At 74.0% G+C, this 55,621-nt stretch carries 51 protein-coding genes and 2 pseudogenes (1 of these 53 cut by a window edge); 20 read left to right on the forward strand and 33 right to left on the reverse strand.

Translation table 11 applies throughout. The features are described from left to right. On the forward strand, window positions 1-222 hold a 222-nt coding region (locus tag IH54_RS0100005; RefSeq protein WP_031511875.1), incomplete at its 5' end, for a transglycosylase SLT domain-containing protein. 91 nt (window positions 223-313) lie between these two features. On the opposite strand, the gene IH54_RS0100010 is transcribed toward IH54_RS0100005, so the two are convergent. The 3 genes and pseudogenes from IH54_RS0100010 to IH54_RS46465 form a co-directional block, all read right to left on the reverse strand. Then, a complete protein-coding gene (locus IH54_RS0100010; RefSeq protein ID WP_052396880.1) occupies window positions 314-4,153 on the reverse strand; it encodes a S8 family serine peptidase in 3,840 nt (1,279 codons plus the stop codon). A 185-nt stretch (window positions 4,154-4,338) separates the two neighbouring features. Next, on the reverse strand, window positions 4,339-5,358 hold the full coding sequence (locus tag IH54_RS0100015) for a hypothetical protein (RefSeq protein ID WP_031511877.1): 1,020 nt from the start codon (window positions 5,356-5,358) through the stop codon (window positions 4,339-4,341). Between the two features lie 175 nt (window positions 5,359-5,533). Beyond that, window positions 5,534-5,761: pseudogene (locus tag IH54_RS46465) on the reverse strand (cryptochrome/photolyase family protein); the annotation flags it as partial. 149 nt (window positions 5,762-5,910) lie between these two features. Here IH54_RS46465 and IH54_RS42655 point away from each other — a divergent pair. Continuing rightward, window positions 5,911-7,926: a lamin tail domain-containing protein gene (locus IH54_RS42655; RefSeq protein ID WP_234343293.1), complete on the forward strand. Its 2,016-nt coding sequence runs from the start codon at window positions 5,911-5,913 to the stop codon at window positions 7,924-7,926. A 108-nt stretch (window positions 7,927-8,034) separates the two neighbouring features. On the opposite strand, the gene IH54_RS0100025 is transcribed toward IH54_RS42655, so the two are convergent. Then, window positions 8,035-8,952 (reverse strand): NADP-dependent oxidoreductase, encoded by a 918-nt coding sequence (locus IH54_RS0100025; RefSeq protein WP_031511879.1) that lies wholly within the window; start codon window positions 8,950-8,952, stop codon window positions 8,035-8,037. Between the two features lie 140 nt (window positions 8,953-9,092). On the opposite strand from IH54_RS0100025, the gene IH54_RS0100030 reads away from it, so the two are divergent. Continuing rightward, window positions 9,093-9,635, forward strand: coding sequence for a hypothetical protein (locus IH54_RS0100030; protein WP_234343295.1), 543 nt, complete (start codon window positions 9,093-9,095; stop codon window positions 9,633-9,635). Between the two features lie 49 nt (window positions 9,636-9,684). Here IH54_RS0100030 and IH54_RS0100035 read toward each other — a convergent pair whose 3' ends face one another. Further along, the gene (locus IH54_RS0100035) at window positions 9,685-11,259 is read right to left on the reverse strand and encodes a hypothetical protein (protein WP_031511881.1); all 1,575 of its coding nucleotides are present in this window, start codon (window positions 11,257-11,259) and stop codon (window positions 9,685-9,687) included. A gap of 129 nt (window positions 11,260-11,388) precedes the next feature. On the opposite strand from IH54_RS0100035, the gene IH54_RS0100040 reads away from it, so the two are divergent. Beyond that, window positions 11,389-11,772, forward strand: coding sequence for a hypothetical protein (locus tag IH54_RS0100040; RefSeq protein ID WP_031511883.1), 384 nt, complete (start codon window positions 11,389-11,391; stop codon window positions 11,770-11,772). Between the two features lie 8 nt (window positions 11,773-11,780). Here the strand turns inward: IH54_RS0100040 and IH54_RS0100045 are convergent, their stop codons facing one another. Together IH54_RS0100045 and IH54_RS0100050 are read right to left on the reverse strand one after the other, a co-directional pair. After that, window positions 11,781-12,251 carry a hypothetical protein gene (locus IH54_RS0100045; RefSeq protein WP_031511884.1) on the reverse strand — a complete coding sequence of 157 codons (471 nt, stop codon included), beginning with the start codon at window positions 12,249-12,251 and terminating at the stop codon, window positions 11,781-11,783. A gap of 184 nt (window positions 12,252-12,435) precedes the next feature. Further along, window positions 12,436-13,350 (reverse strand): NmrA family NAD(P)-binding protein, encoded by a 915-nt coding sequence (locus IH54_RS0100050; protein ID WP_031511885.1) that lies wholly within the window; start codon window positions 13,348-13,350, stop codon window positions 12,436-12,438. Window positions 13,351-13,448: 98 nt separating this feature from the next. Between IH54_RS0100050 and IH54_RS0100055 the strand changes: the two genes are divergently transcribed. Then, the gene (locus IH54_RS0100055) at window positions 13,449-14,072 is read left to right on the forward strand and encodes a TetR/AcrR family transcriptional regulator (RefSeq protein WP_031511886.1); all 624 of its coding nucleotides are present in this window, start codon (window positions 13,449-13,451) and stop codon (window positions 14,070-14,072) included. 106 nt (window positions 14,073-14,178) lie between these two features. Here IH54_RS0100055 and IH54_RS0100060 read toward each other — a convergent pair whose 3' ends face one another. Next, a complete protein-coding gene (locus IH54_RS0100060) occupies window positions 14,179-14,874 on the reverse strand; it encodes a flavin reductase family protein (protein WP_031511887.1) in 696 nt (231 codons plus the stop codon). 56 nt (window positions 14,875-14,930) lie between these two features. Between IH54_RS0100060 and IH54_RS0100065 the strand changes: the two genes are divergently transcribed. Together IH54_RS0100065 and IH54_RS0100070 are read left to right on the forward strand one after the other, a co-directional pair. Beyond that, a complete protein-coding gene (locus tag IH54_RS0100065) occupies window positions 14,931-15,653 on the forward strand; it encodes an ArsR/SmtB family transcription factor (RefSeq protein ID WP_052396882.1) in 723 nt (240 codons plus the stop codon). Between the two features lie 155 nt (window positions 15,654-15,808). After that, the gene (locus IH54_RS0100070; protein ID WP_031511890.1) at window positions 15,809-17,536 is read left to right on the forward strand and encodes a ricin-type beta-trefoil lectin domain protein; all 1,728 of its coding nucleotides are present in this window, start codon (window positions 15,809-15,811) and stop codon (window positions 17,534-17,536) included. An 87-nt stretch (window positions 17,537-17,623) separates the two neighbouring features. On the opposite strand, the gene IH54_RS0100075 is transcribed toward IH54_RS0100070, so the two are convergent. From IH54_RS0100075 to IH54_RS45205, 7 genes are all read right to left on the reverse strand, one after another. Further along, window positions 17,624-19,438: an ABC transporter permease/substrate binding protein gene (locus IH54_RS0100075; protein ID WP_031511891.1), complete on the reverse strand. Its 1,815-nt coding sequence runs from the start codon at window positions 19,436-19,438 to the stop codon at window positions 17,624-17,626. Continuing rightward, complete coding sequence (locus IH54_RS0100080; RefSeq protein ID WP_031511893.1) at window positions 19,431-20,738, reverse strand: quaternary amine ABC transporter ATP-binding protein; 1,308 nt, start codon at window positions 20,736-20,738, stop codon at window positions 19,431-19,433. The genes IH54_RS0100075 and IH54_RS0100080 overlap by 8 nt, the downstream gene beginning before the upstream one ends. A 419-nt stretch (window positions 20,739-21,157) precedes the next feature. Continuing rightward, window positions 21,158-21,922: a hypothetical protein gene (locus IH54_RS46010; RefSeq protein WP_199923307.1), complete on the reverse strand. Its 765-nt coding sequence runs from the start codon at window positions 21,920-21,922 to the stop codon at window positions 21,158-21,160. Between the two features lie 5 nt (window positions 21,923-21,927). Beyond that, window positions 21,928-22,491, reverse strand: a complete 564-nt coding sequence (locus IH54_RS46015) for a SigE family RNA polymerase sigma factor (RefSeq protein WP_078861845.1) — start codon at window positions 22,489-22,491, stop codon at window positions 21,928-21,930. 16 nt (window positions 22,492-22,507) lie between these two features. After that, window positions 22,508-23,095 (reverse strand): hypothetical protein, encoded by a 588-nt coding sequence (locus tag IH54_RS46020; protein ID WP_052396884.1) that lies wholly within the window; start codon window positions 23,093-23,095, stop codon window positions 22,508-22,510. A gap of 152 nt (window positions 23,096-23,247) precedes the next feature. After that, window positions 23,248-24,090, reverse strand: a complete 843-nt coding sequence (gene secD, locus IH54_RS0100105; RefSeq protein WP_052396885.1) for a preprotein translocase subunit SecD — start codon at window positions 24,088-24,090, stop codon at window positions 23,248-23,250. Window positions 24,091-24,166: 76 nt separating this feature from the next. Beyond that, window positions 24,167-24,319 carry a hypothetical protein gene (locus IH54_RS45205; RefSeq protein ID WP_159011567.1) on the reverse strand — a complete coding sequence of 51 codons (153 nt, stop codon included), beginning with the start codon at window positions 24,317-24,319 and terminating at the stop codon, window positions 24,167-24,169. A 291-nt stretch (window positions 24,320-24,610) separates the two neighbouring features. On the opposite strand from IH54_RS45205, the gene IH54_RS0100115 reads away from it, so the two are divergent. Then, window positions 24,611-25,438 carry a hypothetical protein gene (locus IH54_RS0100115; RefSeq protein WP_159011570.1) on the forward strand — a complete coding sequence of 276 codons (828 nt, stop codon included), beginning with the start codon at window positions 24,611-24,613 and terminating at the stop codon, window positions 25,436-25,438. Here the strand turns inward: IH54_RS0100115 and IH54_RS0100120 are convergent. Together IH54_RS0100120 and IH54_RS0100125 are read right to left on the reverse strand one after the other, a co-directional pair. Continuing rightward, window positions 25,425-26,369, reverse strand: coding sequence for a glycoside hydrolase family 5 protein (locus IH54_RS0100120; RefSeq protein WP_052396886.1), 945 nt, complete (start codon window positions 26,367-26,369; stop codon window positions 25,425-25,427). The two genes, IH54_RS0100115 and IH54_RS0100120, sit on opposite strands and share 14 nt — an antisense overlap. A 23-nt stretch (window positions 26,370-26,392) precedes the next feature. Continuing rightward, window positions 26,393-27,325 (reverse strand): MBL fold metallo-hydrolase, encoded by a 933-nt coding sequence (locus IH54_RS0100125; RefSeq protein ID WP_031511903.1) that lies wholly within the window; start codon window positions 27,323-27,325, stop codon window positions 26,393-26,395. A 505-nt stretch (window positions 27,326-27,830) separates the two neighbouring features. On the opposite strand from IH54_RS0100125, the gene IH54_RS0100130 reads away from it, so the two are divergent. Further along, complete coding sequence (locus IH54_RS0100130) at window positions 27,831-28,229, forward strand: hypothetical protein (RefSeq protein WP_052396887.1); 399 nt, start codon at window positions 27,831-27,833, stop codon at window positions 28,227-28,229. Between the two features lie 390 nt (window positions 28,230-28,619). Here the strand turns inward: IH54_RS0100130 and IH54_RS0100135 are convergent, their stop codons facing one another. The 3 genes from IH54_RS0100135 to IH54_RS0100145 form a co-directional block, all read right to left on the reverse strand. Beyond that, window positions 28,620-29,120, reverse strand: coding sequence for a hypothetical protein (locus tag IH54_RS0100135; RefSeq protein ID WP_031511906.1), 501 nt, complete (start codon window positions 29,118-29,120; stop codon window positions 28,620-28,622). Beyond that, window positions 29,117-30,370, reverse strand: coding sequence for an IS256 family transposase (locus IH54_RS0100140; RefSeq protein ID WP_031511907.1), 1,254 nt, complete (start codon window positions 30,368-30,370; stop codon window positions 29,117-29,119). Before IH54_RS0100140 ends, IH54_RS0100135 begins: the two co-directional genes overlap by 4 nt. Before the next feature lie 236 nt (window positions 30,371-30,606). Beyond that, the gene (locus IH54_RS0100145; protein ID WP_031511908.1) at window positions 30,607-31,368 is read right to left on the reverse strand and encodes a hypothetical protein; all 762 of its coding nucleotides are present in this window, start codon (window positions 31,366-31,368) and stop codon (window positions 30,607-30,609) included. A 207-nt stretch (window positions 31,369-31,575) separates the two neighbouring features. Between IH54_RS0100145 and IH54_RS46470 the strand changes: the two are divergent. Both IH54_RS46470 and IH54_RS48015 read left to right on the forward strand, forming a co-directional pair. Continuing rightward, window positions 31,576-31,731 (forward strand): annotated as a pseudogene (locus IH54_RS46470) (transposase); the annotation flags it as partial. A gap of 93 nt (window positions 31,732-31,824) precedes the next feature. Further along, window positions 31,825-32,133 carry a helix-turn-helix domain-containing protein gene (locus IH54_RS48015; protein ID WP_107060066.1) on the forward strand — a complete coding sequence of 103 codons (309 nt, stop codon included), beginning with the start codon at window positions 31,825-31,827 and terminating at the stop codon, window positions 32,131-32,133. On the opposite strand, the gene IH54_RS0100150 is transcribed toward IH54_RS48015, so the two are convergent. Next, entirely contained in the window at window positions 32,126-34,036 is a 1,911-nt protein-coding gene (locus IH54_RS0100150) for an arabinofuranosidase catalytic domain-containing protein (protein ID WP_078861803.1), read from the reverse strand. The genes IH54_RS48015 and IH54_RS0100150 overlap by 8 nt on opposite strands. 261 nt (window positions 34,037-34,297) lie before the next feature. On the opposite strand from IH54_RS0100150, the gene IH54_RS0100155 reads away from it, so the two are divergent. Next, complete coding sequence (locus tag IH54_RS0100155; protein WP_031511910.1) at window positions 34,298-35,212, forward strand: EamA family transporter; 915 nt, start codon at window positions 34,298-34,300, stop codon at window positions 35,210-35,212. Window positions 35,213-35,309: 97 nt separating this feature from the next. Here IH54_RS0100155 and IH54_RS0100160 read toward each other — a convergent pair whose 3' ends face one another. Beyond that, entirely contained in the window at window positions 35,310-36,704 is a 1,395-nt protein-coding gene (locus IH54_RS0100160; RefSeq protein ID WP_052396888.1) for an NAD(P)-binding domain-containing protein, read from the reverse strand. Between the two features lie 148 nt (window positions 36,705-36,852). On the opposite strand from IH54_RS0100160, the gene IH54_RS0100165 reads away from it, so the two are divergent. Next, window positions 36,853-37,224, forward strand: a complete 372-nt coding sequence (locus IH54_RS0100165) for an ArsR/SmtB family transcription factor (RefSeq protein WP_031511913.1) — start codon at window positions 36,853-36,855, stop codon at window positions 37,222-37,224. Here the strand turns inward: IH54_RS0100165 and arsB are convergent. Together arsB and IH54_RS0100175 are read right to left on the reverse strand one after the other, a co-directional pair. Further along, a complete protein-coding gene (arsB, locus tag IH54_RS0100170) occupies window positions 37,158-38,306 on the reverse strand; it encodes an ACR3 family arsenite efflux transporter (RefSeq protein ID WP_052396889.1) in 1,149 nt (382 codons plus the stop codon). The two genes, IH54_RS0100165 and arsB, sit on opposite strands and share 67 nt — an antisense overlap. Continuing rightward, window positions 38,297-38,605: an ArsR/SmtB family transcription factor gene (locus tag IH54_RS0100175; RefSeq protein WP_031511915.1), complete on the reverse strand. Its 309-nt coding sequence runs from the start codon at window positions 38,603-38,605 to the stop codon at window positions 38,297-38,299. Before IH54_RS0100175 ends, arsB begins: the two co-directional genes overlap by 10 nt. Before the next feature lie 87 nt (window positions 38,606-38,692). On the opposite strand from IH54_RS0100175, the gene IH54_RS0100180 reads away from it, so the two are divergent. Beyond that, window positions 38,693-39,109, forward strand: a complete 417-nt coding sequence (locus IH54_RS0100180; RefSeq protein WP_031511917.1) for an arsenate reductase ArsC — start codon at window positions 38,693-38,695, stop codon at window positions 39,107-39,109. 39 nt (window positions 39,110-39,148) lie between these two features. Here IH54_RS0100180 and IH54_RS0100185 read toward each other — a convergent pair whose 3' ends face one another. Together IH54_RS0100185 and IH54_RS0100190 are read right to left on the reverse strand one after the other, a co-directional pair. Continuing rightward, window positions 39,149-41,092, reverse strand: coding sequence for a discoidin domain-containing protein (locus IH54_RS0100185; protein ID WP_031511918.1), 1,944 nt, complete (start codon window positions 41,090-41,092; stop codon window positions 39,149-39,151). Between the two features lie 250 nt (window positions 41,093-41,342). Continuing rightward, on the reverse strand, window positions 41,343-42,278 hold the full coding sequence (locus tag IH54_RS0100190) for a slipin family protein (protein ID WP_052396890.1): 936 nt from the start codon (window positions 42,276-42,278) through the stop codon (window positions 41,343-41,345). A 181-nt stretch (window positions 42,279-42,459) separates the two neighbouring features. On the opposite strand from IH54_RS0100190, the gene IH54_RS0100195 reads away from it, so the two are divergent. After that, complete coding sequence (locus IH54_RS0100195; RefSeq protein ID WP_031511922.1) at window positions 42,460-43,080, forward strand: L-threonylcarbamoyladenylate synthase; 621 nt, start codon at window positions 42,460-42,462, stop codon at window positions 43,078-43,080. Window positions 43,081-43,155: 75 nt separating this feature from the next. Here IH54_RS0100195 and IH54_RS0100200 read toward each other — a convergent pair whose 3' ends face one another. The 4 genes from IH54_RS0100200 to IH54_RS0100215 all read right to left on the reverse strand — a co-directional run bounded on the left by IH54_RS0100200 (window position 43,156) and on the right by IH54_RS0100215 (window position 48,797). Next, window positions 43,156-44,958, reverse strand: coding sequence for a dipeptide ABC transporter ATP-binding protein (locus tag IH54_RS0100200; RefSeq protein ID WP_052396891.1), 1,803 nt, complete (start codon window positions 44,956-44,958; stop codon window positions 43,156-43,158). A 286-nt stretch (window positions 44,959-45,244) separates the two neighbouring features. Continuing rightward, a complete protein-coding gene (locus tag IH54_RS0100205; protein ID WP_043179363.1) occupies window positions 45,245-46,156 on the reverse strand; it encodes an ABC transporter permease in 912 nt (303 codons plus the stop codon). Continuing rightward, window positions 46,153-47,133 carry an ABC transporter permease gene (locus IH54_RS0100210; protein WP_031511926.1) on the reverse strand — a complete coding sequence of 327 codons (981 nt, stop codon included), beginning with the start codon at window positions 47,131-47,133 and terminating at the stop codon, window positions 46,153-46,155. Before IH54_RS0100210 ends, IH54_RS0100205 begins: the two co-directional genes overlap by 4 nt. Continuing rightward, complete coding sequence (locus IH54_RS0100215; protein ID WP_031511928.1) at window positions 47,130-48,797, reverse strand: ABC transporter substrate-binding protein; 1,668 nt, start codon at window positions 48,795-48,797, stop codon at window positions 47,130-47,132. Before IH54_RS0100215 ends, IH54_RS0100210 begins: the two co-directional genes overlap by 4 nt. Before the next feature lie 628 nt (window positions 48,798-49,425). On the opposite strand from IH54_RS0100215, the gene IH54_RS0100220 reads away from it, so the two are divergent. The 5 genes from IH54_RS0100220 to IH54_RS0100240 all read left to right on the forward strand — a co-directional run bounded on the left by IH54_RS0100220 (window position 49,426) and on the right by IH54_RS0100240 (window position 53,627). Continuing rightward, complete coding sequence (locus IH54_RS0100220) at window positions 49,426-50,181, forward strand: response regulator transcription factor (protein ID WP_159011573.1); 756 nt, start codon at window positions 49,426-49,428, stop codon at window positions 50,179-50,181. A gap of 102 nt (window positions 50,182-50,283) precedes the next feature. Further along, window positions 50,284-50,619, forward strand: a complete 336-nt coding sequence (locus tag IH54_RS0100225) for an ArsR/SmtB family transcription factor (RefSeq protein WP_031511931.1) — start codon at window positions 50,284-50,286, stop codon at window positions 50,617-50,619. A 112-nt stretch (window positions 50,620-50,731) separates the two neighbouring features. Continuing rightward, entirely contained in the window at window positions 50,732-51,394 is a 663-nt protein-coding gene (locus IH54_RS0100230; RefSeq protein ID WP_031511932.1) for a nitroreductase family protein, read from the forward strand. 86 nt (window positions 51,395-51,480) lie between these two features. Then, window positions 51,481-53,082 (forward strand): metallophosphoesterase family protein, encoded by a 1,602-nt coding sequence (locus IH54_RS0100235; protein ID WP_052396893.1) that lies wholly within the window; start codon window positions 51,481-51,483, stop codon window positions 53,080-53,082. Beyond that, complete coding sequence (locus tag IH54_RS0100240) at window positions 53,076-53,627, forward strand: AAA family ATPase (RefSeq protein WP_031511935.1); 552 nt, start codon at window positions 53,076-53,078, stop codon at window positions 53,625-53,627. The genes IH54_RS0100235 and IH54_RS0100240 overlap by 7 nt, the downstream gene beginning before the upstream one ends. Here IH54_RS0100240 and IH54_RS0100245 read toward each other — a convergent pair whose 3' ends face one another. The 3 genes in view from IH54_RS0100245 to IH54_RS0100255 are tightly spaced (each overlapping or abutting the next) and all read right to left on the reverse strand, a layout consistent with a single transcriptional unit that may run on beyond the window. Beyond that, on the reverse strand, window positions 53,628-54,497 hold the full coding sequence (locus IH54_RS0100245) for a class I SAM-dependent methyltransferase (RefSeq protein ID WP_031511937.1): 870 nt from the start codon (window positions 54,495-54,497) through the stop codon (window positions 53,628-53,630). After that, window positions 54,491-55,342 carry an alpha/beta fold hydrolase gene (locus IH54_RS0100250; protein WP_063762124.1) on the reverse strand — a complete coding sequence of 284 codons (852 nt, stop codon included), beginning with the start codon at window positions 55,340-55,342 and terminating at the stop codon, window positions 54,491-54,493. The genes IH54_RS0100245 and IH54_RS0100250 overlap by 7 nt, the downstream gene beginning before the upstream one ends. After that, window positions 55,339-55,621, reverse strand: partial view of a LysR substrate-binding domain-containing protein gene (locus IH54_RS0100255; RefSeq protein WP_052396894.1) — the 3' portion only. It continues 401 nt past the right edge of the window; 283 of the gene's 684 nt are visible here — the last part of the coding sequence; the start codon falls outside the window, past its right edge; its stop codon occupies window positions 55,339-55,341. Before IH54_RS0100255 ends, IH54_RS0100250 begins: the two co-directional genes overlap by 4 nt.

Raw genomic sequence — 55,621 nt, forward strand, 5'->3', positions numbered from 1 at the left:
GAGTCCAGCGGTGACCCCAAGGCGATCAACCTGTGGGACATCAACGCCCGCAACGGCATTCCCTCGAAGGGTCTGCTGCAGGTGATCGACCCGACGTTCAACCGCTTCCACGTGGCCGGCACGTCGCACAACATCTACGACCCGGTCGCCAACATCACCGCCGCCTGCAATTACGCGGCCGACCGCTACGGCACGATGGACAACGTGGACTCCGCGTACTGATCCGTCACTGACCTTTCATTGATCCGCCACCGCATGTGAAGGGCGGCGGGGCCACACCGGCCCCGCCGCCCTTCGGCGTGTCCTGAGGCGGTTACTTCAGCGCGTACGCCCCCAGGACGGTCTGGCTGACGGTGTTGCCCGCGTCGTCCTTCGCGGTGGCCCGCAGCGAGACGCGGGTGGCGGAGTGCGGGGCCTTGACCGTGGCGGTCCAGGTGGCGCCGTGCCCGCGGGAGAGGTGGAGGCCGGTCCAGCTGGCGCCGTCGTCGTAGGAGACCTGGAGGGTGGCCCCGGTGATCGTGCCGGCGCCGGTGACGCCGGGCAGGTGGGAGGCGGTCAGGGTCAGCGTCGCGGTCCGTTGTGCCCGGCCCGCGAGGTCGGTGGGGATGCCGTAGTCGAGCTGCAGCAGCGGCAGGTTCACGTAGCCGCTGCCCGAGGTGAAGCCCCATTCGGTGCGGGTGGTCGGCGAGCTGGGCAGGACGCCGTCCTGGCTGGTCTCGGCGACCAGCCGGTAGGGCAGCGGGTCGCTGCTCGGCGCGTCGGCGGCGAGCTGCTGGTAGACCGTGGACCCCAGGTTCTTGTCGCCCTGGTAGAGGGTGACGGTCTCGTGCAGGTTGTCCTCCTCGCCCCACAGGTTGAGGTCGAAGCCGTTGTGGCCGGAGCCGGAGTCCCCCCAGCCGGGGACGTTCAGGACGAAGAAGTCGCCCTGCCGGTTCGGCAGCGACTGGCTGTCGTTCATCCGGGGGTGGTAGACGGGCAGGAACCAGTCGCTCTGCGTGGTGGAGCCCTTCGCCGGGCGGGTGATCAGGGAGCGCTCCTGGACCACCGGATTGTCGGACTCCTCGTACCAGCCGAAGCGGTCGCCACCCGGGGTGACCCAGTCGGTGCGGACCGTGCCGAGCGTCTGGGCGGTCTGGAAACCGACGCCGTATCTGTCGAAGTCCTGCATGTCGTAGCGGCCGTTGTCACCGGCGTCGGTGGCCTTGCCCGCGAAGCGCGAGTCGATCCTGGCCAGGTCGCGCTCCTTCGGCGCGTAGGTCAGGTCGGTCGCCGGGACGGCCCCGTCGTGCCGCTCGACCAGGTCGTAGACGTACGGCGAGGCGGGCGTCGAGGTCACGTCCACGGTCAGCCCGGGGCGGGCGGCGGCAGCGACGAGCGCGGCGCCCTGTGCGGCCTGCAGCGAGGCCACCTCGGTCGGTGCGGACGAGGCGTAGTCGTCCGCCCCGTACCAGGCCGACAGCCGGCCCGCCGTGTCGCCCACGACCAGCAGCAGCCTGGCGCCCGCGGCGACCGCCGCAGCGGCCTGCGCGGTGTCGGTGGCGGCCTGGACCGCCGGATCGGCCTGCCGGTCGTAGCGGACGACCACGGCCTTGCCCTCGGCGTCCAGGCCCGCGTAGTCCGCGGTGGCGCCGAGGCCGGCGTAGACGACGGGGAGCTTGCCGCGGCCGGCCGGCAGCAGGGTGGAGCCGGCCTGCACGAGCAGGCCCGAGAGGTCCAGGGCCTCGCCGCGCGGCCCCTTGGCGGCGGCGGTCAGCAGCGGGGCCGTCTTGCGCCAGCGGGTGTCGAAATTGAAGCTGCCGCTGGTCACCTCGGCGGTGGACTGCGCCCACACGCTGGTGTACGAGACGGGCAGCAGGAGGTTCTCGTTCAGGGCGAAGCCCCCGGCCTCCCTGTTCCACTCCACCCGCGTCAGCTGGTCCTCCGACCGCTGCGGGGCGACCGCGGAGACGCGGTGCGCCCTGCGGGCGTCCAGCGCGGCCGTGCGGTCGCCGTCCAGCTGCAGCTGGGGCACCGACAGCACACCGAGACCGAGGTCGTCGGGCCCGGCCGCGCCCGGCAGGTCGGCGTACATCAGCACCGAGTACTCGCCCTTGGGCAGCCGCATCACCAGCTTGCCGCTGTCGGGGACCTCCACCTGGTAGGGCGTCGCCTCGCCGGTTCGGTAGACCACCGCGTAGCCGGCGACGGGGGCGCCGGACCGGTCGGCCGTGGTGATCGTCAGGTTGTAGCGCTCCTCCTCGCGGTCGATGCCGATGAGGGTGTGCGCCACCACCGAGCCGTCCGCCGCCGAGGCCTCCAGCTGCCCGTCGCTCACCCCGTACGGCGCCTTGGCCGGGTCCGCGGCGACGTCGACCGAGGCGCTGGCGCCGGCCGGGACGGTGACGGCCGGCGCGGAGAGCGTGAAGGCCGCCGACGCGTCGGCGCCGTCGGGGCCGGCCGCGGTCGCCTTCAGGGCGAGGGTGACGTCGGCGGTACCGGTGTTGGTGTACGTGACGGTCCTGGTCGCCGGGGCGTCCGCGGTGTGCGGCCACGGGTAGAAGCCGGCCCAGGCGGTCGCCGTGGCGCGCACGCTGCCGAGCGCCGCCGCCTCGGCGTCCAGCCGCCCGCTGCCGCCCTGCGTGACGGGGATGTCCGGCGTCTCGTGCGCGGTGCTGACCAGGGCGTCCTTGATCTGCTGCCCGCTCCAGTCCGGGTGCCGCTCGGCGACCAGCGCGGCGGCGCCCGCGACGTGCGGGGTCGCCATGGACGTACCGCTCATCGCGATGTACGGGCCGGAGCCCTCGGTGGAGAACTGCGACCGGGCGGCGAGGACGTCCACGCCGGGCGCGGTGATCTCGGGCTTGAGGCCGCCGTCCCCGGACCGCGGGCCCCAGCTGGAGAAGTACGCGAGCTGGTCGGCGGAGTCGACCGCGCCGACGGTCAGCGCGGAGGTCGCGGCGCCGGGCGAACCGATACCGCCCGCACCGGTGTTGCCCGCGGCGATGACGAACAGCGCGCCGGTGGAGTCGCTGAGGTCGTTCACCGCCTGGCTCATCGGGTCGGTGCCGTCGCTGACCTCCGTGGAGCCCAGGCTCATGCTGATGACGCGGGCGTGCTGGGTCTGCGCCGCCCACTGCATGCCGGCGATGATCCAGGACTCGTCGCCGAAGCCGTCGTCGCCCAGCACCTTGCCGACCAGCAGCCGCGAGCCGGGGGCGACCCCCTTCTCCTTGCCGTCGGAGGCGGCGCCGGTGCCGGCGATCGTGGAGGCGGTGTGGGTGCCGTGACCGAGGTGGTCGGTGGTGTCCTGGCCGGGGACGAAGCTCTGCGAGGCGGCGACCTGGCCCGCCAGGTCGGGGTGCTCGGCGTCGATGCCGCTGTCGAGGACGGCGACGTCCACGCCCTTGCCGTCGTCGCCCGCCTGCCACACGCCGGGGGCGCCGATCTGCGCGGTGCTGTCGGCGAGGGACGCCTTGACCTTGCCGTCCAGCCAGATGTGGCTGATGTTCGCGCCGAAGACGGCCGTGCCGCCCGCGGACCGGGCCTTCGCGCCCGCCGCGCCGCCGTCCGCGCTCTGCCGCTGGGCGGCGCGGCTCTTCGCGCGGGTCAGCGCCGCCGCCGGGGTGACGGCCTGCCAGAAGGCGGCCGCTCCCGACCGGCTCTGGCTCACCGCCTTGCCGTGCACGGCCGGCAGGTCGAGCCGGGCGGACAGGCCGCGCGGGACGGCGGGGGCGGTGCGCGCCGCCGTGTCGCCGTACTGCACGATCAGCGGCAGGGACGGCGCGCGGGCGTCGTCGTAGCCGTCCGCGATCAGGGCGGTGACGTCGAACAGCCGCTGGTCCAGGACGCCGGCTGCCACGTAGGGGAGGACTTCCGACGGGTAGACGTACAGGTCCTTGCCGACGGTCCTGGTCTGCACGCTGCCGGTCAGGTTGGCCGGGCGGGTGACGGTGGCCGCCGCGCGCCCGTCGGCGAGGGGGGTCACGGTCACCCGGTCGCCGGTCACCAGGGTGACGGTGCTCGCGGTGGCGGCCGGGGCGGCGGCGGCCCGGGGGCCGGGTGGCGGGGCGGTCCGGGACGGTGTGGCCTGCGCGATCGACGGGGTCGCCGCTATCGCCGCCAGGACGGCGCCGACGGCGGTCAGCAGCCGCCGGCGCCGGGTCGGGGATCTCACGTGGTGCCCTCCATATGGTGCGTGGAACGCGGAAGCCGGAACGCAGCACATTCTTCGGGCGCGCGTGTGCGCGCTGAACACTTCGGAGTGACGGTTCACCGCCAAGACGGAAGCCTGCCGTCACTGACGGTGCGTCAGTCGGCCGGATGCGCGCGGGTACGGGTGGATACGCCCCGGGCGTGGGGTCAGCGCTGCAGCCAGCCGCGGGCGACGGCCTCGGCCCCGAGCTGGAAGCGCGAGCCGACCGAGGCCATGTCCATCAGGGCCCGGATCTTGCGCTCGACGGTGCGCAGGGACAGGTCGAGCTGGGCGGCGATCGTCCGGTCGGCGACGTCGAGGGCGAGCAGTGCGAGGATCTGCCGGTCCACATCGCCCGGCTGCGGGCCCGCGGGCTCGGGCCCTTCCGGCTCACCGGGCACGGGGAGCGGCCGGGCGCGCTGCCAGTACTCCTCGAAGAGCAGCACCAGGGCGGCCACCAGGCCCGTACCGTGCACGACCACCGTGTCGGCGTGGCCGGGCTCCTCGCCGAGCGACAGCGGCACCATGGCGTTGGCGCGGTCGGAGATGATCAGGCGCATCGGGATGTCCGGCGTCACCCGCATCTTCATGCCGAGGCCGACGACCTCCCGCACGTCGTCCCACATGCCGGGGACCTCCAGATGGCTGCGGGTGATCATCGCGCGGAAGTCCACCCCGCGCAGCAGGGCTTCGCGCTCCATCGGGTAGACGCTGTCGCGTTCCACCGCGACGACCGACTCCGCGAGGAAGATCAGCACCTCGCGCCGGGCACCGCCGATCAGCTGCCCGAGCCGGTGGCGTATCGGGACCGGCCCCGACACCACCTCCACCACCCCGCCCGCCGCGCGGGACGAAGCGCTGCGGAACTGCTCCCCGAGCGCCGCCACCGCCGCGCCCGCCTCGTCCAGCGAGGTGCGGCGGCGTACCAGCAGCGGGGCGAGCGCGACCGAGGGCGATGTCGCCCGGTAGGTGCGCACGCCGGACTCCCGCAGCCCCGCGTCGCCGAAGGGCGGCGGCTCCTCGCCGACGACGAGCCCGCCGGCCGCCATCTCGTCGAGCCGGGCCACCGCCTCCTCGACGCCGATCCCGGCGCGTTCCGCCACCTCGCCGGCTGAGCTGCCGGGCCGGCCGATCAGCAGCACGTACAACCGCTCCTGCTCCGGCGGGATCCCGAGCGGAGCCAGCATCGGCACCCCCCGGAGCTGGAACAATCCGTGCCGGAATCTTCATGTCCCGTACAACCGTTGTCAACACCCGCCGCCCGCACGACGGGTGGGGACGGGGCTCACGGCGGCCCGTCGGCGCGGCTCCGCTCCTCGCGCAGCAGCGCGTCGAGGCCGCCGAGGCGGTCCGGTCCGGAGACCGCGCGGGCAGCGCGCGGACCTGATCCAGGCCGTTCACCAGGGCCAGCGCCGCGCGGGAGGTGGGATGGTGCAGCGTGACCGGCCGGCGGGGACCGCCTCGCGCAGCCCCTCCCGATAGGTGTCGGCCCGTACGTGGCGGACCCGCTCCCCGAGCTCGGCGGCGCACGGCCGAGAGCACCAGACGGGCCTTGGCACGGTGGAAGCGCCGGCGCCCTCCGGTGGATCGGCGGCCGGGGAGGCGGCGCCTGGCGTTCCGGTCGGAAGCGGGCGCCGTTCAGGCGCCGTACACGCACTTTCCACGTTCCGTCTCCAGAGTTCGGCCTCGTGCCTACAACTCACTCGCGTGCCGGCGCCGCTACCCTGTGCGCCGCTGCTTTGACGTTTTCCGGTCTCGCCGTCACCGGGGTGCTCGCCGCGCAGCCCGCGGCGGCCGCCGACCCGGCCGGCTACCAGAACGTTCGGATCAACGAGGTCAGCTCCTCGGGTGACGACACCGTGGAGCTGTACAACACCGGCTCGACCGCGGTGAGCATCAGCGGCTGGAAGATGTCGGACGACGGCTTCTCCGCGCAGTCCTTCAGCCCGTCCGCCGGCAGCGTCCCGGCGGGCGGCTTCGTCACCTTCGACTCCCCCAAGGGACTGGGGGATTCGGACAAACTGGTGATCTACACCTCCGGCGGCACGGTCGTCGACCGCGTCGACTGGGCCACCGACGAGGCGAAGCCGGCGATGGCCCGGTGCGGCGGCGACGGGACCGGGGCATGGGTCACGACGGCCCCGGCGACCACGTTCGGCTCCGCGAACGCGCCCGGCTGCCCTTCGTCGGTTCCGGCGGCGAGCAGGGTACGGGTCAACGAGGTCACCTCGAACGGCTCGGACACCGTGGAGCTGTACAACGGCGGGACGAGCGCGGTCGGCATCGGCTCGTGGAAGTACGTCGACGGCGACACCGGCCATTCCGCGGTCACGGTCTCGTCCTCCTCGCCGAGCGCGACCAGCATCCCCGCGGGCGGCTACGCCACCTTCGACTCCACCATCGGCCTGGGCGACAACGACTCGCTCGTCCTCCTCGACGGCAGCGGCAACACCGTCGACTCGGTGACCTGGTCGACCGACGCCGCCAAGCCGTCGGACGAGCGCTGCGCGAACGGCACCGGCTGGTTCCGGACCGCCGCGGCCGCGACCCTCGGCAGCGCGAACTCCTGCTCGGGTAGCGGTGGCGGGACGACCGGCGGCACCACCGGCGGGACGACCGCGGGCGGCACCGCGGGCGGGACGACCACCGGCGGCGCCACGGGCGGGACGACCACCGGCGGGACCGGCGGCGACCCGACCGGCCACCTGCTCGGCGGCGGCGGCTCGCTCACCAGCGGCTGCACCCCCGAGGCGCCCGGCGGTTCGCACTCCGCCCCCGCCGGCACCCAGGCCTGGCCCGGCGGACCGGACGTCACGATCGCCGACGACGTCTGCGCCTTCACCACCTCCACCGGGCCCGAGGGCCGTGACGTGAGCGGTCTGGCGTTCGACCCGGCGAACCCGTCGACGCTGTGGGCCGTCAAGAACAAGAACTGGCTGTTCAGGCTGGTCAAGAGTGGCAGCAAGTGGGTCCCGGACTCCTCGTGGAGCGCGACCGGCAAGCAGATCCGCTTCTCGGGCGGCTCCGGCGAGCCGGACTCCGAGGGCGTGACCGTCGGCGGCAACGGCCACCTCTACGTGACCTCCGAGCGCGACAACACCGAGAACACCGCCCCCAAGGACACGATCCTGGAGTACGACCCGTCCGCGACCGGCTCCACCCTCTCGCCGCTCCACCAGTGGGACATGACCTCGCAGTTCCCACAGCTCGACACCGGTGACAAGGACGACGCCAACCTGGGCTTCGAGGGCGTCGGCTACGTGCCGGACAGCTGGCTGACCGCCGGCGGCTGGGCCGACCCGCGCACCGGCGCCGCGTACAACCCGGCGAACTACCCGCTGCACGGCTCGGGCCTGTACTTCGCCGGCCTGGAGTGGGACGGCACACTGCACGCCTACGGCCTCAACTCCGACGGCACGTTCACGGCCTTCGGCACGATCGCGACCGGCGAGTCGTCCGTCATGGACGTGGAGTTCGACGCCGCGACCCAGCGCCTCGTCGCGAGCTGCGACAACACCTGCGGCGAGACGCACACCTTCATGAAGATCACCGGCGGCGCGATCGTCCCGGACGTGACCTGGACCAACCCCGCCGTCATGCCGGCGGACAACCTGGAGGGCTTCGCCCTGGCCCCCGCCTCGACCTGCGTCGGCGGCTCGCGCGAGGCGGTCTGGTCCGACGACGGCGTCTACGGCTTCGGCTCCAGGACCTCCTCCAGCGGGCACGCCCTCTACAGCGGCACCTTCCCCTGCTGAGCCTGCCGACCCCGCCGAACCGCGTCTGACGGAGCTCCCGGCCGCGCCCCGCGCCCGGGAGCTCCGGCGTGCGCGGGCCGCCCCGGCCCGCCGGCTCCCGCCGGGGTCTCAGACCTCGACGACGATCTTCCCGGCGACGTGGCCCTCCTGGCTGCGGGCGAAGGCCGCCGCGAGGTCCGCGAGCGCGAAGGTCTCCGCGACCTCCACCGTCAGGTCGCCCGCGTCGGCGAGCCGGCCCAGCGCGGCGAGGTCCTCGGCGACCGGCCGCACCCACATCCACTGGCCGCCGGCGCCGAGCACGGCGGGGTCGGCGATGGACGCGTGCCGCCCGTCCGCGGCAAGGACCGCCAGGGTGCTGTCGAGGACCCCGCCGACGAAGTCCGCGACGACGTCGACCCCGTCCGGGGCCAGGGCGCGGACCCGCTCGGCGAGCCCGTCCCCGTATTCGACCGGCTCGCAGCCCAGCGCGCGCAGCCGCTCGTGGTTGCGGGGGGAGGCCGTGCCGATGACGCGGGCGCCGAGGGAGCGGGCGATCTGCACGCCGAGCGAGCCGACGCCCCCCGCCGCGTTGTGCACCAGCACGGTGTCGCCCGCGCGGGTGCCCAGGCGCGTCAGCACCTGGTAGGCGGTCAGCCCGGCCAGCGGCAGTCCGGCGGCCTGCGACCAGTCCAGCGCGGCGGGCTTGGCCGCGAGGGTCCGCACGGGCGCGCTGACGTACTCGGCGAAGGTGCCGCCGTGCACGTAGTCCTTGCGGGCGTACCCCATCACCTCGTCGCCGACCGCGAACTCGGGGGCGTCGATGCCGACCTCCGCGACGGTGCCGGACACGTCCCAGCCGGGGATCGCCGGGAACACCACGTCCATCATGCTGTCCAGCCCGCCCGCCATGAGCTTCCAGTCCACCGGGTTGACCGCGGCGCAGCGCACCTTGACCAGGACCTCGCCCGGGGCGACCTTCGGCATCGGCACCCGCGCCTCCCGCAGCACCTCCGTCCCGCCGTACGTCTCGTAGACGATCGCCCGCATGGTCTTCCCGGCCATTTCCCGACCTCTCCGCCGAAGCTGCCCCCCGCCGCCCTCATCCCATCACGGGCCCCGCCGCCGATCCGGAAGGCGGTGCGGCGCGTCCCGGCGTACGCCCGCGTCGGCGGTGCCATCGTGGAGGCATGACGCTTCCGTCCGGCGGCGCCCTGCCGGACGGCGCGGGGCACGGCACGCCCGCCGCCCCCCTGGGCGTACCGCTGCAGCGGCTGCTGTTCGGCGGCGTGTACGGGACGGTGCTCGCCAGCGCCCTCGCCTCCGCCCTCGACGAGGGCAGCGGCAAGCCCAACGCGGGCTACGACGCGCTGTGGATCCTGGTCGCGGCACTGGCCGCCGCCGCGGCCCACGGTTACGCGCACGCCATCGCCCACTGGACGGCCGGCGGGAAGCGGGCCACCGCGGAGAGCGTCCGCTCGGTGCTCGCCGAGTGGCCGCTGGTCGCCGCGGTCCTGCCCACGGTGGCCGCGCTGCTGGGCGCCGCCGCCGGATGGTGGGAGGAGTCGAGCGCCGTCGACGTGGTCCTCACCGTGAACACCGCCGCCCTCTTCGGCTGGGGCCTGCTGGCGGCCCGGGCGGCCGGCCAGGGCTGGGCGTCGGCCTGCCGCGTCGGCCTCGTGGACGTCCTGCTCGGCCTCTTCATCGTGAGCGCGAACGCGCTGACCCACTGAGCGCGTCGGCCGGGGCGGGGGGCCCGCGAAGGGGTCTGCGGGCCGCCGGTCACGCCGAGGACAGCTGCTCGGCTATCTCCTTGACCCAGGCGGCGGTCCTCTCCGGGTCGTTGAGGGACCCCGCCCATTCCTCGGGGGTCAGGCGCTGGTCGGCCGGGCCCGCCTTCAGGGCGACGAGCAGGGCCCTGGCCGACTCCCGCATCTCGGCGGAGGTGTCGCCGCTCCCCCCGACGTCCGGGCCCGCGGCGAGGGCGTAGATCTTGCGGGCCATGGCCTGGCGCTCGCCGTTCTCCACCTTCTTCCAGAACTTCAAGGCCTCCTTGAGCGCGTCCCCGCGGGAGGCGGGCTCGGCCGCGGCCCCGCCGTCCTCGGCCCAGCGGTCGGGGTGGCGGGCGCCGTCGTAGCGCTTCGTGCCCGCGCGGCCCGCCTTGTACGCGGTGACGCCCAGGATGAGGCCGGCCGCGCCCGCGGCGAGGCCCCAACCGACCGGGTTGCTTGCCAGCGCGGCGCCGCCCGCGGTCGCGGCGATCGCCGTCACGATGCCGCCCGCGGCCTTGGTGGACTCGCCCACGGCCGTCAGGGCCTGCTTGCCCATCTTGTTGCGCTGCTTGCCGAGCGCGTACGTGAGGACGGTGTCCATCGTGTTCCCGTCCTCGGCGTGCCGGAGGTCCCTGGCCGCGTCGTGCGCCTCGCCCGTCGCGGACCAGGCCGCGTCGATCGCGTCCGACACCCGGTCCAGCCGGTCCTCGCCCTCGTGGTCCCACTGGGCGTCCAGCGCGACGTACGCCTCGTCAGCGGCCCGCTCCGCGTCGTCGCGCGCTTCCTTGAGCCGGTTCAGCGCCCCCTCACCCGTGCGGCCGGGCTTCTCGATGCCCTTGAGGGCGCGGTACTTGCGGGCCGTCAGGCCGAAGCGGCGGGCGGCGCGCGCCCCCTTCACCGCACCGACCACGCTGGACCCTATGCCGCTCACCTCCGCCGCCCCCGCGGCGTGCAGCGCCTTCTCGGCCTTCGTCAGCTCCTTGGCGACACCGAGGGCGTTGTTCGCCGCGCCGGCCGAGCCGACGACCGCCTCGGCCGCCTTGGAGGTGAACTTCTTGTTCGCCCCGTGGAAGGCGGCGCCCTTCTTGTGCTTGGCGGCGTCCTTGCGGGCCTTGGCCGCCTCCATGCCGCCGAGCGCGGCGCCCACGGCCTCCGCGACGAGGCTCTCCGCACCGGCGGCGCCCCCCGAGGCGGCGGCGGAGTGCTTCAGTCCGTCGTCGACGGTGGCGGCCGCCTGCTGGGAGAAGCCCGCGTTCGCCGGGACCTGGACGTTCTTGACGAAGGTGTCGATGAACTCGAAGTTCTTCTTGAGCCGGTCCAGGACCGCTGCGATCCGGTCCCGGTACCCCGGCGACGGCGCCGCCGCGCTCCCGTCCTCCGGCGCCTTCCCCTTGCCCTTCCCGCCGTCCGCGGCCCTGGCGCGCTGCACCATCGCCGCAGCGGCCCGGTTGCCCGCCCCGGCCTGCACGCCGAGGAGCCCGCGCTCCGCCGCCCCGCCGGACGACCCCCGCTCCTGCCGCCGCCGCCCCGGCGCGACGACGCCCCCGGACTGCCGTTCCGGAACGCGGTGGACCGGGGTGCTCATGGACGTGCCTCTCCGCCGCGGAACCGGGCGAGTGGACAGTAGCCGCGCAAGGCGAACGGTGGCGGACGGGCGGGCAAAGCTTTGGCCTCGTCGGTTGCCGGTTCCGGCCTGGAGCCCGACCCTCTGCGGATGGGGCTCATCCTCTTTCCCGGCGACGGGGACCCCGGCAGTCCTGACGCCTCCTGGTCCTGCCGCGGCTTCGCGGACTTCCGCCGGCACCTGGCAGAGGCGGAGGGATTCACCCTCGCCGAGATGCGAGGATTCGGCGGCGATCGCCCGTGGAGCGAGGTGCGGACGGCCCTGGAACCACTCCTCGACCACCCCGACACCGGAGGTGACGCCCTCTCACCGGCCGACTGCGCGCCGATCCTGGTCCGGCTGGAGGCGATCACCGACGAATGGGTCCGGGAAGGGGACGACTCCCGACTCCGCGCGCACATCGAAGCCGCCCGCCGGCTGGGCGCCGTCCTGCGCCTGTGCGCGGCCAGGGGCGTCCCGCTGCTCTTCGGCTGAGCGCCGCCTCACGCGGCAGCCGCACCGCGCCGGGCGCGGCGCTCGCCCTCGACCGCCGCGGCGCACGCGCACACGACGGACGCCAGCGCGAACCCGGCCGCGGCCGGACCGACCCAGCCGGGCACCGCCCCGGCCGAGTAGTCGTTGCCGTCCGTCGTCTCGCAGACGAAGCGGAGCGGCACGTACTCCACCCGGTAGCCGGTCACGCGCGCGGCCCGCTCCGGCTCGCCCGCCACCCGGCAGGGCCGCAGGGGCGAGGAGTCCGCCCCGCCGTCCTCCGCGTCCATCACCGCGAGGGCGAGGGCGAGCAGGCCGACGGTGTAGACCGCCGCCGCGGCGGAGCCCGCCAGCGCGGCCACGGACCGCAGCCGCGCCTGCCGGCCGGCCCGCCGCAGGCGGTGGCGCCCGAATCCGTATCCGGCCAGGGCCAGGGCGGTGATCGGACAGCCGGGCAGCAGAAGGAACAGCGCGTACGCCATCGGGCGAGTCCAGCAGGCCGGCGCCCCGGGCGGCTGTGACGGAGGCCACACTTCCTGCCACAGGACTGTCACCGTTTCGCCCGGACCCGACTCACGCCCGTCGCCGTCGCCGTCGGCGCGTCACGTCGTGCCCTTCCCGGCGGCCCGGAGGAAGGGCGTGCGGGCCGCCTGCCGCGGAGACGGTCTAGCCGGCCACGGATGCCAGATGCTCATCCGCCCATTCGGCGAAGGTGGTGAGCGGGATGCCCAACTCCCGGGCGAACTCGGGCCGGGCGGGCTGGAGGACCGCGTTGTTCCACTCGTGACCGGCTCCCCACGTCGGCATGCCCGCGTCGAGGGCCTCTTCCAGGCTCATGGAGGGCGCGGTCACGGGCACGCCCCAGGCGGCGGACAGGGTCTGCGCGATCTGCTCCACCGTGCGCAGGTCTCCGGCGAGTTCCAGTTCCACCCGGTGGAACCGGTCGGGGTCCTGGAGGGCGTGTGCCGCGGCCGCGCCGATGTCCTGCGCGGCCACCAGAGCCAGCTCGGTGTCCGGTTTGAGCACCGTCAGCAGTCCGCCGCGCGGCCCCCTGGGGGCCAGCAGGGGCAGGTTCTCCATGAAGAAGGCGGGCTTGATCACCGTCCAGCGGGCGAAACCCGCGCCACGCACCGTCTCCATGATCGCCTGCTTGGTGCCGAAGTAGTCCGCCATCGCCGCCCAGCGGCCCTCTGTCCAGCCGGGGGCACGGGTGTGCTCACCGACTCCGCTTGTCGAGGACTGCACGAACTGCCGTACTCCCGCCGCCTTCGCCGCCTCGACCAGGTTGGTGGCCTGGGCGAGTTCGCCTGCGAAGTCCACCCCCGCCCCGGTCATCGGCGGCATCTGCACCGAGAACACCGCGCGGACCCCCTCGACCGCCGGGTCGAGGGAGGCCCGGTCGGAAAGATCCGCCCGCACCAGTTCGGCGCCCAGCGCCGCGATCGCCCGGGCGGGCTTCGACCGCGGGTCGCGTACGAGTGCACGGACGGGCACCTCGGCGGCCAGGAGCGCGCGAGCCGTGGCTCCGCCCTGCTGTCCGGTGGCTCCGGTGACCAGGACGGTGTCGCTGCCGATGGGCATGGTTGCTGCTCCTCACGGGCGGAGAAGAAAACGGCGGGGCCCGCCGGTTTCGTGCCGCTACGATATGGCGGGCCCCGCCGTTTAGCAATGAGGAGATCATGACCGGTCAGCGCTCGGACGCCCGACGCAACTACCAGCGCATCCTCGCCGTCGCCGAGGCCGAGGTGGCCGCGCGCGGCGCCGAGGCCTCCCAGGAGCAGATCGCCCGCATCGCGGGCGTCGGTTCGGCGACCGTGCGCCGTCACTTCCCCACCCGCCGGGCCCTGCTCGAAGCCGTCTTCCAGGGGCGCATCGAGGGCCTGTGCGAGCGCGCCCACCAGCTGGCCGCGACCGAGGACGCCCGCACCGCCCTGCTGGAATGGCTCCACGCCCTCGTCGCCTACGCCGTCTCGGCCCGCGGGTTCGCCGACACGCTCAGCTACGAGCCCCCCGCCGGGGAACCGTCCGCGCACTCCTGCGGCAGCAGACTCACAGCGGCCGGAAGTCCCCTGCTCCAGCGGGCCGTTCGAGACAAGGCGGTCGCGCCGCACGTCACCTTTCACGACCTGCTGACCCTCGCCACCGGCATCGCCCTGGCCACCGAGCACCACAAGGACCCGGGGGCCCAGGCCGACCGGCTCTTCCGCCTCGCGGTGGAAGGGCTCAGCCCCGCGCGAGGCATCGCCGAGGTGCCCGGGAAGTCCGGAGGGGCGGCGCCGGCGGCAGAAGGGGCCGCCGGATAGGCCCCGGTGGCGGCTCCTGGACGTCGGCTCCCGGCGCCGGCGCGGACGGAGGTCCCGCGGGCTCGGGTGGCGGCCTTCTCGCGCACTGCCCGGGGCCGCCGCCGGATCATCGACGGGACAGCCCCTGGGCCGTGCGGGGACCCGTGTCCGCGTCCGGGCCGTCGAGGTCGGTCGGCGGGGGTGTCTGCGTGCGGTAGGAGTGGCCGAGTTCGGGGCCCAGGCCGAAGTAGTGGCGGAAGTTGTAGATGAGGGGGCGCCAGGCGGTGGGGGAGACGTGGTCGGTGCCGGGGACGACGACGGCGGGGTCGGCGTGGACCGTGCGGACGTCGGCCTCGACGACGACGAAGCCGCCGGAGGCGTCGGTGCGTACCTGCGCGGCGCGGGCCTCCAGCTGGAGGGGGCAGCCGGCGACGCGGGGCGGGCGGACCAGGCGGGAGGGTTCGGGGGTCAGGCCCGCCGCGGCGAACTTGTCGGGCTCGAAGCGGCAGCCCGCAGGCTTGGTCGGGGGTACGGGGAAGCGGCCGGTGAGCGGGGCGAGCCGTTCCACGGCCGGCCACTGCTCGGCGGAGGGGAGGCTGATCACCAGGTCGGGGCGGCGGGCGAGGTTGCGGGCGGTCTGGCCCTCGCGGCCCAGGCCGATGACGACCGTCCGGCCGAGCGCCCAGGCGGAGGAGATGGGCGCGAGGTTGAACGAGCCGTCGTCGTTCTCCGTCGACAGCAGCACCACCGGCGTGCCGAAGTAGAGGATGGCGGGCTCGATCTCCACGGAGGCGGCCGGGGCGTCCTGCGGTGCGGTGTCCATGGCGGGGAGCGTAGAAGCGCGTCGCTTCGGCGGCGGCCGAAGCGTCACCGGGGACAATGGAGCGTATGGACGTACGGAGCGGACGCGGGACGGGACCCGACCTGGCCTCGGTGGCGGCACTGCTGGCGGACGGCACGCGCGCGGGCTTCTGCGTGGCGCTCCTCGACGGCCGGGCATGGACGGCGACGGAGCTGGCGCGCCACATGGGGGTGGCCCGGTCGACCGCGACCGAGCACCTGCACGCGCTCGTCCGCGGGAATCTGCTGGCCGAGGAGCGGCAGGGCCGCCACCGCTACGTAAGGCTGGCCGGACCGCAGGTCGCCGAGCTGATCGAGAGCCTCGCGGCGCTGGCCCCCGAGCGCACCCCGGCCCCGCGCACGCTGTCGGCGGACGGCCGGCGGCGGGCCCTGGCCCACGCCCGTACCTGCTACGACCACCTCGCCGGGGCCGTCGGCGTGGCCGTCACCGACGCGATGGTCGAGCGGCGGCTGCTGGACCTGGAGCACGGGCTCGGGCTCACCGGCGCCGGGGCGGCCTGGCTCGCGGACCTCGGCGTCACCGTGCCGGCCGGGACACGGCGGCCCTCGGTGCGGCCGTGCCTGGACTGGACGGAGCGCCGCCCGCACCTGGCCGGCGCCGTCGGCGGCGCCCTGTGCCGGCACGCGCTCGACGCGGGCTGGATCGCCCGCGTCGGCACCACCCGCGCGGTCACCGTCACGCCCCTCGGCCGGCAGGAACTGCACCGCCATCTCGGCCTGCCCGAGGGCCTGTTCGGCTGAACCGGTCATGCGTCTTGCCGGACGCCCGGCTGATCCGCAAGCTGTGTACATGACATGCCCGTGCGGCGGCACCCCGCGCGGCGGTCCGACGTACGCCCGCGCGCCCCCGCGCGGTGAACATGCGGACATCACGCCTTCTCCCTGGAGTTGGACCTATGCGCTGGAATTTCGTACGAGCGCGCCGCGGCGCGTGGAAGAGAGCGCTCTCCGCGCTGCCCGTCGTCGTGGCCACGGTGGCAGCCACCGTCACCGCGTCACCGGCCGCCGAGGCGGCCGTGCCCGCGCCCCCGTCGGGCTTCTCCCTCACCTGGAGCGACGACTTCAACGGCGCCGCCGGCACCGGCATCGACCAGGGCCTGTGGAAGTACGACACCGGGCCCGGCAGCAGCTTCGGCACCGGCGAGATCGAGACCATGACCAGCAGCACGTCCAACGTCTACTACGACGGCCAGGGCCACCTGGTGCTGCAGGCCCAGCACTCCGGTTCCGACCCGCGCAGCGGCTGGACGTCCGGCCGCGTGGAGACCCAGGCCGCGACCTTCGGCGCCCCCGCGGGCGGCGTCGTGCGGATCGAGTCCGTCCTCCAGCAGCCCAACGTCAGCACCGCCAACGGCGCCGGCTACTGGCCGGCGTTCTGGATGCTCGGCGCGCCGCTGCGCAGCGGCGTGACCTGGCCGAGGTCCGGCGAGGTCGACATCATGGAGGACATCAACGGCCGCAGCTCCGACTTCAGCACCATCCACTGCGGGGTCAGCCCGGGCGGGCCGTGCAACGAGTCGACCGGCATCGGCTCCGGCGAGCGCGCGTGCTCCGGCTGCCAGACCGGCTTCCACGACTACGCGGCGGAGATCGACCGCTCGGTGTCGCCGGAGCAGATCCGCTTCTACCTCGACGGCAGCAACTTCTTCACCGTCAGCGCCAACCAGGTGGACGCGACGACCTGGTCCGACGCGATCGACCACCCCTTCTTCATCATCTACGACCTGGCGATCGGCGGCGGCTTCCCGGACGCCTTCGGCGGCGGCCCCAACGCGGCCACGGTCTCCGGCGGCAAGCTCGTCGTCGACTCGGTGGCTGTCTACAACAAGGGCCCCGGCTCCGGGGGCGGCGGTGGCTCGGTGACCGGCCAGACGATCACCGGACCGGGCGGCAAGTGCGTGGACGTGTCGGGTGACGACACCGGCGGCGACGGCACCGCCGTCCAGCTGTGGGACTGCCAGTCCGGGGCGAAGGACCAGCACTGGACGTGGAGCGGCCAGACGCTGCAGACCCTCGGCAAGTGCCTGGACATCGCCGGCGGCAACAGCGCGGCGGGCACGAAGCTGCAACTCGCCACGTGCAACACCGGCGGCTACCAGTCCTGGGTCCGGCAGCCCGACGGCTCGCTGCGCAACCCCGCCAGCGGCCGCTGCATCGACTCGCCCTCGGGCGCGACCGCCAACGGCACCCGCCTCCAGATCTGGGACTGCAACGGCTCCGGCGCGCAAGGGTTCGCCATCGGCACCCCGGTCTACGGCCCCGGCGGCAAGTGCGTGGACGTCGCGGGCGACGACACCGGCGGCGACGGCACCGCCGTCCAGCTGTGGGACTGCCAGCAGGCGACCTCCCTGGACCAGAAGTGGACCTGGAGCGGCCAGACCCTGCGCACCCTCGGCAGGTGCCTGGACATCGCCGGCGGCGCCAACGCGAACGGCACCCCGCTCCAACTCGCCACCTGCAACGGCGGCGGCTACCAGAACTGGGTCGTCGACGCGGACGGCTCGCTGTCCAACCCGACCACCGGCCGGTGCGTCGACTCGCCCTCGGGTGCGACCGCCAACGGCACCCGCCTCCAGATCTGGGACTGCAACGGCTCCGGCGCCCAGAAGTTCGCCCTGGCCTGAGCCCTCGCCCGAGTCCCGCGGCAGCGCCCCGGGGCGGAGGGTGCGGCGTCACCCTCCGCCCCGGTCGGTGCCGGGGCAGGCGCCCGGTCAGCCGGTGGCGAGCGGGGCCATCGTGTCCTCGATGCCGGGGTTCTTCTCCAGCCAGGTGCGCACGCCCTGCGCGGTCCTGCCCTGGCCGGCCTGCTGGATGTCGGCCTCCAGGGAGCCCAGCTGGGCGTCGGTGAGACGGAAGTCCCGCATCCACGCGGTCACCTGGGGGAGCTTCGCCGCGCCCGCCTTGTTGGCGAGGGTGTGGATCGAGTCGCCCTTGCCCCACAGCCCCTTCGGGTCGGACAGCTTGGTCAGCTGGTAGGTGCTGTACGCCCAGTGCGGCGACCACAGCACGACGGCCACCGGCTTGTGCGCGGCGTAGTCGCGCTTCAGCTCGGCCAGCATCGCCGCGGTCGAGCTGTTGACGAGCTTGTACTCCTTGTCCAGGCCGTAGCCCGGCAGCACCTTCGACGCCAGCAGCTTCGTCTCGCCCGCGCCGGGCTCGATGCCGATGATCCGGCCGCCGAACTCCGCACTCCGGCCCTTGAGGTCGGCCATCGTCCTGACGCCCTTGACGTACGAGGGGACGGCGACCTCCAGGGACGTCTCGTCGTACCAGGCGCCGAGGTCGGTGTAGTCCTTGCCGTACTGCTGCAGGTACGACGCGTGCGTGGTGGGCAGCCAGGCGTCGGTGATGTAGTCCAGCACGCCCCGCGACAGGCCGGTGAACGCGGCGCCCGGGTCGTACGTCTTGACGTCGGCCCGGTAGCCGCGGTCGTCGAGCACCGCGTCCCAGAGGTTGGCCGTGGCCACCGACTCGTCCCAGTTGAACGCCCCGATGTGCACCGCCCGCCCCTTGCCCGCGGTGGCGGCGGCCGAGGTGCCCGGCGAGGAGCCGGAACCGGAGCCGGAGAAGACGCCGGTGCCGCAGGCCACGAGGGCGAGGACGACGACGCAGGACAGGCCCACTGCCGGGCGCGGACGGTAGCGCAGCACGGCCGCGCCGTGCAGTCCGGAGCGCACCCGGGCCAGCGCCCGGCGGCCCAGCGGCGAGACCTGGTCGCCGAGGGCGCCGGTCACCCGGTCGAGGTAGATCGCCAGCACGACGACGGCCACGCCGCCCTCGAAGCCCAGGCCGATGTCCACCTGGCTGATCGCGCCGAACACGGTGGAGCCCAGTCCCTCGGCGCCGACCATGCCGCCGATGACGACCATGGACAGCGCGAGCATGATGACCTGGTTGACGCCGGCCATGATGGTCGGCAGCGCCAGCGGCAGCTGCACGCGCAGCAGCGTCCGGCCCGGCGAGGTGCCGAACGCCTCGGCGGCCTCGACCAGTTCCGGGTCGACCTGGCGGATGCCCAGCTCGGTCATGCGCACCCCGACCGGCATGGCGAAGACGATGGTGGCGATGACCGCCGGGACGGTGCCCAGGCTGAAGAAGATGATCGCGGGGATCAGGTAGACGAAGGCCGGGAGCGTCTGCATGACGTCCAGGACCGGGCGCACCACGGCGCCGGCCGCCTTGCTCCTGGCCGCCCACACACCGAGTGGCACGGCCAGGAGGAGCGCGATCACGGCGGAGACGAGCACCAGCGACAGCGACTGCATCGCCTCGTCCCACAGTGCGAGCGAATCCACCAGGGCGAAGCCGGCGAAGGACAGCACGCCCGCGGTCGCGCCGCGCAGCCAGAAGGCGACGGCGGCGAGGACGGCCGCCATCAGCAGCGGCGACGGGCCGCCGAGCACCCACTCGACGGCGTCGTAGAGGTGGTTGACGACGGCGGAGACCGCGTCGAAGAGCCAGGACAGATGGCGGGTCAGCCAGTCGACGGCGTCCTCGGCCCAGTCGCCGAGGTGGATCCTAGGCACCGGCGGCCTCCTTCCGGAGCGGTACGGCCGCCGGCACGGCGGCTCCCGGGCCGTTCCCGGCCGGGGTGCGGGCCGCGGTGGCGGCCGTACCGGGCTGGTCGCCGAGCGCGGTGGCGGCCGGCTCGGGCTGGTCGCCGAGCGCGGCGAGCAGCGTGCCGCGCGGGATCACGCCGGTCAGGCGGCCCTGCTCGTCGACCACCGCGAGCGGCACCTCGGAACGGGCGGCCGGCGAGAGCAGCTCGGCCAGCGGGGTGTCGGCCTGCGTCACGGCGCAGTCGGTGTGCATGACGTCGCGCACCCGGTCGTGGTCCGCGCCGAGCGCCCCGGCCGCGTCCTCCCCGGTGACGTGGCCGACCAGGCGCTGGTCGGGCGCCACCACGAAGGCGGCCGGTGCGTGGTCGTCGCGCAGCGCGCGGATCGCGGCCTTCGCGTCGTCGCCGGGCTCCACGGTCATGCCCGGCTCCTCCATGATCGAGGCGGCGGTGAGCACCCGGGAGCGGTCGACGTCCTGGACGAAGCTGGCGACGTAGTCGTTGGCGGGCCCGACGAGGATGTCCTCGGCGGTGCCGACCTGCACGATCTCGCCGTCACGCATGACGGCGACACGGTCGCCGAGCCGCATGGCCTCGTTGAGGTCGTGGGTGATGAAGACGATGGTCTTGTGCAGCCGGCGCTGGAGCTCCAGCAGCTGGTCCTGCATGTCGCGGCGGATCAGCGGGTCCAGCGCGGAGAACGACTCGTCCATCAGCAGCAGGTCGGCGTCGGTGGCCAGCGCGCGGGCGAGGCCGACGCGCTGCTGCATGCCGCCGGACAGCTCGTCCGGCCAGGACCCCTCCCAGCCGGCCAGGCCGACCAGCTCCAGCGCCTCGGTGGCGCGGCGCTCGCGCTCCTCGCGCGGCAGGCCCTGGACCTCCAGGCCGTAGGCGGCGTTCTCCAGCACGCTGCGGTGCGGGAAGAGGGCGAAGTGCTGGAAGACCATGCTGATGCGGCGGGCCCGCAGCGCGCGCAGCGCCTTGCCGGGCAGCGCCGCCAGGTCCTGGCCGTCGAAGAGCACCCGGCCGGCGGTGGGGGTGCTCAGCCCGTTGAGGGTCCGCAGCAGCGTCGACTTGCCCGAGCCGGACAGGCCCATCACCACGAAGATCTCGCCGGCCGCCACCTCGAAGGAGGCGTCGATCACCGCCGCCGTGGTCCCGTCGGCGCGCAGCCGGGCCCGGTCGGCGCCCTGCCGCAAGCGGCGGACGCCTTCTCCCGGTCTGCGTCCGAAGACCTTGTACACGTTCTCGACTGCAAGTTTCGGCACGACTGCCTTCCTGCCCGGTCACCCTCCGTCGTCCGGCAGGTGACCGCGCCGCTCCATGGACGTAATGGTCCTGGCGCGCGTACCCAGGCCCGTGTATCGGGCAAACATTTTTCCGGTGCCCGTGTGGTGCGGGTCACTTCCGGTCCCCGGTGCGGGTGCTCTCGCAGGTCCGGCCGCCTTGGCGGCACCCCGCCCGCGGGCGGGGCCGCTGCGCTCGGCGCAAGGGGAAAGGGGTTTCCGCGCGCCGCTGTGTACGACGAACCTATACCAACACGGCGAGGCTCCCGTGCATCGGGCGAACGTGAGGAATGCCGCACCTGGCAGTCGTGGCACCCTCCGTGAGGGTCCGGTTCATGACGGTCCGTGACCGGCGGACGGGGCGGTGCCGTCCCCGGCCCGCGCCCGCCACCGGCCGCCGCTCACCGGTCCGGGCCCGCGGACACCTCGGGCATCGACGCGATCACCCGGCCCGCGGCGTCCCACACGGTGACGCCGGGGGTGTCGTACGGATCCTGCGCCGCCGCGGCCGACGGGACGTCGAGGTAGCCGCCCACCCACCCCGGGTGCACCGCGAGCGTCACCACCGTCGCGGGCCGGACCCGGCCCCCGAAGGTGACGCCCATCCGCGCGGGCATGTGGGTCCCCCGGTAGACCAGCAGATAGCGCATGCCGCCCGCGTAGCCGTACGACTGGACGTTCACCGATTCCGGCGGCTGGTTCCCGTCCGCGTTCGTCTCGTCCCGGCAGTCCCAGCTGGCGCCGTCGTCCCCGTCGACGCAGCGCTCGCCGGCGGTGACGCGCATCCGGTCCCCGTCGCCGATGCCGAAGGCCTTCCCCGGCGCGACCACCCGCACCGCCGGCCAGACGACCCGGGGGGAAGGGGGTGCGGCGGGGTGCGTGGGGGGCGCGGGGGCGGCCGGGCCCGGCCCGTCCTGGCCGCGCGTCGCGCCCGCCAGCACCGCCGCGACGGCCACGGCGGCGGCCGCGCCCAGCGCGGGCAGACACACCGCGATCCGGCGGTTGCGCCGCCTGCGTGCGGCGCGCCCCCGCACCCGCCCGGCGGGCCAGGGGCCCGGTGCGATCGTCCCCGCGGCGTCGGCGAGGGCGGGGCGCAGCCGCTCCTCCATCCCGTGCGCCTCCTCGGGAGCAAGCCCGCCGGAACCCTCCCGCTGGTTGCCGCTCACGCCTGTCACCTCTCCCCGCTCTCCGTTGCGGCGAGCGCCGGATGGTCCCGTAACTTGCGCAGGGCCCGGCTCGCCTGGCTCTTCACGTTGCCGACCGAGCAGCCCAGCACGTCGGCGACCTGCTGCTCGCTCAGATCCTCCCAGTAGCGCAGCACCACCACCGCGCGCATCCGCGGCGGGAGCGCGGCGAGGGCGACGACCAGCGACGCCCGGGTCTCGACCCGGCCGGTGGCCGCCGGCCGGCTCCGCTCCGGCAGCCGGGCGGTGAGGAGGTGGACGACGCGGCGCCGGCGGAATCTGCTGAGGTTGTTGTTCGTCAGCGCGCGGTGGACGTACGCGTCGGGCTCGTCGAGCCGGCTGATCCGGGACCAGCCGAGGTAGACCTTGGCGAGGGTCGTCTGGACGAGGTCCTCCGCCTCGTGGTGGTCGCCGGTCAGCAGGTACGCGGTCCGCACCAGCCGGGGCCACCGCGCCGCCGCCCAGGACTCGAAGTCCGGGCCCGGTTCCGCGGCGGCGGCGCCGTCCCGGGACGGTTCGGGTCCCGGAAAGGCGCCGCCACGCGCGGGAATGTCGAGCAACGGGCCGTCAGAAGTGCGCAAGGACCGTGCCCGAGGCGTCGTAGACGGTGACCTCCGTCGTGTCACCGGGGAAGCCGCTGCTGGGGGCGCCCCAGACGTAGCCGGTCGCGTAGCCCGGGTGCCCGCCGAGCGCGACCACCTGGACCTGGTACGTGACGCCGTCGGCGGTCACGGTCATACGGGCCGCCCGGCCGTCGCCGATGTAGAGCGGGGAGTACAGGGTGCCCGAGGCGTCTCCCGTGCTCTGCAGGCTCACCGTGCCCGCGGGCTGGTTGCCGTCGACCACGCTCTTGCAGGTGGCCCACCCCTCGGACGGCTCCCCGAGGCAGCGCTCGCTACGGGTCAGCTCGAGGTACTGCCCGTGCCCGGCGTTGACCAGCTGCCCCGGCCGCACCACCAGCACGCCGGGGGTCTTGGCGGCCTCGGCGGGAGCGGCCTGGACCGGAGCGGCCTTCGCGGGAGCGGCCTGGGCAGGGGCCTTCGCCGGGGCCTCGGCGGCAGCGGGAGCCGGCGCGGCGGACGCGTGGGCGGTGGCGGCGGCGACCGTGGCCGCGGTCGCGACAGCCGCGGCCGATGCGAGGTGACGCAGTTTCATGGAGATCCTCCGTAACGGTGTTTCCGGTCTCACGGAGGAACTCCCCTGTGGCTCCTCCGCACTCCTTCACTCCCGTACCGCCACCGAGGTTGCACGCCTGCCGCCATTTCCGGCGCCCCTCGCGCGGGGCGCCGCCCGTGCGGCTCCCCGCGCTACTGCTTCGTGCCCTTCGCGACGAGCTGGACGGGCAGTGCCCCGCTGGAGAGCGCCGCGGCGAGGTTCTCCGCGCCGTCACGGGTGAAGCTGCCGCTGATCCGGGCCTCGCCGCCAGTGATGGCGGAGTAGACGGCGGGGGCGGAGACCACCTCGCCGTCGACCACGATCGCGAACTGGTTGGTGGGCGTGGCGTTCTGCGACAAGGTTCCGGTGACCTGCGAGAACTGCGCGGAGCCGGCCGGGGTGAAGGTGAGGTTGACGACCCATCCGCTGCCGTTGGCCGAGTCGAACGCCGCCGTCGCGCTCTCCACGTCCGTGCCGGGCAGCGCGGTCGGGCCGAGCAGGTACTTCTCCTTCATCCGGTGGTCGCAGGCCACGCCCGGGCCGTCCGGCAGGGAGGTGAGCGTCCGCGTGGACCCGTCGCAGACCAGGGCGCCGTAGGCCTGCTCGAGGCCCTTCTGCGCGGCGGTCGCCGGGTCGAGCACCGGGCGGAACTCCAGTAGGGCCGTCGCCGTCATCTGCGCCACCCGGTCGGAGTCGGCGCGGCGCGCCTTGATGGTGACGACGCTGCCGGCGACCGACACGTCGGTGTCCTTGAGACCGAGGGAACCGGCGCGCTCGCGCAGCCGGGCGGCGGTCGTCCGCATGTCCTCTGCGGTCGGGGTGCCGGAGTCGGCGCGGCTCGCGGTGTACGACGTGGTGGTGCGGGCCTGCGGGGCGTCGGAGGGCGGCGCCGGCTTCGGGCTGCCACCGGACTGCGAGCAGCCGGCGACGGCGGGCCCGAGGGCGAGCACGACGGTGGCGAGCGCGGCGGCGTACGCCTTGCGGTGATTGAGCATGAGCCCAGTGTGGCCTGTCGCCCCTCCACCGGGTGCGGGTGTTCCGCAACCCGGCCGGAGGAAGGCTGACGAGCGGTCAGCGCGGGCACTCCCCGCGGGGCGGGGGCGTGCAGCGGGCGGGCGGGACAGGCGGCAGGCGGCCGTCGAGCTGCACGAGGGCGAGCATGGTGACGGCGCCGGTCCAGGCGAGTGGGACGACGGACGCGGTCTCGGGGCCCCAGCTGTTCACCTCGGGGCGGTGCGAGGTCGCCGCCGGTCCCTCCCGCCGCCGCCCCGAGGCGGTGCGGTCCCGCGCGACCGTCAGGCGGACGCCGAACGGCGGGAATTCGCAGCCCCGATCAGGAAGTGCGCGCGTACACGCGTACTCACGCGGTAGTGAACGACGGTGTGTCGGGCGAGGTGCCGCGCGGTCCTGCTCCATTCGGGTGACGGAGCTGGCGAGTGCTTGCCGGGGCGGGTTTCGTGCGCCAGTATTCGCACATACGTTCGTTGACGCTGTGTCGAGGGGTGGGGATCGCGCGTGAACACCAGGATGCGTACGCTCGGCAGGTTCGAGCGGAAGAACGGGCGCCGATGGGCGGCCGTTGCGGCAGGGTGCCTGCTCGCCGTGGTTCCACTGACCGCGGCACACGCGGACGGCGTGCCTGCGCCCGCCGTGCCGACCGAGCAGGGCATCGTGCAGGGCAGCGGCGTCATGTGCGCCGGGGACGAATCCGCTCCCGGCGTCGTCGCGAGCCCGCGGCCGCAGCTGACCGCTCGGGTCCACGGCGCGGCGGACGGCGCGCAGCCGCCCCGCCTCCGGGCCGACTTCGACGTGGCGAGCCGCAACGTGGACGGTTCGTGGACGCCGGTCGCCAACCAACTGGCACCCTCCGCGGGTTTCGTGGGCGACGGCGTGGTGGAGACGACGACCCTGGTGACGACGCTTTCCACGGGCACCGTCTACCGGATATCGGCCGTCACCTGGGCCTACGCCTCCGACCAGACCCAGTACACGGCCTCGGGCGCCACCGAGTACTGCTACTTCACCGTGGATCCGACCGGACCGCTCGCCCCCGGGGTCACTTACGGCGGCCCGTACAGCGAGTGCACCGCTGACGACTGCGGGCCCCACGGCGGGGCCGGAGTCCCGGGCACCTTCACCTTCGCGCCCGCCGACGGGGACTCACCTGTCGTCGGCTACCGCTACAAGTTCGCGACCGACAGCACCTGGACGATCGTCGCCGGATCCCCGGCGACCGTCGTGTTCACCCCGCCCTACGCCACCTTCGAGCAGTTGCAGGTCTCCGCCCTGGACGTACTGGGCCGCTACGGGTCCACCACGACCACGGAGTTCATGGTCGGCTAGTCCGGCGGGCCGGGTCCGCGGCGCCGAGGAGTGCACGCCGGAGCGGTTCGCGCCAGGCGCCGCGTACGAGGTCGAAGGCCCCGAAGTCGGTGCCGAACTCCCAGTAGGCCCAGCTCATGCCGAGGCGGTCGGCCTCGGCGCGCACGAAGGCCGTCCACCGCTCCCGGGAGTCCATGGCCGCCCCGCAGAAGGCGCCGAACTCGCCGACGAAGAGCCGGAGGCCGTGCTCGCGCCCCCACGCTGCGGCCCGCTCCAGGTCGGACCGTACGGCGTCCTCGTCCGACGCGCCGCCCCAGGTGCGGCCGAGCCAGCGGTCGGCGCCCGGGACCCATCCGGCGCCCTGGTGGGTGAAGTCGAAGGGGGCGTAGTAGTGGACGGTGGCCAGCAGACGGGCGTCGTCGGGGACGGCGAGCGCAGGCAGGGCGTGCAGGTCGTTGTGCCCGGCGGGACCGATGATCACGGTGCGCTCGGGGTCCGAGGCGCGGACTGCGGCGAGCGCCTGCGCCAGCACGGCGTTCCAGCGGCTCGGGGTGAGCCGGCCGCCCGGCTCGTTGAGCAGTTCGAAGGCGAGCTGCCCGGGGAGGCCGGCGTAGCGGGCCGCGATCTGCCGCCAGAGGGCGAGGAAGCGCGGCAGGTGCGCGTCCGGGTCGGTGTTCATCTCCTGGTAGTGATGGACGTTCACCACGGCGTTCAGGCCGCGGTCGAGCGCGGCCCGCACGCCCGCGTCCACCCGCCGGAAGAAGGCCGGGTCGATCGTGTACGGGGCGGCGGCCGCCGCGTGCGCCGACCACCGCACCGGCAACCGGACGGTGTCGAAGCCGGCCCTGGCCACCTCGTCGAAGTACCGCTCGTCCAGCGGCAGTTCGGGCCCGCCGCCCAGGGCGTCCAGCGCGTTGCCGAAATTGATCCCGCGTCCGGGTCCGCTCTCCATCCACGCCTCCCGGCGGCAATGTACTACCCGGCGGCGGCGCCGCCCGCCGCGAAGGGGTCCGCGGGCTGCCAGGGCACCGGGAGGGCCACGTCCACCCGCTCGGCGGCGGCGCGGCGGAGGAGGAAGTCCATGCTGGTGGCGAGGTCGTCCGCGGCACGGGGGAGCGGGAGGAGGGGGCGGTCGAGGGGCCGCGTGAAGTCGTCCCAGTGCACGGGCACCACGCGGCGGGCCCCGGTGGCGGCCACGACCTCGTCCCAGTACGCCGCCCGGAACCCCGCGCTCTGCCGGCCGAGCGCCCCGACCCCCAGGTAGACGGTCTCCGCCCGCACTCCGGCCAGGGCGCCGGGGCGGTAGTTGGCGCTGGCGTGGACGAGCAGGGCCCGCCCGCGGTGGCGTACGTGGACGGTGTACGACGTGCCCGTCGCCCAGGCGCGCGGCCGGGCCGGGGGGACGAGCGGGCGGTCGACGGTGCCCGGGAACCGGTCGCCGGGACTGTGCGGGGACACGAGGAGCGTCACCGTGAACGCGCCGAACTCCAGCGGTTCCCCCTCGGCCGGGACGGTCAGCCGGTCCTCCGGGAGCCCGCCGCCGCGGCCGATGTTGGCGGTCGAGGCGGAGCCGACCAGCCGGGCGCCGGTGAGCCGGCACACCAGCGGGGCGTCGAGCGCGTGGTCGTAGTGCGAGTGGGCGCAGACCACGGCGGCGAGGCGCGTGACGCCGAGCCGTTCCAGGCAGCCCCGCACCAGGCGCTCGTCCGGGGCGATCAGGGTGAGGCAGCGCAGGAGCCCCGGGCGGGTGAGGAAGGCGTCGGTCATCAGGGCCGTCTCCCCGTCGTCGAGCAGCAGCGTCGACACCCCGAGCCACGTCACCCGCAGCCCGCCCTCCACCGGCGGGGCGGCGCGCTGGAGCCGCTCGCGGTAGGGAGCGAGCGCGGGGCGGCTGAACGGCCAGGCCATGCGTGGAGCCTAGTCGCGTCCTGCGTCCTGCGTCCTGCGTCCTGAGCCGCCGGGCGGCCCGGGAACGCCGCCTCGCCCACCCCACCCTCACCAACTGGTCTGGACCTATTGAATTCCGCCCTCCGCACCGGCCAAGCTTCGTGCTGCGCGCAGCCCCAGGCGCCAGGCACCGCACACCACGCGAGACGCACAACGCACCACCTCCCCCTGCCGGTTCAGCGCCTGTCTCTAAAGCCTGGATCAGTAGGTAAATGCCCGCCGGCCCGGAATGGGAGCCCTGCGCAAGCGTTCGGGGAACGGTCACGGTGACGGTTCCCCGAACGGGAGCCTCTGCGGCTGGTGTGACACGAGGGGAGGGAGCAGCGAACGCCGCGCATTGGCCGCGATCAGCGCCCCTTGCGCGGCAACGCCCGCATAGTGGCCTGAACCAGCGCCATCCATCAGGCGGCGAGGACTGTCTACACATGCACTCGGCTCCGAGGGGGAGTCCGAATCCCGGGGATTGATGAACCTGCGTGCGAAGAAAGCCAAGCTGGCAGCGTGTACCGTCGGTGCGCTGAGCGCCGCCGTCCTCGCGGTCAGCGCTGCGCCTGCATCAGCGAACACCGACAACGGCTGCGGTTACCCGCAGGTCTGCTTCTACAAGACCTCGTCCAACTGGGACGCCCGGCAGTGGACAGCGGCCTACAAGGACGTCACCAGCTATTTCCAGAACCTCAGCTCCAAAGCCTACGGCTCGTTCTCGGTGTTCAACTCCCGCAACGACGACGGCGCCCTGCTGCACTACACCAACGGCGGGCTGCGCTGCGCGGAGCCGGGCGACATCGTCTACAACAACTCGTGGGTGGTGGACAAGATCCGCATCATGGACGACCCCCACTGCGATGGCATGGGGGCTTGGTAGCCTCCGGGCCGTCCGACCACCGCTGACTTCGAGGACCACCACGGAACCCCCGGACCGCACCCGCGGCCTGGGGTTCCCGAATCACCGCGGCAGGGCCGTGGCGCCGCCACACCCACCGGCGTCCTGCGTTCGGCTCGTACCGGACCCGGCCACCGCCCCGGTGGCCTGTCACCGGGTGGCCCGTGAGCCAAGTTGGTCGCGACCGACCTGAGAACGATCACAGATTTCCGGCCCGCTGCCCGATTCCGCGGACCGCCGGGTGAAGGTGCTGACCATCACCTCCAGATCGATCAAGCCGCTCAGTTCGGGTGAACCGTCACCGTGACCGTTCCCCGAACGCTTGCGCAGAGCACTCATTTCGGACTCGCAGCCCTTGACCTGGAGAAATCGTCAAGACTTGTGGATCGAGTCAGGGCGGTGTTGATCTGACTGTTGCAGTCGGCGGCTCGCTGCGTTCCGAACGCGGCGGGTTCGGCCCTGTTCGGCGAGCAGGCCGAGGGCCTCAGGTGAGGTGACAATGAGTACGACCGAGGCCGTGCGCTGGAACCAGTCGGATGCGGTCGTGAGTTCCTCGGCGGTCCATGGCTCGTCCAGCGCGATTGCCCTGAGAAGGGTCCACTCGCGCAGCCGACGGGCGAGGAAGGGACGGTCCCCGATTACTCCAGCCAGGGTTTGTGCCCAAGCGGTGAACGCCGGGTCGGTCAGCAGGTGGGCTGCCCGACGTTCAAGATGGCGGTTGACCGCAGCCTCCGCCATCGACACGTCCGGATCATCCAGGACGGTGGCCACGAGGGCGGCCTCGTCCGCCTCCGGGACATCTTCCAGATCCTGCAGGCAACTGAGGTAGCGGAGGTAATCGGGAGGATCCTCGTCGAACGGCTGGTCGGTCATGCGGCAAGCCCTTCCGGTCGCTCCGCCAGCTGGCCCCGTTCGAAGCGGGCTCCGGCGCGGACCAGGGCGACCAGGTGGGGTGCGTTCACGGCCCGCCAGCGGGCTTGAGAGGACTCGACGAGCTTGAAGACCATGGCCAGTCCCGCGGCGCGGGAGCCGGCGCCCTTCGTGACCTTGGTGCGGAGCCGGACGGTGGCGAAGGTGGACTCGATCGGGTTGGTGGTGCGCAGATGGATCCAATGCTCAGCGGGGAAGTCGCAGAACGCCGGCAACTCGTCCTCATCGTCCATGATCCGTTGGACAACCCTGGGGTACTTCGTCCCGTAGGCCCGCTCGAAGCCGCGGGCGGCCTTGACCGCGTGGTCCTTGTCCTCGGCGTTGTAGATCTCCTGCAGTGCCCGCTTGGCAGCGGGCTGGGCGGATTTCGGGAGAGCGTCGAGCACGTTGGCGGTTTTGTGAACCCAGCACCTTTGATGACGGGTGTCGGGGAACACCTCCTTCAGCGCGTTCCAGAAGCCGAACGCGCCGTCGCCGACGGCCAGGACCGGAGCCCGCATGCCCCGGCGAGCACAGTCCCGCAACAGGCCCGCCCACGCCTCGGACGACTCGCGGTATCCGTCCGTCATCGCGATCAGTTCCTTCGTGCCGTCCGCGCGCACACCTATCAGCACCAGCACCGTGGCCTTCGCCTCCTCCAGGCGTATTCGCAGGTGGACGCCGTCCGCCCAGACGTAGACGTAGTCCGCGGCGGACACGTCACGGTCCTGGAACGCGGTGCGGTCGCCCTGCCATTGCGCGGTCAGCCGCGTGACCGTCGCTGGCGAGAGACCAGCCGCCGAGCCGAGGAACTGCTCGAGCGCGGGCAGGAAGTCTCCCGACAACAGGCCGTGCAGGTAGAGCAGCGGGAGCAACTCGCTGACCTTCGGGGACTTCCGGCACCAGGGCGGCAGAATCGCCGAGGAGAACCGCTTGCGCTCGCCGCTGACCTCGTCGACTCGCTTGTCGTTCACCCGGGGCGCCTTGACCTGGACGGCCCCGGCGACGGTGGTGACCTTCCGCGGCTGGTGATAGCCGTTGCGAACGACTAGCCGGCGACCGTCGCTATCCCGCTCATCAGCCAACTCAGCGATATAACTGTTGACTTCAGCTTGCAACGCGGCTGCCGGCATCCGCCGAGCTCCCTCACGGACGATCTCGTCGATCAAGGAGCCGTCTCGCGTGGAGCCATCCTCATTCACTACGGTGAGCACGGGCGTACCTTCCCGACCGACGCGCCAACGTCGGCCCACTCGATGACCATCGCAGATCATTCGGGAAGGTACGCCTTTCGCGTGTCTCCCCGACACCGGTCCACAGATCTTGAGCATTGCTCCTTGACCTGCACTCACGGGGTTCAGAAACAGGCACCTTGTTCTTTGTCTTCCGGTGCCGACACACTCATGAAGAAATCAATATGAGGGTAGGGAGCACCGCACGGTTCGGTGCATCAGTAGCGGTGGCCGGGCCAGTGAGCGTCCTCCCAACGATCGTCGCCGGTGAGACCGAGCAGCCGTATTCGGTGGAGCAGTTCCCCTGGAACGCCGTGGGCCCGGAGCCGCGCAGGGACATTGCGGACCAGCCAGGCGCTCAGCTCGATGCGTGTCTCTTCCTCGTTCTCCCAGGTGTGCCAGGGGAGTTGGTCCCCGAGCAGGTCGTACTCCCACTTTGCTGCCGCCTCGGCCAGGTGGTCGTCGGCCGGGCGGTCAGTCAGCGTTTCCCATGTGGTGAGCCACGGGCTAAGCGTGGCAGATGCCTCGGTGATCACTGCCAGGACCTCGTACGCGGGTACTGCGGGATCGGGATCGGCGAGCGTGTCGGCCCACCAGGCGTGCAGGAAGTCCCTGACTGCTTCGGCTTGCACGGCGGGCCACTGCTGCCAATGACCGCGGGCAAGCGAGCGGCCGGCTTCCTCCAAGCCGAAGAGCGGCTCGACGGAGCCTTTGACGAGGGCCGTGGCGAACTGGGGCAGGATCCGGCGTAGTACGGATGCGTGGTCGTTCCAGTCGGGGGCCTGCCAGGTGCGGCGTAGGAGGTCAAGGTCCAGCTCCGTATCCGGAACCTTGAGCTGCGCGAGTTCTTCGGCGCTGCCCCAGTGACACTCGCAGTTGTGCTCGTCGGGATGGGCCGTCATCCCGACGAAGGCAGCGGTCAGGCCGTCGAGCGCGGTAGCGAGGCGAAGTCGTGCGGGGGGCCGGTCGGGGTTCGTCATGGCGTTCGCATTCAGGGACTCCGGGAGCTTCTGCCATCCGAAGATCGCTAACTTACCCGGGCGGTTCCCAGGCCGCCATCGACATGATGCATCCCGACTCCCGCGACGCTTGTGATCGCCCCGGGATGGGTCACAAGGTCGGCGGCAGTACCTGTGCGCGCCGGCATTCCGGACTCGAACGGCGTCTCGAACGAGGCCACCCACCTGGAGATTCACCGGACGTGGGAGAAACCCGCCACCTCCGACCGGCTCACCCCGGCCCGGGTCCGCCGAGGGTTTCGGAACATCCGCGTTCACTTCGCCTGCCCGGCCCGTGTTCCCAAACCCCGAGGCGCCGGCCCCGGACGGCCACCCGGCGTTCGCCGCACGGGTGGGCACGGCGGGCTTCCGGCCTGAGCGCGAAGGAGCCGGTCGGCCGCCTCCGCCACGGCGTCCGTGGTCACAGGGTCGTCGGTCATGCCGATCAGGCTCGCAGCGCGGCAGGGCCGCGACCAGGAAGACGTTCCGCTCAGCGGGACGCTTTTCGTGTGGAACCGGAGCTCGACACGGTACTCGGGAAGGCCGTTGGCCGTCCTGCGGTTGTTCACCGGCGACGACCGCGTCCTCGGCCTGGCCGAGCTGGCACGCCGCACCGGGCTCCCCCAAGGCCACCGGCCTGGGCAACCAGCTCGCCCGCCGCCGGATCCCCTCGCACACCGCCACGCTGTGACACCGCGGGGTGGTGCGGGGGAGGCTTCCCCCGCGCCACCCCCGCGGTTCAGTTGAGGGCGAACTTCTGCGCCGCGGTGCCGTTGCACTCGTGGATCTGCAGCGGCGTGGCGTTGGCCGTGGCGCCGCCGACGGCGTCGAGGCACAGGCCGGACTGCGGGTTGAGCAGCGAGCCGTTGGTCTGCAGCTGCCAGACCTGGCCGCCGTTGCCGTCGCAGTCCCACAGCTCGACCGCCGTGTCCTCGGCGGTCGAGTCGCCGGTGACGTCGAGACAGCGGCCGAGGGTGGTCAGCGAGCCGTTGGTGTTGTGGTACCAGTGCTGGTCGGCGGCGTACGCCTGGCAGTCGTAGAGCTGGGCGGCGGCGCCGTTGCCGCCGTTGTCGTCGCCGTGGACGTCCAGGCACTTGCCTGCCGGGCCGGCGACCGCGCCGCCGCCGTTCACCGCGAACTTCTGCGCCGCGGTGCCGTTGCAGTCGTGGATGCGCAGCCGGCTGCCGTTGGCGGTGGAGCCGCTCGGTGTGTCGAGGCAGCGGCCGGACTGCGGGTTGTACAGCGCGCCGTCGACCTGCTGCACCCACTTCTGGCCCCCGACACCGTTGCAGTCCCACAGCTCGACCTGGGTGTCCTGGGCGGTGCCGTTGCCGTTGACGTCGAGGCAGCGCCCGAGGGTGCGCAGCGAGCCGTCCGACTCGTGCGTCCAGTGCTGGTCGGCGGCGGCGCCCTGGCAGTCCCACATCTGGACGGCGGCCCCGTCGCCGCCGATGTCGTTGCCGGAGACGTCCACGCACTTGCCGCCGGGCGCGCCGATCGTGGCCGGGGCGACACCTGCGGTGTCGCCCGCGTAGCCGGCTGCGACGATGCCGGCCTGCACGGCGTCGTCGGCTGCGTCGGAGGGGTAACCGGCGGTGATGGCGCCCTCGAAGAAGGAGCCGCCCGCGCGGTTGCTGTTGTCGCCGCCCGTGCCCAGGACGATCGAGCCCTCCTGCTGCATGGGCGCGTAGCCGGGCGGCAGGGCGCCGTTCCACCAGGTGGTCAGGCCGCCGGAGCGGGAGTCACCGCCCTTGAGGGCGAAGGTCCGCTGCCCGTCGTTCTTCAGCAGCGCGGTGACGAACGGTGTGGCGTTGCCTCCGTTGCGGCTGTGGGCGTTGGTGTCGGCCTGGAAGATGCCGTCCTCCAGGTCGGCCTGCACCCACGGGCCGTCGCCCGTGCAGGGGTCGCAGGCGCGTGCGGGGGAGATGTTGAGGGCGTCCATGTGGCCGGCGTGGGTGTCCTCCTCCTTCGCCTCGACGTTGCCGAAGTCGAAGCAGCAGTCGTGGATGGTGTGGGTGCCGCTGGTGACCATGTACATACCCTCGGGCCGGCCCTTCGTCGCGACGCCCGAGCCGACCGCGTGCCGGTAGCCGACGCCGGGCTGCACGTAGACCCCGTACACCGAGTGGCCGGCGAGGGTGACGTGCAGCGCGTTCGCGAGCGCCCCGGCGTTCGCGGCGCCCGCGGTGCCCGCGCCGGCAATCGTCAGGTCGTTGCGCTGCGGCGACTGGTCGTAGATCCGGGTGATGACGCAGGCGGTGCCCGTGCAGAATGCGTTCTGCGCGCCCGCGTCGGCCCAGCCCCCGGTGGAGGCGAGGCCGATGTCGCGGGCCGCGCCGTCGCTGACCCGGGTGACCTGGTAAAGACTGCCGCCGTAGCCGGAGTAGAGCGCGCGCACCGTGCTGTAGGCGCCGACGCACGGGGTGCCGGCGTTGCCGTAGATGTCGCAGGGGAGTGAGCCGGCCGCCTGCGCGGGACCGGTGGTGCCGAGGAGGAGGCCCGCGGCCAGGACGAGCGTGCCGCCGAGCGCGAGGAGGGCCCTGCGGCAGCGGCGCAGGGCGAGGCGCAGGGGGCCGCGGTCGCGGGTGGGGCTTCCGGCTCGGTTCCGCCGGCGGTTCGGGTGCTGATCGCGGGGAGGGCGAGCGGTCATCGTCGACCCTTTCTCCGTCGAGTGTGCGTCGAGGTGACGCCGGGTCGTGCGGGTGCTGCCGTGCGGCGGACGGGGCGCGTGGTGCCGCGGCCGCCGCATGATGCGGTGCGGTCCTACGACGGAGAAGCATGCCCTATCCAGCGATGTGACGGTTGCTCACCCTCGTTGCGGAAGGGGCGGCGGGCGTCCGCGCGCGGCCGGGCGGCGGCCCCGCGGCGGAAAAGGGATGCAGCGGGGTGCCGGATCGCGCAGAATCCCCTGATGGCTGTCATGAACGTCGACGGGGCCGGCGCCCCGTCCGCAGGCCCTCCCCCCTCGCCGACCGCGCTCGCCGGGCGCGCCTTCGGCGCCGTGCCGCCGCCCGCGCTGGTGCTGGTCGGCATCGTGAGCGTCCAGGTCGGCTCGGCCCTGGCCAAGCACCTCTTCGGCGCGGTCGGCAGCTTCGGGACGGTCGCGCTGCGGCTCTTCTTCGCCGCCGCGGTGCTGTTGGCGGCATGGCGGCCGTCGCTGCGCATGGGCCGCCGCGCGTGGACGGCGGTGCTCGGCTACGGCGTCGTCCTGGGCGTGATGAACCTCTGCTTCTACATGGCGCTGGCCCGGCTCCCGCTGGGCATCGCGGTGACCACCGAGTTCCTCGGCCCGCTCGCCGTGGCCCTGGGCGGGTCGCGGCGCTGGCTGGACGCCCTCTGGGCGCTGCTCGCGGGCGGCGGCGTGGCCCTGCTGACGGAGGGGCGCGGCGATCTCGACCTCGTCGGCCTGCTGTTCGCCCTCGCGGCCGGAGCCTGCTGGGGCCTCTACATCCTGCTCGGCGCCGCGCTGGGCCGGCACACCACGGAGGGCAACGGGCTCGCGCTGGCCATGGCCGTGGCCGCGCTGGTGGCCGTGCCGTTCGGGGTGGTGGACAGCGGTACGGCCCTGGTCACGCCGTGGGTGCTGCTCGCCGGGCTCGGCGTGGCGCTGCTGTCGTCGGTGGTGCCGTACTCGCTGGAGCTGGAGGCGCTGCGCCGGATCCCGCCGCACGTCTTCGGGATCCTGATGAGCCTCGAACCGGCGACGGCCGCGCTCATCGGCCTCGTCGTGCTCGGCGAGTCGCTGCACTGGTCGCAGTGGGTCGCGGTGCTGTGCGTGATGGCCGCGTCGGCGGGCGCCACGCGCGGCGCCCGCCCGGAGGCGTGAGGCGCCGCGCCCGCCCGGAGGCGTGAGGCGCCCGCGCCCGGTCTGCGCACCGCCGCGTCCGGTCCGCGCACCGCCGCGGGCGCGCGTCCCGCCCCGGTCACGAACCGCAGCAGCCGCCGCCCTCCGCGGCCGGGAGGACCGCCGGTGCGGCGCCGATGCGGAGGAGCTGCGGCGCCGGGGCGCAGCAGCCGCCACCGTCCTGCGCCGCGTCGTCGAAGAGGCCCGCGCCGCCGCAGACGCCGGTCTCGGGGAGGGTCAGCTCGACGCGGTCGGCCGACTCCAGGTCGCCCGCGAGGGCGGCGGCCACCGAACGGACCTGCTCGTAGCCGGTCAGTGCCAGGAAGGTGGGGGCACGGCCGTAGGACTTCATGCCGACCAGGTAGAACCCGTCCTCGGGGTGCGCGAGTTCGCGGTGGCCGTGCGGGCGGACGCTGCCGCAGGAGTGCTGGTTGGGGTCGATCTCGGGGGCGAGCGCGAGCGGTGCCTGGAGGCGCTCGTCGAGGCCGAGTCGCAGCTCGGACAGGAAGGACAGGTCGGGGCGCAGGCCCGTGAGCACGACGACCTCGTCCACCGGGTCCAGCCGGCGGCCGTCCTCGGCGGTGAGCACCAGCCGCCCGTCGCCGTCCCGCTCGACGGACCCGGTGCGGAAGCCGGTGACGGCGTCCGCGTGCCCCTCGTCGACCGCGGCCTTCGCGGCCAGGCCGAGCGCGCCGCGGGCGGGGAGCTGGTCGGCCTCACCGCCGCCGAAGGTGGAGCCGCCGATGCCGCGGCGCAGCACCCACACCGCCCGGGTGCCGTCGCCGGAGCGGGCGAGGCCGGCCAGGGCGGCGAGCGCGGTGAAGGCGGAGGCGCCGGAGCCGATCACGGCGGTGCGCTTCCCCGAGTACCGAGCGCGTACGGCGGGGTCGGACAGGTCGGGGACGCGGTAGGAGATCCGGCTCGCGGCGGCGCGCTCGCCGAGCGCGGGCAGGCCGTCGCCGCCCGCGGGGCCCGGTACGGCCCAGGTGCCGGAGGCGTCGACGACCGCGCGGGCGTGCAGCCGCTCCTCGCGGCCGTCCGCGGTCTCGACGTGGACGGCGAAGGGCCGGCCGGCGCGGTCGGCGTCGACGACGCGGTCCCGGCCGGCGCGTGCGACGCCGGTCACCCGCACGCCGGTGCGGACCCGGTCGCCGAGAGCGTCCGCGAGCGGCTGGAGGTACCGCTCGGCCCACTCGCCGCCGGTGGGGTACGCGGCGGGGTCCGGCCGCGTCCAGCCGGTCGGGGCGAGCAGCTTCTCCGCGGCGGGGTCGGTCAGTTCCGCCCACGTCGAGAACAGCCGGACGTGCGCCCACTCGCGTACCGCCGCCCCGGCCCGGTCGCCGGCCTCCAGGACCAGCGGCTCGATGCCGCGGCCGGCCAGCTGGGCGGCCGCGGCGAGACCGACGGGTCCGGCTCCGATGACGACGACGGGCAGCTCGGGGGCGGCCTGCTCGGGGGTGGCCTGCGTGGTCACGGCGGCTCCTTCTTGTTTCGATGTCCATCGATGCGTGGTGGTTCCAGGATGCCAGCTGTTTCGACGGATGCCAACATAGACAATCATCAAAACAATAATGCGGCCGCCGCCCCGGCCTGGCTGGTTCGACATGTGTCAACATGGATCCATGGCGAAGACCGGGGCGCTGCCCCTGCTGGAGACCGGCGGTCGGGAGGCCGTGCCGTGCTGCCCGCCGCTCACCGAGCACCCCATGTCGGCCGCCGAGGCCGAGGCCGCCGCGCGGATGTTCAAGGCACTCGGCGACCCGGTGCGGCTGCGGCTGTTCTCCGCGGTCGCCTCGCACGACGGCGGCGAGGCGTGCGTGTGCGACATCTCCGACGTGGGCGTGTCGCAGCCGACCGTCTCCCATCACCTGAAGAAGCTCAAGGAGGCGGGCCTGCTCACCTCCGAGCGGCGCGGCACCTGGGTCTACTACCGCGTGGAGCCCTCCGTGCTCGCCGCGATGGGCCGGCTGCTGGCGGCCCCGCCCGCCGCCTGACCGCCGCGCACGGGAAAGCTCCGCCGCCACGCCAGCGAGACGTGGACCAGCGCGATCAGGGCCGGCACCTCGATGAGCGGGCCGACCACGCCGGAGAGCGCCTGGCCCGAGGTGGCGCCGAAGGTCGCGACGGCCACCGCGATCGCCAGCTCGAAGTTGTTGCCCGCGGCGGTGAAGGCGAGCGTGGCGGTGCGCTCGTACGGGAGCCCGGCCGCCCTGCCGAACGCGAAGGAGCCGCCCCACATGAGGGTGAAGTAGGCGAGCAGCGGGAGCGCGATGCGCGCGACGTCGCCGGGCCGGTGGGTGATCGTCCGCCCCTGCAGGGCGAAGAGGATCACGACGGTGAACAGCAGCCCGTACAGCGCCCACGGCCCGACCCTCGGCAGGACCCGCCGCTCGTACGCCGCGCGGCCGAGCCGCCGCTCGCCGAGCCGCCGGGTGAGGAACCCGGCCGCCAGCGGGACGCCGAGGAAGACCAGGACGTTCACCGCGATCCGCCAGAACGGGACCGACAGCTGCTCCCCCCTGCCCAGCCCGAGCCACCCGGGCAGCAGGTCGAGGTAGAACCACCCCAGCAGCCCGAACGCCAGCACCTGGAAGACCGAGTTGAGCGCCACCAGCACGGCGGCGGCCTCCCGGTCGCCGCCCGCGAGGTCGTTCCAGATGACGACCATGGCGATGCAGCGGGCCAGGCCGACGACGATCAGGCCCGTGCGGTACGCGGGCAGGTCCGGCAGGAAGGCCCACGCGAGCGCGAACATCACCGCGGGACCGACGACCCAGTTCAGGACGAGCGAGGACACCATGAGCCGCCGGTCGCCGGTGACCGAGTCGAGCCGGTCGTAGCGGACCCTGGCCAGCACCGGGTACATCATCACCAGCAGGCCCAGCGCGATCGGCAGCGAGATCCCGCCGACCTCTGCCCGCGCGAGGGCGCCGCCGAGGCCGGGAACGAGGCGGCCCAGCCCGAGGCCCGCGGCCATGGCGGCGAGGATCCACACGGCCAGGAAGCGGTCGAGGACGGACAGCCGCCCGGCGACCGGCCCCTCCCCGGCAAGCACGCCGGCGCGCGTCACGGGCACGCCCGTTTCGTGCCGCCCGTGGCCCGCGCCTCGGCGGCGAGCCCGGCGAACTGCCCCGCGAGGGTCTCGACGACCTCGGGGCGCAGCCGGTAGTAGGTGAAGCGGCCGCACGGCTCGGTGTCCACCACCCCGGCCTCGCGCAGCACCTTCAGATGGTTCGACAGGTTCGTCTGCCGGGCGCCGGTCTCCGCGACGAGGTGCGTCGTGCACAGCGTCTCGCGGGCCAGCAGTGTCACGATGCGCATCCTGAGCGGGTCGGCCAGGATGCGGAGGAGATCAGTGTCGACTGACATCAGCATGGGCTGATATTTTCACATCGGCGGCGGCTGATGCCACCGCCTCCTTCCGGACCGGCAAGGAAACACCAGGAAGACCGGGGAAGACCGATGCCCACCGACAAGCCCACCGTGCTGTTCGTCTGCGTCCACAACGCCGGCCGCTCCCAGATGGCCGCCGCCTGGATGTCCCGCCTCGCCGGCGACCGGGTCGAGGTCCGCTCCGCCGGCTCCGCGCCGGCGGCCGAGGTCAACCCGGCCGTCGTGGCGGCCCTGCGCGAGGTCGGCATCGACATCGCCGCCGAGACCCCCGAGCTCCTGACCGCCGGCGCCGTCCGCGCCGCGGACGTCTGCGTCACCATGGGCTGCGGCGACGCCTGCCCCGTCTTCCCCGGCAGGCGCTACCTCGACTGGAAGCTCGACGACCCGGCGGGGCAGGGCGTCGAGGCGGTGCGGCCGATCCGCGACGAGATCCGCGCCCTCGTGGCGGACCTGCTCGCCGAGATCGCGCCGGAGGGGGACGCGTGAGCCGGGGCCGCGCCCCGGGTGCGGGGCGCGGCGGGGCGGTCAGCGGTAGAGGCGGACGTCCGCCAGGCTCCACCAGTTGGCGGCCGTACCGGTCTGGGTGACGCGCAGGTAGCGGGCGTGGCCGGGGTGCGGCAGGCGGACCGTGGTGAGCTGGCCCGTGCCGGGGCCCTGGGCGGCGGTGCGCCAGTGGGCGCCGTCGTCGCTGACGGAGAGCTGCCAGCCGCGGGCCTGGTCGCCGAGGTTGTCGCCGGTGTCGATCGCGACCGTGCCGAAGGCGGTACGGCGGCCGAGGTCGAGCTGCACGTACTGCCCGGGTGCCTGGGCGGCGCCGCTCGTCCAGCGGGTGCTGCCGTCGTCGTCCAGCACGGCCGCCGCCGGGCCCTGGCCGGCGGGGGAGGCGGTGGCGTTGGCGCCGGACAGACCGAGCTGGTGCAGCGTGGTGTGCAGCGCGCTGGACGCGGGCCAGGTGAAGGTCGCCAGCGCCCCGCCGGGCAGCGTGTAGTCGAAGGACTCGTCGCCGACGGCGACGGTGAAGGACCGCGGGTCGTCGTTCTCGTTGTGGACGACGAGCGCGGTGGAGCCGTCGGGGTTGGTGAACGCCACATCGGTGAGCTGCCCGTTCCAGCCCGTGGTGCCGTAGCTGGTGCTGGCGATGCGGACGGCTCCGGGCTTCACGAACTTCGACAGGTGCCCGATGGTGCTGTATTCGGCGTTGGCCGTGACCGTGCCGTCCGGCTGGACGGTGAGCAGCGCGGTGCAGGTGTCGCAGCCGCCGTTGTGCGGGCCGCCGTCGGCGTCCAGGGCGAGGTTCCAGTCGGCCACGGACTTCGCCCAGTTGCGGGTGGTGCCGACGGTGATGGTGCGGGCGTGCCAGGTCAGGGTGCCGCGGAAGATCTGCGCGGGGGTGTCGGCCGCTCCGTGCGAGCCGGAGCACTCGGTGAACCAGATGCCCTTGTCGGGATGGGCGTCGTGCAGCGCGCTCTGGGCGCTCGGGTCGCCGGAGTAGCAGTGGTAGGCGGTGCCGGCGACCCACCGGGCGGCGGGGCCGTCGAGGATGTCGTACGGGTAGTCCGTCTGCGGGTCCTCGCCGAGCTTCTCCGCGGTCGCGATGTCGCCGGGGTGCGTCGTCCAGTTGTGGTCGTAGGCCAGGATCTTCGTGTGCAGCCCGGCGGCCCGCAGCATCGGGCCGAGCGCCTCGATGACCTTCGCCTCCTGCTCGACCGGCATGTCCGTGCCGGGGTACGCGCTGGGCGTGCGGTTCTGCGGCTCGTTCTGCACGGTCAGGTAGTCGACGCCGACCCCGGCGGCGGCGTAGGCCTGCACGAACTTCACCAGGTAGCGGGCATAGGCCCGGTAGACCGCCGGGTCGTCCTTGAGGTGGCCGCCGACCAGGGAGTCCGAGTCCTTCATCCACGCGGGCGGGCTCCACGGCGTGGCGAGCACGGTGAGCTGCGGGTTGAGCCGCTCGGCCTGCCGCAGCAGGGGGAGGATCAGCTTCTCGTCGTGCGCGACGCTGAAGTGGCTCAGCGCGAAGTCGGTCTGCCCGGCCGGCATGTCGTCGTACGTGTAGTGCTCGGCCTCGGCGGTGAAGTCGGAGGACCCGACCGGCTGGCGCAGGAAGCTCACGCCGATGCCCGACGCGGGGTCGAACAGCCGCCGCATCGCGTCGTCCCGGGCCTGGTGGGGGAGCGAGCCGAGCACCGCGGCCGAGGAGTCGGTGAGGGCGCCGCCGAAGCCGTCCATCCGTTGGAAGCGCTGCGTGGGGTCGACGGTGATCGTTGTGAGGTCGGACGCCCCCCGGTGGAAGGCGACGGGCGCCTGCCGCTGCAACTGCGCGGAGTCGTCGGCGGTCGTGAGCCACACCTGCGCCTGCGGGTCCGCCGGTCCGTGGGCCGGCTGCGCCGCCGCGGTGGCGGTGGACGGGAGGCAGGCCATGCACAGCGCGGCGGCCGTCAGGGCCGAGGCACCGAAGGCGCGTTTCATGGACGGTTCTCCTTGCTGACATGACCCGACCGCCGATCTCGCGACCGCGCCCGGGTGAAACAGAATGAAACAGAATGGAAACCATTGCGTGCGGGCATCAGCAAAGACGGCACGCCTCTCGGGTGTCAAGAGGCGTGCCGTAGGGGGCGTTGCATGGCATGGTGAAACAAATCGATGTAACAAGAGCGGGCGGCGGAAAACGGCGTGGGCCGCAGCGGACGGACCCGCGCGGTGAGCCGCGGGGCGGGGGCTACGCCTCGGCGGCCGGCGTCCCGGCCTGCTTCTGCGTCTCGGCCTGCTCCGGTACGGCACCGGGCAGCTCCGCCCGCTCCTCGGACGCCGCGAGCTCACCGGTCCCGTCCGCCCCGCCCGCGGGCTCCGCCGGGGAGGGCGCCGGCGCCGGCTGCGGGACCGTACCGCCGGAGGCGCCCGCCGCCGCGCGGTCGAAGAACCGCAGCAGCTCGACCGGGAAGGGCAGAACGAGCGTCGAGTTCTTCTCCGCGGCGACCTCCACGACGGTCTGCAGCATGCGCAGTTGCAGCGCGGCCGGGTTGGCGTCCATCGTGCGGGCCGCCTCCGACAGCTTCTGCGACGCCTGGAGCTCGCCGTCCGCGGTGATGATCCTGGCCCGCCGCTCGCGGTCGGCCTCGGCCTGTCGTGCCATCGACCGCTTCATCGACTCCGGCAGCGCCACGTCCTTGATCTCGACCCGGTCGATGTGCACGCCCCAGCCCGTCGCCGGGGTGGCCAGCATCAGCTCCAGGCCCTCGTGCAGCAGCTCCCGGCCGGACAGCAGGTCGTCCAGCTCGCTCTTGCCGATGATCGACCGCAGCGAGGTCTGCGCGACCTGCAGCATCGCGAACTGGTAGTTCTGCACGTCGACCGTCGCGCGGATCGGGTCGACGACGCGGAAGTACAGGACGGCGTCCACGCGTACCGACACGTTGTCGCGGGTGATGCCCTCCTGGGAGGGCACCGGCATGGTGACGACCTGCATGTTGACCTTGGTCATCTTGTCGATGAAGGGCACCAGCAGTCGCGGGCCGGGCTGCTTCGGCAGCGGGTTCACCCGGCCGAAGCGGTAGATCACCCCGCGCTCGTACTGCTTGACGACCCGCATGCTGCTCGGCAGCACGATCAGGCCGACCACGGCCAGGACGATCAGCAGTACAACGACGATCTCCATGTCCCACTCCCCAGTCCGGTGCGTGAGGGTACGGCCTGCGCCGGGCCCGCCGCACAGGCAACGGCCTTTCCTTGGCGAGGGTTTGACGCTCGGTCCGCACCCCCCGGTTGCGGCGGCCGCCCTCCCCGCCACGGCGGCCCGGCTCGCACGGTCACCGGGCGGGCCGCCCTAGGCTGGGGCGATGGCACGCTACTTCGATGTACATCCCCAGAATCCCCAGCCGCGCATCATCAGCGGCGTGGTCGACAGCATCCGGGCCGGTGCGCTGGTCGCGTACCCCACGGACTCCTGCTACGCGCTGGGGTGCCGGCTGGGCAACCGTGAGGGCGTCGACCGCATCCGCACGATCCGGGGCCTCGACGACCGGCACCACTTCACGCTGGTCTGCCGGGACTTCGCGCAGCTCGGCCAGTTCGTGCAGATCGACAACGACGTCTTCCGGGCGGTGAAGGCGGCCACGCCGGGCAGCTACACCTTCATCCTTCCCGCGACGAAGGAGGTGCCGCGGCAGCTGCAGCACCCGAAGAAGCGGACCGTCGGCGTCCGCATCCCCGACCACGTCGTGACGCAGGCGCTGCTCGCGGAGCTGGACACGCCGCTGGTCTCCAGCACCCTGCTGCTGCCCGACGAGGCCGAGCCGCTCACGCAGGGCTGGGAGATCAAGGAGCGGCTCGACCACGTGGTCGACGCGGTGGTCGACTCCGGCGACTGCGGCACCGAGCCCACCACCGTCGTGGACTTCTCCGGCGGCGGCAGCGAGATCCTGCGCCGCGGCGCGGGCGACACCGCGCGGTTCGAGTAGCCGCGCGGCCGTACGCCCGGTGGCCGTACCGCCCGGCCGGCGGGCGGTACGGCAGCGGGCGGTACGGCCACCGGGTCACAACGCCGGGGCCGCGGCGATCAGTTCGCGCGTCCACGGGTCGGCCGGATCGGCGAAGACCTGCTCCACCGGGCCGCTCTCCAGGACCCGCCCGTCCCGCATGACCATCACCTCGTCGGCGATCTCCCGGATCACCGCCAGGTCGTGCGAGATGAAGAGCACGGCCAGGCCCAGCCGGTCCCGCAGGGACGCCAGCAGGTCGAGGACCTGGGCCTGGAGCGACACGTCCAGCGCGGAGACCGGTTCGTCGCACACCAGGACCCGGGGGCGGGTGGCCAGCGCGCGGGCGATCGCGACGCGCTGCCGCTGGCCGCCGGACAGCTCCCACGGCCGGCGCCGCAGGTGCTCCGGCGCCAGCCCCACCATCGTGAGCAGCTCGGCGCAGCCGGCCTGCCGGTCCGCGCGGGCGACCCCCGCGGCGGCCAGCGCCTCGCCGAGCAGCCGCCGTACCGGGTAACGCGGGTCCAGCGCGCTGAGCGGGTCCTGGTCCACGAGCTGCACGAGCCGCCGCCGCTGGCGCCGGGACCGCTCGGGGCCGGGACTCCACGGGGTGCCGTCCAGCCGTACGGTGCCCGCGTCCGGCTGCTCCAGCCCCAGCACCAGCCGCGCCAGCGTGGACTTGCCCGACCCGGACTCCCCGACGACGCCCAGCGTCCGGCCCGGCGTGAGGGCGAGGGAGACCTCGTGCACGGCCTCGCGCCAGCCGCCCCCGGGCCGCCGGTAGCGCAACCGGAGTCCGCTGGCTTCCAGTACCGGCCCGGGCCCGCCAGGCTTCGCCGCCTCCGCGTCCTGCGCGTCCCGGACCTCCGCGACCTCCGCGACCTCTCCGGTCTTCGCGGCCTCCGCGTCCTGCGCCTCCCTCCCGGGTCCCGCGGCCGTCCCGGCCTTCGCGTCCTCGGGTCCCGCCGGCTCACCCGCGGTGGCGGGGGACGGCTTCGCCGTCCGGGTGCGTGGCGGGCGCCGCCCGGGCACGGCGTCCAGCAGCGCCCGGGTGTAGGGGTGTTCGGGCGCCGTCAGGATGCGCCGGGCCGCGGCCTGCTCCACGACGACGCCCTCGCGCATCACCGCGATGTCGTCCGCCACCTGCGCCACCGCGGCCAGGTCGTGGCTGATCAGCAGCACCGCCGTACCCGCGTCCCGCAGCTCCCGCAGCAGCTTCAGGACGCGGGCCTGCACGGTGGCGTCCAGCGCGGTGGTCGGCTCGTCGGCGATCAGCAGCCGGGGGCCGCCGGCCAGGGCCGAGGCGATCAGGGCCCGCTGGCGCAGGCCCCCGGACAGCTCGTACGGGCGCTGCCGGGCCCGCTGTTCGGGCTCGGGCACGCCGACCCTGGTGAGCAGCTCCAGGACCCGGGCGCCCACCTCCTCCCGGGAGGCGCGGCGGTGGGCGGTGAGCGACTCGGCGATCTCCCGGCCGACCGGCCGCAGCGGGTCGAGCGAGACGAGCGCGTCCTGGGAGACCAGCCCGACGTCCACGCCGCGGATCGCCCGCCACTCGCGCTCGCCGTGCCGGCGTACGTCGTTGCCACCCACCTCCAGGCGCTCGGCCCGCACCTCGGACCGGCCGCCGACCAGCCCCAGCAAGCTGCGCGCGGTCACGCTCTTGCCCGAGCCGGACTCCCCGACCAGCGCCAGAGACCGCCCGGCGGCCAGCCGGAACGACACGCCCCGCACGGCCTCCACGGGCCCGCCCGCCGTGTCGAACCGCACGTGCAGGGACGCGACATCGGCGACGAGGGGCCCGCGCGGGCCCGCACCGTCGGATCCGGCGTCGCCGGCGACGGTCTCGATGGCGTCGGTCATGAGCGGCCACTCCTCTCGCGCGGGCGGACAGGCCCCGCCGCTGCCGGGCGGTTGGCCGGCGGTCGTGTCGTGGTGCGTCGCCCGACCGGGACCGGTGCCGGGACCGGGACCGGCACCGGTGCGTCGGGTGCCGGCGTTGCAGGGCGGCGTACGGGCGATGCGTCGGGTGCCGGCGTCGCCGGGCCGTGCGCCGGTGGCCGTGTCGTGGGGCGCCGGGTTCCCGGGCGGGGTGCGGCGGGCGCCCCAGCCGCCCGGCGGTGGGCGGGCGGGCGTGTCCGCCGCGGGCTCATCCGCCGCTCCGGCCCGCGAAGCGGTGGTGCAGGGCGCGGCCCGCCACGCTGATCGCGACGGCCGCGACCGTGACGGCCAGGCCGGGGAAGACGCCGGTCCACCAGGCGACCGGCAGGTACTGCTGGCCCTGGGCGAGCATCGCGCCCCACTCCGGGGACGGCGGCTGCGGGCCGAGTCCCAGGTAGCTCAGGGCGGCGCCCGAGGTGATCGCCGAGCCGGTGCCGATCGCGGCGACGAGCGCGAGCGGTCCGACGGTGTTGGGCAGGACGTGGCGTGCCACCAGGACGGCCGGCCGCTGGCCCAGGCACACCGCCGCCCGCACGTAACCGGACTTGCGCACCGACATCGCCTGGGTGCGCACCAGCCGGGCGTACCCCAGCGCCGTGGGCACGGCGATGGCGATCGCCTCGCTGCCCGAGCCGCGTCCGGCCAGGGTCAGCACCAGCAGCGACACCAGCAGCGCGGGAAGCGCCAGCAGCGCGTCCACCAGCCGCATCACGACCGCGTCCGCGGCGCGGCCCGCCAGCGCCGCCACCATCCCGATCACCAGGCCCGCGACGGCGGCCAGCGCGGTCGCCCCGAGCCCGGTGGCCAGCGACTGCCGCGAACCGTACGCCACCCGGGTCAGCACGTCGCGCCCCAGCTGGTCGGTGCCGAACGGGTGCGCGAGGCTCGGCGGGCGCAGCACCGCGTCGAGATGCGGGGTCAGCGGTGCGCCGTCGGTGAAGAGCCACGGCAGCGCGGCCACCGCGGCGATCGCCACCAGCACCGCGACCGCCAGCGCGGTGCCCGGCCGTATCCGCCGCCACCGCTGCCACTGCGGCCGCCACCGCCATTGCCGCAGACCACGCAGCGGGCCCGCGCCTACCGGGAACTTCGCGGCCGGCTCCGCGTCCACGTCGGTCATACCGCCGCTCCCTTCACCCGCAGCCGCGGGTCGACCACCAGGCACAGCAGGTCCACGACGGTGCTGACGGCCGCGTACGCCAGGGCCGCGACGATCACCACGCCGAGCACCACCGGCATGTCCCGCGTCCCGACCGCGTCGAGCGCCACCTTGCCGAGCCCCGGCCGGGCGAAGACCGTCTCGATCAGGACCGCGCCGCCCAGCAGGTGGCCGACGAACCATCCGGTGAGGTTGAGCGCGGGCAGCGCCGCGTGCCGCAGGGTGTGCCGGGCCCGCACCACCCACTCCGACAGCCCGCGGGCGCGGGCGGTGAGCGTGTACGGCTCCTGCCAGGCCGCCTGCATGCCGTCCCGCAGCACCTGGGTGAGCAGCCCGGCGGCCGGCAGCGCCAGCGTGACCGCCGGGAGCACCAGGGCCTCGAAACCGCCGGCGCCCGCGGCCGGGAGCAGCCGGAGCCGGAAGGAGAAGGCCGTCAGCAGCAGCATCCCCAGCCAGAAGGACGGCAGCGAGATCGCCGTCAGCTCCGCACCGGACAGCACGCCGCGGCCCAGCCGCCCGAGCCTGGCGAGCGGACCGCGCCCGCTGCCGGTGCCCGCGGTGGCCACCGACAGCACCACCGCGACCAGCAGGATGAGCACGGTGGCCGCGCCGGCCAGCTGGAGCGTGGGCCCGAGCTGCTCGCCGATGATCGCGGTCACCGGCCGCTGCTGCTGGTAGGAGGTGCCCAGGTCGCCGTGCAGCAGCCGGGTCAGGAACCGGACGTACTGCACGGCGAACGGCCGGTCGAAACCGTAGTCGTGGCGGATCCGGGCAGCCATGCCGGGCGAGGCGGCGTAGCCGTTGCCCAGCATGATCTGCACGGGGTCGCCGGGCAGCAGGTGCAGGACGGCGAAAGCGACGGTGGCCGCCGCCCACACCACCAGCACCGCCGCCGCGGCGCGCCCCGCGAGGTAGCGTGCGACGCCCGCGCCTCTCACCGGCCGGTGGTCCAGGCGCGTGCGAACTGCGGCCAGCCGGAGACGTCGAAGGCGACGCCCTGCACCGACTTCGACGTGCCCAGCAGATACGTGCCGACGTACAGCGGGACGGTCACGGCGTGGTCGATCACCCACTGCTGGACCTTTGCGTACGCGGCCTTGCGCTGTGCCGGGTCGGTGGTGGCGGACGCCGCCAGCAGCCACGAGTCGACCTGCGGGTCGTCGATGCGGGAGGCGTTCTGGCCGCCCTTCTCCAGGTTGGCGCCGCCGAAGTAGAGGCCGCGCAGGATGTCGCCGTCACCGCGCGACCAGCTGAGGTCCAGGACGTCGTAGTCGGCGGAGTAGGCGGCCTTGAAATAGCCGCCGGAGTCCACCACCACCTGCTTGAGCTCGATGCCGACCGCCTTGGCCTCGGACTTCATCCCGTCGGCGAGGGCGCCGCGCTGGTCGCGCGTGACGTTGGCGGCCAGGATGGGCCACGACAGGGTCAGTCGCTTGCCGTCCTTGGTGCGGTAGCCCTGCTTGTCACGGCCGGTCCAGCCCGCCTGGTCCAGCAGCGCCGAGGCCTGCTTCGGGTCGTACGCCCAGGAATCCTTCAGCGCAGAGTCGTAGGCGTTCGGCGTGGAAGGGCTCAGCGGGCTCCAGGCCCGCTGGTAGATGCCCAGGTAGATGGCCGTCACGAGGCTGTCGACGTCCAGCGCGTGCAGCAGTGCGGTGCGTACCCGCTGGTCGGAGAGCGGCGCGCGGGTGGTGTTGAGCTGCAGGCCGTAGACCGCGCCGGGAGACTGGTGGGACAGCAGCCGCAGCCGCGGGTCGGTGCGGACCTGGGTCGCCGCGATCACCGGCACCACGGCCGCGTCGATCTGCCCGCTCGTCAGGGTCCCCAGCCGCGTGGTGTCGTCGGTGAGGAAGCGGATGGTGAAGGTGTCCAGGTGGGCGGGCCCGTTGTAGCCGCCGTCCTGCGGGCCCCACTTGTAGGCGGGGTTGCGGTGGAAGACGATCTGCCGGCCCACCGTCCGCGAGGCCTCCACGAAGGGCCCGCTGCCGACGGAGTGGGTGCCGCCCGCGCACAGCGCGCTCGATCCCGCCTTGAGCGCCTTCGGCGACTCGATCCCCAGGTAGGTGGTGCTCACGGCCTGGAGGAAGGGGGAGAACGGTCGGCTGAAGGACACCCGCACGGTGTTCTTGCCGGTGACGGTGGTGCCCTTGTAGGAGGGGCCGAACAGGCTCGCCGCGTAGGCGGACTTGGTCTCCGGCGCGGTGATCTGGTCGAAGTTGGCCTTGACCGCGGCGGCGTCCAGCTTGGTGCCGTCGTGGAAGAGCACGTCCTCGCGGAGGGTGAAGTCGTAGCTGAGCCCGTCGGGGGAGATCTTCCAGGACGTCGCCAGCCAGGGGTGGACGGTCCCGTTCCCGTCCTCCGAGACCAGGGAGTCGAAGACGCCGCGCTGGATGACGGCGGAGGCGTCGGTGGGGGAGACGTGCGGGTCGAGGCAGGACGGCTCGGAGCCGACGGCGAAGGTCAGGCTGCCGCCCTTGACGGGCTTGCCGCCCGAGCCGTCGGCGCTGGAGCCGCCGTCGGCGGAGCAGCCGGTGGTGGCCGCGAGGGCGACCGCGAGCAGGGCGGCGCCGGCGGTGGACGCGGCGCGGCGGAGCGGGGTGGGCATGACGGATCTCCTCCGGGGGCGGGTGGGGTGCGGGGCGGTGGACGGGGCGGTCGGCCCGGACACGCCGCGGTGCAGACCCGCAGCAGGTCGATGTGGCGCCGCCGTACGAGCGGTGGCGCGAGACGGAAGGGCATCAGGCCCCCGCCGCGGGCACGGGAGCGGGCCGGGGCCGCGTTACGGGTGCGGTCCTGGCCGGCGGGCACGGGCCGGAACCGGGCCCGGACCCCGCGCGGGGCGGCTGGGTCGTCATGGTCACTCCAGCTACGTGAACGGTCGCCGCACAGTCTGCGGTGTGCGGAGCCCGGGGTGCCTCGGCCGCAAGGCGGGACTGCGAGCCCGCCGAAAGGCCGTCATCCGGCTTCGCGGCCTGGACTTTGGTCGGGGGTCCTGGTGATCGGGAACGCCGGCGGCGGGCGGGACCGGAGGATGTCCCGGGGCCTGCCCGACTTGCGGGCCGCCGGCCGCCCCCCGGTCGCGCCCGGGCAGGTACGGGTCCTGGCGCGTACGGATCCCGGACGGGGCGCTAATTCGGGAAACGTGAAACAATCGAACTCCAGGCGTGCCCGGGGTGCTCGGCCCCCGCACGCGCGGCGCCGCCCGCCCGCGGCGACACCACAGGGGAGGATCCATGGCGATGTCCCACCTGGCCGCGGAAGCGCCGGTGCATCCGGCCGACGCCGCGGCGTTAGGCGGCGACTTCCCGGTGCCCGGCGCGGCCCGCGTGCTGCTGGGCGCGGGCAGCCCGGTCATGCGGACCGGGCTGCGCACCATCTTCCTGGCGGCCGGGGGCATCGACGTGGTCGCCGAGGTCTGCCAGAGCCGCCACGTGCTGCGGATGGCCGTCGACGCCCGTCCCGCCGTGGTCGTCCTGGAGGACGGCGGGCTGGACGGGGACACCGCCGATCTGGTGCGGGCGGTGGTCGGCCGCACCGCGGGCGCCGCAGGCGCGGTCGTGATCACCTGCCGCAGCGAGCTGCGGGTCAGCGCGCTGCTGCGGGCCGGGGCGAGCGCGCTGGTGCACCGCGACGCCAGGGAGTACGAGCTGCTCGCCGCGGTGCGCGCGGTCGCCGCCGGGCACGCCTACTTCTCGCCGCCGCTCGCCCGGGTCGCCCTGGACCTCGCCGCCCCGCACCTGCCCGTACCGCCGGGGGAGGGGCAGGAGCCGGCCGTCGAGGAGGGTGCGCTGCGCGAACTCACGCCCCGCGAGCGGGAGATACTCGACCTGGTCGCCACCGGCATGTCGAACGCGGAGGTCGCGGCCGCGCTGCACCTGAGCGAGAAGACGGTGAAGTTCCACGTCTCCAACGTGCTGACCAAGCTCCGGGTGCGCAGCCGCACCCAGGCCGTCGTCTACTTCCGCACCCTTCCGGCAGCCGCCTCCTGACGAAGGTCGAGTATCCTTGAACCGTCAAACGACAGGCCGCGAGCAGCCCGCGAACCGGGAGCCCGCCCGCGGCCGGTGGTTACGGGAAGGGAGGAGCCGTCCGTGCGCACGCCGGTCCACCCCAAGGTCGACGACCTCGAACTCGCCGTGCTCTTCCACGCGCTGAGCGACCCCGTGCGGCTGGCCATCGTCGGGCTGGTGGCGGGCGGCGAGATGTCCTGCGGCGCGATGGCGATCCCGCTGTCGAAGTCGACGCTCTCGCACCACCTGAAGATCCTGCGCGAGGCAGGCGTCACCAACACCCGCCTCGAAGGCACGCACCGCTACATCTCCCTGCGGCGCGACGACCTCGACTCGCGCTTCCCCGGCCTCATGGGCGCGATCCTCGCCCAGCTCCCCGACGTTCCGCTCACGCTGCTCGCCGCCGCGTCCGCCTGATCCCCGGCTGATCCGGGCCGTGCCCGCCCGATCCGGGCGGTGCCCGAGGCTGTTCCGCGCGCCCACCAGCTGATTTGTATGCGTGCTGATCGTCTGCTCTAAGATGATTTCCGTGACCTTGGATCTGACGCCCGACCAACTCCTGTCGACCACGCGTGCGGTCCGCCGGCGCCTCGACTTCGACCGCCCCGTCCCGCGCGAGCTGATCGAGGAGTGCGTGGACCTCGCCGTTCAGGCTCCGACCGGCCGCAACCGGCAGCGCTGGCACTTCGTCGTGGTCACCGAGGACGTCCAGCGGCACGCCGTGGCCGACCTCTTCCTGCGCGCCCTCTCCGTGGCCCAGGGGCAGCGACTGACCGCGCGCGACACCTGGCGCATGGGCTACCACCCGGGCTCCACCGAGCGGGTCTTCGACGGCCTGCGCCACCTGGCCGCGAACATCCACCGGGTGCCGGTGTTCGTCATCCCCGCCGTCGAGGGGCGCACCGACCGCGCGAACGTCGCCGAGCAGGCCGGGACCTGGGGCTCGATCCTGCCCGCCGTGTGGAGCTTCATGCTCGCCGCCCGGGCCCGCGGCCTCGGCACGACGTGGACGACCGCGCAGGCCCCGCTGGAAAGGGAGCTGGCCGGGGTGCTCGGAGTCCCCTACGACGAGGTCATGCTGGCCGCGTTCATCCCGCTGGCCTACAGCATCGGCACCGACTTCAAACCGGCTCCGCGCATCCCCCGCGAGCACGTCCTGCACTGGGACGGGTGGAAGCAGGGCCGGCCGTAGCGCCCGCCCCGGCGGCCCGCTCCCGCCCGGCGGGCAGCTGCCTCGAGTCCGCCTGCCGTGCCGTGCACGGGAGTTAGAGTCACCCCATGCCGCCTTCCACCTCGCCGGAAGCCTCCCCGGAGGCGTCCTCCGCGCCCCCGCCGTCCTCCCGTGGCTCGCTCGCGGGCGCCGGATGGGAGGACCGGGAACCGGGCACGTACCCGGAGCTGATGCCGGAGCGGGTGTCGAACCTGTCGTGGCTGAACCCGGCGACGCTGTGGAAGGCGCGCAACGGCCCGCTCGCCGCGCTGCTGGGCGATCCGACCGGGGCGCGGCGGCAGCAGTGGGTGCGCGGGCAGGTCGAGCGGGGCGCCGCGGGCGAGGACATGCTGATCGAGCGGGACGACCCCGACACCTTCTCCTTCCTCCTGCTCGGCGACACCGGCGAGGGCGACGCCCCCCAGTACGCCGTCGTCCCCGGCATGCTGAAGGCCGGGGCGGGCACCCGCTACACGGTGCTGTGCAGCGACGTGCTCTACCCGGTGGGCAGCGCCGACGAGTACGGCACGAAGTTCTTCCGGCCCTACCGCGACTACGACGCGCCGATCTACCCGATACCCGGCAACCACGACTGGTACGACGGCCTGACCGGCTTCATGCGGGTCTTCTGCGACGCCCCCGAGCCGCCGGCCCCGCCCCGCCCGCGGTTCGGGTCGGCGGCGTGGTGGCGGTCCCTGCTGTGGCGGGCGCCCGCGGCGATCGACGAGGAGCGGCTGGCGCGGGCGCGCCGGATGCGGGACCGGCCCGCGCAGGCCGCACGGTGCCCCGGGCCGTACTGGGCCATGGACTCGGGGCCGCTGCGGATCATCGGGATCGACACCGGGCTGCTCGGCGGGATCGACCGCGAGCAGGGCGAGTGGCTCGCCCGGGTGGCACGCGGGCCCCGGCCGAAGATCCTGGTGACCGGCTCGCCCCTCTACGTCGACGGCGAACACCACCCCTGCCCCATCGAGGGCGGCGGCACGGTCGACGCGATCGTGCGCGACCCGCGGAACCACTTCGTCGCGGCGATAGGCGGCGACATCCACAACTACCAGCACTACCCGGTCGACGTGGACGGGCGGCGCATCGAGTACGTCGTCTCCGGCGGCGGCGGGGCCTTCATGCACGCCACCCACACCATCCCCCCGGTCACCGTGGGCGGCGTGACTGAGGACCGCTTCCGCTGCTACCCGCTGCGCGCGGACTCGCTGGCCTTCTACAGCCGCCTGTACGGCCGCAGGCTGCGGCTGCGCAGGCTCTTCGACCTGACGCCGGACCAGGCCGCCGCTGTGATCGCCGCCCGGCTGGGCCTCGCCCCCGCCCGCACGGCGGCGGCCGCCGAGGTGACCGTGCGCACCCGCTTCGTGGCCGCGGTGCTCGGTGTGGCCTCCCGCCCCGGCCGCAGGCGCCGGCTGCGGCTGCCGGTGCGGCAGTTGCTGACCGGCGTGCTGTCGCCGGGCTCGGCCACCTACAGCCCGCCGTTCTTCAAGAACTTCCTGCGCCTGGACGTGACCCCCACCGAGGTCCGCGTCCGCTGCTTCGCCGCGACGGGCCTGCGCCCCCACGAGCTGGAACCCCCCGTCGAGGACGACTTCACCATCCCCCTCACCGACCCGGCGCTCCCGCACCCGCGACCGGCGGCCCCCGGCGCGGACAGCACATGCTGATCTGGGTGAACGGGGCGTTCGGCAGCGGCAAGACCACGCTGGTCGCCGAACTGCGCGGCCACCTGCCCGACGCCCTGGTCTTCGACCCGGAGCAGGTCGGCGGTCTGCTCACCGGGATCGTGGACTGCCCGACGGGCAACTTCCAGGACATCCCGCTGTGGCGGCGCCAGGTGGCCGGCCTCGCGGCGGGGCTGCACCAGGAGTACGGCCGGACGGTCCTCGTCCCGATGAACCTGATGACGTCCGCTTACATGGATGAGATCTTCGGCGGCCTGCGGGACGCCGGCGTCCCCTACCGCCACTTCTGCCTGCGGGTGCCCACCGAGGTGCTCCTCCGGCGGATCGACGAGCGGCACCGCGGCGCGGACGGCGACCCCGCGCGCGTCGAGGCGGGGCGGCGCTGGTGCCGGGAGCAGATCGAGGCCTACGCCGCCGCCCCGCCGCGACTGCCCGGGGACACCGTCGTCCTGGACGGCCTGCGCCCGCCCGCCGAGCTGGCGGCGCAGGTGCTGGCGGCGGTGCGGGGCGCGCCGGTCGCCGGGTGACTACGGTGAGTCGGGCGGGACGGTGCCGACGGCCACGACGTTGCCCTCGCTGATGTAGGCGTCGGGGGAGCGCAGCGGGTGGGCGGGGTGCTCGGGGGTCAGCAGTGGGGCCCATGCCTGCTCCGGGAGGCCGCTGTCGAGTGCCTGGCGTGCGACGCTCGCCGTGGCCAGGCCGTAGAAGTGGGCGGCGGCCGGGGTGAGCGGTGCGTAGTGCTCGATCAGCAGGGTCTGCTGGCGGACGCCGGTCAGGCCCGCCCGGCGCAGCCACAGATGCAGGTCCCGGGTGCGCAGCAGCTGGTGCGCGTAGCCGGGGACCCGGGCGGCGTGCCGGAAGAAGTCGGTGAGCCGGAAGGGGTCGCCGGGGCGGAGGGTGAGGAGCGCGGCGTCGAGGTCCTTGACGGCGACGACCCCGCCCGGGCGCACCACCCGCCGGAACTCGGCCAGTGCGCGCGGCAGTTCGCCGTCGTCGAGGTACTGGACGGTGTTGGCGCACCACACGGCGTCGAAGCTGTTGTCGGGGTAGGGCAGGTCCAGGACGTCGCCGGTCCGGACGTCGGCCGGCGGCGCGCTGCCGCCGCCCGGCAGCTCCTGCCGAACGCGGCGCCCGGCGAGCGCGGCGTTCTCCGGCGCGAGGTCGACGGCGGACAACCTGCCCTGCGGGCCGACGCGTTCGGCCAGCAGCGGCAGGAAGGTGCCGCTGCCGCACCCGGCGTCAAGCACGTGCCAGCCGCGGTGCAGCCCGGCCAGGTCCAGTGCGGTGCGGTAGGCGTCGGCGCACGCCGCGAAGTGCGCGTCCACCACGTTCCCGGTGGTGAAACCCAGCCCGGTGGAGGTGGTGTGGCCCCATGCCGCGTGGTCGTCGGTCAGCACGGCAGGTCCTCCTGGCGGACGGTGACGAGGGTGCGGTGCGCGGCGCCGGGCACGGGGACGCGGGAGGTGCCGGCGACCTCGTCGAGCAGGTCGGCGAGCAGCGCGGTCAGGGTGTGCGGGGTCTCCAGCGGCGGCAGGTGCCCGGAGGTGGGCACGACGGCCAGCCGCGCGCCGGGGAGGCAGCGCGCGGTGGCCTCCGCCTCCCCGACCGTGACGAGGGAGTCCTCCTCGCCCACCGCGACCAGCGCGGGCACCGTCAGGCCGGCCAGGTGCGGCCCGGAGTCCGGGCGTCCGGCGATCGCGCGCTGGGCCCAGGCGACGGACTCGGGCGGTGCGGCCACGCCTGCGGCCCGCAGTTCCGCCGCGACCTGCGGCCGGCGGTCCCGGGTGGTGGCGCCGAAGAGCCGGTCGGCCGCGGCCGCGGCCCAGGCGGGCGCGGCCGCGGGATCGCCCATGGCGGCCGCGAACGCCAGCCGCCCCTCGCGGGCCGCCGCGTCGTCCGCGGCGGCCCGCGAGGAGACCAGCCCGAGGCCCAGCACGCGGTCCGGCCAGCGCCGGGCGAAGGCCATGGCGACGTACCCGCCCATCGACACTCCGGCCAGCACCGCCCGCCGCACGCCGTGGCCGTCCATGGCACGGCGCAGGTCGTCCGCGAGCAGGTCGACCGAGGGCGGTTCCGAGCCCAGCGCCCTGCCGCCGAACCCGCGCTGGTGCGGGGCGAGCACCCGGTGCCCGCGCGTCGTCAGGGCGTGCTGCTGGGCCCGCCACATCGTGGCGTCGAGCGCGAGCGCGTGCAGCAGCACCACCGGCGGCCGGGTCCCGCCGCCGGTACGCGGCGCGGTCATCGGGCAAGCTCCGGGGTCGCGGTGCGGCGGGCTTCGGCGTTCTCGGCGTCCCGCACGAAGCGGGCCACGTGGTCGGGCAGCGGGGCGCCGCGGAGCCACGCCAGGGCGACAGGACCCGGCGGGAGACCCCGGACGGGAAGCACCTCGACCCCCGCGGGCACGGCCGTGGCCAGCGACTGGAAGGAGAGGTGGACGGCGTCGCCCGCGACGAGGACGTCCGCCATGGCCTGCACCGTCGTCATGGGGTGGACGCGGCGGATCGGGCGCCCGGACGGGGCC

This window comes from Streptomyces sp. NRRL F-5123, assembly GCF_000721495.1.
GTDB lineage: Bacteria > Actinomycetota > Actinomycetes > Streptomycetales > Streptomycetaceae > Actinacidiphila.

Coding starts and splice junctions, on each gene's coding strand:
- IH54_RS0100130 (WP_052396887.1), top strand. CDS start 27,831: ATGAACCTGCGTGCGAAGAAAGCCAAGCTGGCAGCGTGTACCGTCGGT.
- IH54_RS0100135 (WP_031511906.1), bottom strand. CDS start 29,120: ATGACCGACCAGCCGTTCGACGAGGATCCTCCCGATTACCTCCGCTAC.
- secD (WP_052396885.1), bottom strand. CDS start 24,090: ATGCTCAATCACCGCAAGGCGTACGCCGCCGCGCTCGCCACCGTCGTG.
- IH54_RS0100250 (WP_063762124.1), bottom strand. CDS start 55,342: ATGACCGCGCCGCGTACCGGCGGCGGGACCCGGCCGCCGGTGGTGCTG.
- IH54_RS0100065 (WP_052396882.1), top strand. CDS start 14,931: ATGGAGCGTATGGACGTACGGAGCGGACGCGGGACGGGACCCGACCTG.
- IH54_RS0100045 (WP_031511884.1), bottom strand. CDS start 12,251: ATGGCGTACGCGCTGTTCCTTCTGCTGCCCGGCTGTCCGATCACCGCC.
- IH54_RS0100175 (WP_031511915.1), bottom strand. CDS start 38,605: ATGCTGATGTCAGTCGACACTGATCTCCTCCGCATCCTGGCCGACCCG.
- IH54_RS0100205 (WP_043179363.1), bottom strand. CDS start 46,156: ATGACCGACGTGGACGCGGAGCCGGCCGCGAAGTTCCCGGTAGGCGCG.
- IH54_RS0100040 (WP_031511883.1), top strand. CDS start 11,389: ATGGGGCTCATCCTCTTTCCCGGCGACGGGGACCCCGGCAGTCCTGAC.
- IH54_RS0100070 (WP_031511890.1), top strand. CDS start 15,809: ATGCGCTGGAATTTCGTACGAGCGCGCCGCGGCGCGTGGAAGAGAGCG.
- IH54_RS0100120 (WP_052396886.1), bottom strand. CDS start 26,369: ATGGAGAGCGGACCCGGACGCGGGATCAATTTCGGCAACGCGCTGGAC.
- IH54_RS0100145 (WP_031511908.1), bottom strand. CDS start 31,368: ATGACGAACCCCGACCGGCCCCCCGCACGACTTCGCCTCGCTACCGCG.
- IH54_RS0100190 (WP_052396890.1), bottom strand. CDS start 42,278: ATGGAGATCGTCGTTGTACTGCTGATCGTCCTGGCCGTGGTCGGCCTG.
- IH54_RS0100235 (WP_052396893.1), top strand. CDS start 51,481: ATGCCGCCTTCCACCTCGCCGGAAGCCTCCCCGGAGGCGTCCTCCGCG.
- IH54_RS0100215 (WP_031511928.1), bottom strand. CDS start 48,797: ATGCCCACCCCGCTCCGCCGCGCCGCGTCCACCGCCGGCGCCGCCCTG.
- IH54_RS0100035 (WP_031511881.1), bottom strand. CDS start 11,259: ATGAGCACCCCGGTCCACCGCGTTCCGGAACGGCAGTCCGGGGGCGTC.
- IH54_RS0100185 (WP_031511918.1), bottom strand. CDS start 41,092: ATGAAACGCGCCTTCGGTGCCTCGGCCCTGACGGCCGCCGCGCTGTGC.
- IH54_RS0100015 (WP_031511877.1), bottom strand. CDS start 5,358: ATGCTGGCTCCGCTCGGGATCCCGCCGGAGCAGGAGCGGTTGTACGTG.
- IH54_RS46020 (WP_052396884.1), bottom strand. CDS start 23,095: ATGAAACTGCGTCACCTCGCATCGGCCGCGGCTGTCGCGACCGCGGCC.
- IH54_RS0100050 (WP_031511885.1), bottom strand. CDS start 13,350: ATGCCCATCGGCAGCGACACCGTCCTGGTCACCGGAGCCACCGGACAG.
- IH54_RS0100180 (WP_031511917.1), top strand. CDS start 38,693: ATGCCCACCGACAAGCCCACCGTGCTGTTCGTCTGCGTCCACAACGCC.
- IH54_RS0100155 (WP_031511910.1), top strand. CDS start 34,298: ATGGCTGTCATGAACGTCGACGGGGCCGGCGCCCCGTCCGCAGGCCCT.
- IH54_RS0100240 (WP_031511935.1), top strand. CDS start 53,076: ATGCTGATCTGGGTGAACGGGGCGTTCGGCAGCGGCAAGACCACGCTG.
- IH54_RS48015 (WP_107060066.1), top strand. CDS start 31,825: ATGCCGATCAGGCTCGCAGCGCGGCAGGGCCGCGACCAGGAAGACGTT.
- IH54_RS0100055 (WP_031511886.1), top strand. CDS start 13,449: ATGACCGGTCAGCGCTCGGACGCCCGACGCAACTACCAGCGCATCCTC.
- IH54_RS0100195 (WP_031511922.1), top strand. CDS start 42,460: ATGGCACGCTACTTCGATGTACATCCCCAGAATCCCCAGCCGCGCATC.
- IH54_RS0100165 (WP_031511913.1), top strand. CDS start 36,853: ATGGCGAAGACCGGGGCGCTGCCCCTGCTGGAGACCGGCGGTCGGGAG.
- IH54_RS0100060 (WP_031511887.1), bottom strand. CDS start 14,874: ATGGACACCGCACCGCAGGACGCCCCGGCCGCCTCCGTGGAGATCGAG.
- IH54_RS0100220 (WP_159011573.1), top strand. CDS start 49,426: ATGGCGATGTCCCACCTGGCCGCGGAAGCGCCGGTGCATCCGGCCGAC.
- IH54_RS0100200 (WP_052396891.1), bottom strand. CDS start 44,958: ATGACCGACGCCATCGAGACCGTCGCCGGCGACGCCGGATCCGACGGT.
- IH54_RS0100030 (WP_234343295.1), top strand. CDS start 9,093: ATGACGCTTCCGTCCGGCGGCGCCCTGCCGGACGGCGCGGGGCACGGC.
- IH54_RS0100150 (WP_078861803.1), bottom strand. CDS start 34,036: ATGACCGCTCGCCCTCCCCGCGATCAGCACCCGAACCGCCGGCGGAAC.
- IH54_RS0100125 (WP_031511903.1), bottom strand. CDS start 27,325: ATGGCCTGGCCGTTCAGCCGCCCCGCGCTCGCTCCCTACCGCGAGCGG.
- IH54_RS0100025 (WP_031511879.1), bottom strand. CDS start 8,952: ATGCGGGCGATCGTCTACGAGACGTACGGCGGGACGGAGGTGCTGCGG.